The sequence below is a fragment of the uncultured Ruminococcus sp. genome (genome assembly GCA_902785355.1).
In the GTDB taxonomy this organism is placed as follows: Bacteria; Bacillota; Clostridia; order Oscillospirales; family Acutalibacteraceae; genus Ruminococcoides.
In genome coordinates this window covers 27274-69595 of sequence record CACZYF010000023.1, presented here as the reverse complement: position 1 = coordinate 69595, position 42322 = coordinate 27274, and the positions used below count along the sequence as shown (strand labels likewise).

The following is a 42322-nucleotide window of genomic DNA, read 5'->3' as shown; positions in this document are numbered from 1 at the left end:
CGGGAGACGCAGACAGGCTGGCGCCTGTCAAGGAGCCCAACAAAGCTATACGAAATATAGCGCAATAGATGATAAAGGTTTTTATTAAGGATTAGTATGATTCTTCCCCATTATACCAACATCACCGCCGCTTGACAAGTAGCAAAGTCGTGTAATTATCCCCGAAAAGCCGTCGTATCAAGCCGAGACAGAAACGCCGCAAACGCAAAACACCGGAGCCGCCGCGAAGGCAACTCCGGTGTATTTTTTGTTGATAATAAGATTGAGCTTTGAACTGACAATCACAGCTCTCTGACACGGATCACGCCGTCTATAGCCTTGAGGGCGTCATCACAGCCCTTGTTTGCGCCGGTGACGTCGATGATGGTGTACGCATAGTCGCCGCGGCTCTTGTTCTCCATGTTCTCTACGTTACCGCCGATGATATCAAGCAGCTGCGAGATGATCTTCGGGGTGTTCTGATGGAAAACACAGAAGCGGGTCTCGCCGCTTCTGGGCATGGAAACATTCGGGAAGTTGACGGAGTTCTTGATGTTGCCGAGCTCGAGGTAATCCTTGATCTCATCGGCAGCCATCACAGCACAGTTGTCCTCGCTCTCGGGAGTGGAAGCGCCCAGATGCGGGATCGCAACAACGCCGTCAACGGTCAGCAGATCCTGAGTCGCGAAGTCGGTGACATAAGCCGCCATCTTACCGCTCTCGAGAGCCGCGATGATGTCGGCGGACTTGACCAGACCGTCACGCGAGAAGTTCAGGATACGGACGCCGTCCTTCATCTTACCGATGGTTTCGGCGTTGATCATACCGCGGGTGCCGTCGTTGAGCGGCAGATGATAGGTGATGTAGTCAGCCTGTGCGTACATCTCGTCGATATTCTTGACGATGGTGACATGACGGCTCAGATGGAGCGCCGCGTCTACGCTCAGATAAGGATCGTAACCGACGACGCGCATGTGCAGCGCACGCGCTGCGTTCGCGACCAGAACGCCGATCGCGCCCAGACCGACAACGCCGAGGGTCTTGCCCTTGATCTCGGGACCGACGAACTGGCTCTTGCCTTTCTCTACGGTTTTGAGGCAGTTCTCATCGTCCGCGAGGGTCTTGTTCCACGCGATACCCTGAGCGATCTTGCGGGAAGCCAGCAGCATACCGGCAACGACCAGCTCCATAACGGCGTTCGCGTTCGCGCCGGGGGTGTTGAATACGCAGATACCCTTCTCGGCGCACTTGTCGAGCGGGATGTTGTTGACGCCGGCGCCTGCACGGGCGATCGCCAGCAGGCTCTCGGGCAGCTCCATGTCATGCATGGAAGCGGAGCGGACGAGGATACCATCGGGAGCGGCGCACTCGTCAACACAGTTGTAATTCTCGCCCAGACGGTCGGTACCGATCGCGGCGATCTTGTTGAGCTTTAAGATATTATACATTTGGAAATCTCCCTTTCACAGCAGCGTCTTCCGTAGGGCGGGGGCTTGCTCCCGCCGAAGCGCTTCTGCCTTATTGATACTTAATAACACAGCAGAGGTTACCGGTCTGCTGTATGATAAACGAGCAAAAAGAGGAAATGTAAGCGGCGGGAGCAAGCCCCCGCCCTACAATTCGGTTGATTATTTATTCTCTTCTTCGAACTTCTTCATGAAGGCGACGAGCTTCTCAACACCCTCGATCGGCATCGCGTTGTAGATAGAAGCGCGCATACCGCCGACGGTACGGTGACCCTTGATGTTGATGAAGCCGGCCGCGGTAGCCTCCTTGACGAACTTCGCGTCGAGGTCGGCGTCACCGGTAACGAAGGGGACGTTCATCAGAGAACGGTCCTCAGGGACAACGGTACCCTTGAACAGCCCGGAGGAATCGAGGAAGTCATACAGGATCTTTGCCTTACGCTCGTTGAGCTCCTTCATCTTCTCCAGACCGCCTACCTCGTTCTTGATCCACTCGAGGACGAGCTTCATGATGTAGATGGTGTAGCAGGGAGGCGTATTGTACATAGAACCGTTATCGGCATGGATCTGGTAGTTGAGCATGGTCGGGCAGATATCGCGCGCCTTGCCGAGCAGATCCTCGCGGATGATGCAGATGGTCACGCCTGCGGGAGCCACGTTCTTCTGAGCGCCGCCGTAGAGCATACCGAACTTGGTGACGTCGAGGGGCTCGGACAGGAAGCAGGAAGAGATATCGGCGATCAGCGGAACATCACCGGTCTCGGGCAGCTCGTGATAAACGGTACCGTAGATGGTGTTGTTCATGCAGATATAGAAGTAATCCGCGTCGGGGGTAAAGGTGCTCTTGTCGAGCTTCGGAATATAAGAGAAGGTCTTGTCAGCGGAGGAAGCGACGATATTGACCTCGCCGTAACGGGAAGCCTCCTGAGCCGCCTTCTTCGCCCACTGGCCGGTGATGACATAGTCAGCCTTGCCGGAGCCGTTCATGAAGTTGAGCGGGATCGCGGCGAACTGGGTGGAAGCGCCGCCCTGCAGGAACAGGACCTTGTAGTTATCGGGGATGTTCATAATTTCGCGTAAGAGAGACTCAGCCTCGGTGATGATCGCGCCGTACTCCTTGGAACGGTGGGACATCTCCATGACAGACTCGCCGGTGCCCTTGTAGTCGAGCATCTCGGCTGCTGCGGTCTTCAGTACGCTTTCGGGCAGCATCGAAGGACCTGCCGAAAAATTGTAAACTCTTGCCATAATATATACCTCCTAAATTTGATAAGTATTAGCGGATAACGGAGTCGTTACCAATTACAAACTAATAATACCAGTTACAATTATATGACAAACGGGCTGTTAATTCAATAACAACCGAGAAATCGGGTTTGGAATTTTTACAACGAATCGTCTCTATTTTTGGACATTTTGCAAAAAATCAGACAAAATCAAACAATTTGTAATGAGATATGACAGTTTTTTGAGCTGAACTAAGAACTAAGAACTAAGAAATAAGAAGTTATAGATATTTTCGTATAATATACTTAAAAATCGGAGGATAAAGTATGAAGCCCTTAAAAAGCAAGGTAAGTATCACTCTCGACAATGATATTATCAACAGAATCAAAGAACTCAGCGAAGAGGACGATCGTTCTTTTTCACAGTATATCAATATGGTTCTAAAACAATATCTAAAAAACACCGACAAAAAAGACGCTGAATAAATAAAACGACCCGGCAGAACAACCTGCCGGGTTAGTTTTTCGGGTATTTTCAGCCTTCCCCTCAAAGGGAAAACTCTTCGTATTCTTCAAAACGAAATCCGATATTCTCGGCGCTGTGGGCGTCGGAGGACAGGACAAATCTCCCGCCGTGCTCTCTGATATAGTCGATCATCGCCCCGCTCGGATAGGGCTCGGAGCGGTAGCCGCGCGAGATAGCGCCGGTGTTGATCTCAAAGGGAACGCCGGTTTTCAGCAGTTCATCGGCAGCCCTCTGCCACGCCGCAACATAACGCGGATGGTTCGTATCAAAGAGCGGTTCACGTTCGATGAACTTCGAGATCAGGTCAAAATGCCCGATGATATCGCAGAAAGTCTTGTTCACGACGTCAGAAACGGTTTTATAATATGCCTCACAGAGCGCATAAATATCTTTGTTGAAGTGTTTATCTGCCGCAGAATAAAGTATCGCGATACTTTCGTCAACGGGGATATACTCCTCCCCCGCCTTCACGTAATGCACCGAACCGATCACATAGTCGAAGTCATCGGTCGGATAATCGCTGTAGTAATCCTGCTCCACGCCGCACAGGACATGGATCTGATCGAAGTACTTTGCGCGCAGATAGCGGCACTCGGCAAGATAGCGCGGAATATCCTCACGCTGCATGCAGTAGCTTTCATCAAAGAAGGTATAGCTGTGACCGCTGATACCGACGGTAGAAAGCCCCTTTTTGATGGCACTCTGCACCATTTCCTCGGGCGTGTTCTTGCCGTCGCAGTAGCAGGTGTGCATATGCAAATCTTTAGTTGTCACCTGTCATCTTCTCCTGCTTGACCTTCTTGTCAATCACGTGGCGGGAAGCGAGCTCACGGTGGATATCCTCGAGAGAGATGCCCTGCTCGATCATCAGCACCATGACATGATACGCGAGATCGGCGATCTCATAGATCGTCTCCTTCTTATCCTCCGCCTTGGCGGCGATGATGACCTCGGTACACTCCTCGCCAACCTTCTTGAGGATCTTATCCAGACCCTTGTCGAAGAGATAGGTCGTGTAAGAGCCCTCCTGCGGGTCGGTCTTACGACCCTTGATCAGCTCGATCAGCCCCTCGTAGGAGAATTCCTTAAGCTCGTCGCTTTCCCAGACGGGATTCGTAAAGCACGAGGTGGTACCGAGATGACATGCGGGACCGTCGGGCTCGACCATCACGACCAGCGCGTCCTTGTCGCAGTCGGCAGTGATGCTGACGATGTGCTGGTAGTTGCCGGAGGTCTCGCCCTTGAGCCAGAGCTCCTGACGGGAACGGCTCCAGAAGCAGGTCAGTCCCTTCTCCATCGAGATCGCGAGGCTCTCGCGGTTCATATACGCAACGGTCAGTACCTGCTTCGTGATACTGTCGACCACGACAGCGGGGATCAGACCTTTTTCATCAAATTTCAGTTCGTTTATATCGATCATCGTTGTTCCTCCATCCTATATTACACCCTCGTGGGGATACCCGCCTCAGCCATCGCGGCTTTCAGGTCAGCGATCTTCACTTCACCGAAGTGGAAGATCGAAGCGGCGAGACCCGCGTCGACCTTCGGCAGGGTCTTGAATAACGTGATAAAATCCTCGATCTTACCTGCGCCGCCCGACGCGATCACAGGCACGCTCACGGCGTTGCTGACCGCCTCGAGCATCTCGAGGTCGAAGCCGCCCTTCACGCCGTCGGTATCGATGGAGTTGAGCACGACCTCGCCCGCACCGTTATCGACGCAGCGCCTGATCCAGCCGATCGCCTCCATGCCGGTGTCCTCACGTCCGCCCTTTGCGTAAACGCGAAACATGCCGTCCTGACGCTTTACGTCGGCGGAGATGACCACGCACTGGTCGCCGTAGCGCTTCGCCGCCTCATAGATCAGATCGGGGTTGCGGATCGCGCCGCTGTTCACGCTGACCTTGTCCGCGCCGCATTTCAGCACACGATCGAAGTCATCGAGGGTGTTGATGCCTCCGCCGACGGTAAGAGGGATGAACACCTTCTTCGCCGTCTCGGTCAGAATATCGGTGAACAACGCTCTGCCCTCAGCAGAAGCGGTGATATCATAGAAAACCAGCTCGTCCGCGCCGCAGGAGCTGTAGTACTGCGCGAGCTCTACGGGAGAAGCGACGTCGCTGAGACCCTCGAAGTTCACGCCCTTGACGACCCTGCCGTTCTTGACGTCGAGGCAGGGGATGATACGCTTCGTGATCATTGTACCGCCTTCACCGCCTCTCTCAGGTCGATCGCGCCGGTATAGTACGCCTTGCCGATGATCGCGGCGTACATATCCATCTCGGCGAGCGCTTTGATGTCGTCCATCGAGCTCACGCCGCCCGACGCGGTGATATCCACGTCATAACGGCGGGATAAGGTGCGGTAAAGGTGCAGGTTCGTACCCTGCATCGCGCCGTCCTTGCTGATATCGGTACAAATTATGGTCTTGACGCCGAGATTCTGCATTTTCTCAAAGAACTCGTCGGCAGTGACCTCACTGCGCTCCAGCCAGCCCTTCACGGCGATGAAGCCGTCGCGGATATCGGCGCCTACGGCGATGCGCTCGCCGTACTTCTCGACAGCCTTTTTGAGGAACGCCTCATCCTTGATCGCGGCAGTACCGAGGATCACGCGATCGATACCCGCGGACAGATAGCGGTCGACGACCTCCATACTGCGGATGCCGCCGCCGATCTCACAGAACAAGCCCGCTTGTTTTTTTATTTCCAATACAGTATCTAAATTAGGTGTACCGCCGTCGCGGGCACCCTCAAGGTCTACGATATGGATGTGCTGTGCGCCGCACGCCTTGAAGTCCAGCGCAATCTCGGCGGGGTTATCGCTGTAGACGGTCATTTGGTTATAGTCGCCCTTGTACAGGCGAACCGCCTTACCTCCCACGATGTCAATAGCAGGAAAAAGAATCATAAATCATATACCTCCTCAGAGGGAAACAAAATAGTTAGGAGTCGTTAGAAGTTAGGAGTTAGGAATTAGGAATGAATGGCGGGCGCTGCCCGCACCCGATTTGTAATACATTTGATAAATATACACCGCCTGTAGTCCTTTATAAAGAGCCAAAGACATTTCTATCTCAAAAAGCCGTCAGGCTTTCCCAAAACTCCTAACTCCTAATTCCTCATTCCTCATTATATTTCAGATCTCACAGAACGCCTTGAGTATCTTCAGGCCTACGTCGCCGCTCTTTTCGGGGTGGAACTGGCAGCCGTAGACGTTGCCGCGCTCGATCGAGGCGGTCAGCTCGGCGCTGTACTCCGCGACGGACGTCGCGTCATCGCAGTCGGCGGCATAGTAGGAGTGGACGAAGTACACGCAGTCGCCGTCCTTCAGATACTTGAAGAGCGGGCTCGGCTTCTTCACGATCAGGCGGTTCCAGCCGATGTGCGGGATCTTCAGCCCGCTGTCGATCACGTCGGCGATCGGACGGACGTTGCCCCTGATCAACCCGAGTCCCTCATGCTCGCCGTACTCGAAGCTCTTGTCTAGCAGCAGCTGCATACCCAGACAAATACCCATGATCGGCTTGCCCGAAGCGGCTTCACGCTTCACGACGTCCGCCATTCCGGTGTCACGCAGCTTAGTCGCCGCGTCCTCAAAGGCGCCTACGCCCGGCAGGATCAGTCGGTCAGCGGCTGAGATCACCTTTTCATCAGCCGTTACAACAGCCTCTTCTCCGATCGCTCCGAAGGAGCTCTGCAGCGAGAAGAGATTGCCGACGCCGTAGTCGATAATGGCGATCATCACAGCACCCCCTTGGTAGAGGGGATCTCGTCCTTGAAAGCTTCGTCGATCGCGACCGCCTGCTTCATCGCGCGGGCGACACACTTGAAGGTGCCTTCGATGATATGATGGCTGTTCCTGCCCTCGAGCTGCTTTAGGTGCAGGGTCAGGTTTGCGTTGCGGGTGAAGCCGAGGAAGAATTCCTCCGTAAGCTCGGTGTCAAAGGTGCCGACCTTCTCGGTCGGGATATGCAGGTCATAGTTCAGATAGGCTCTGCCGGAGATATCGACAGCGGCGAGGATCAGCGTCTCATCCATCGGGAGGATGAAGCTGCCGTAGCGGATGATGCCGCGCTTGTCAGAAAGCGCCTGCTCGAACGCCTGACCCAGCGCGATACCGATATCCTCCACGCTGTGGTGGTCGTCGACGTAGGTGTCGCCGTTACAGGTCAGGGTCAGATCGAACCGACCGTGCTTAGCGAACAGGGTCAGCATGTGGTCGAGGAAGCCTACGCCGCTTTTGATCTCGCTCTTGCCGGTGCCGTCGAGGTTCAGGCTCAGGCGAATATCGGTCTCTTTGGTTGTTCTGATGATCTCGGCGGTTCTCATGCGTTCTCCTCCATTATTTTCTTGATCTTATCGAGCAGGATATCGAGCTGCTCGCGCGTGCCTACGGTGATGCGGTTGTAGTCGCGTATGCGCGCTTTGGTAAAGTGGCGGATCAGCACGCCGCGTTTTTTCAGTTCCAGATAGAGCTTCTCGCCGTCTAAATCCGTATGCTTTGCGAAAACGAAATTGCTAACCGAGGGGGTGTGGACAAAGCCGAGCTTTTCGAGCCGGTCGGTCAGATAAGCGCGGTTTTCGGCGATTGTTTCACAGTTGCGGCGGCAGTAAGCGTCATCGAGCAGGGTGCCGATGCCCGCCGCCTGGGTCATGCTGTTGATATTATAGGGATTCGTGGAATACTTGATGGTGTTCAGATCACGGATCAGCGAAGAATTGCCGATCGCCATACCGAGTCGTCCGCCCGCCAGCGAGCGCGACTTCGAGAAGGTCTGGGTCACGATCAGATTCTCATACTTTTCGATCAGACCGACCGCGCTCTGTGCGCCGAAATCGACATACGCCTCGTCGATGACGACGACGTTATCGGGATTCGACCGTAGGATCCGCTCGATCTCATCGAGCGTCAGCGCGATACCGGTCGGCGCGTTCGGATTCGCGATGAAGATCGTTCTTCCGATGCCGCAGTAATCGGCGGTATTAATGGTAAAATCCTCTCTCAGAGGAATTTCGGAATACGGGATGTGATTCAGCTCCGCGAATACGGGATAGAAGCCGTAGGTGATGTCGGGGAAGGCGGCGGGATGCTGTTCATCACAGAACGCCATGAAGCAGAAGTTCAGCACATCGTCCGAGCCGTTGGTGAAGATCACCTGATCGGTACCGATGCCGTAGAGCTTGCTGAATTCTCCGACGAGCTTCGTACACTCGGGGTCACAGTAGAGCTGCAGCCTTTCTGCCGCTTGTGCGGCATACGCCATCGCCTTTTCGGACGGCGGGAAGGGGCTCTCGTTGGTATTGAGCTTGACGTACTGCATGTCCTTCGGCTGCTCGCCGGGGGTGTACGCCTCTAAGTTACTGTATTTCTGACTGAAAAAGCGGCTCATGCCTCATCCTCCAGACGGATGACCGCAGACTTCGCGTGACCGGTCAAGCCCTCCTGACGTGCGAAATACGCCACGTCCTCGGCGACCTTCTTCAGCGCGTCGGCGGTGTAATAGGTGTACTGGGTCTTTTTAACGAAATCATCCACAGACAGGGGGCTCGAAAACTTCGCCGTGCCGGAGGTCGGCAGGGTGTGGTTCGGACCCGCGAAGTAGTCGCCCAGCGCCTCGGGACAGCTCCGACCCATGAAGATCGAACCCGCGTGACGGATCTTATCGAGCCAGTCAAAGGGATTGTCCACGCACAGCTCAAGGTGCTCGGGAGCGATCTCGTTGGCGATATCGATGACGACGTTCAGGTTATCGGCGACGATGATCTTGCCGTTATTGTCGATGGAAGCGCGCGCGATCTCGGCGCGGTCGAGCAGCGGGATCTGGCGCTCGAGCTCAGCAGATACCGCCTCGGCGAGTTCCATAGAATCGGTGACCAGTACCGCGGAGGCGAGCTTATCATGCTCCGCCTGGCTGAGCAGATCGGCGGCGACATAGCGCGGATTGCTCTTGCCGTCCGCAACGACCAGGATCTCGGAGGGGCCCGCGATCATGTCGATGGAAACCACGCCGAACACCTGCTTCTTTGCCTCGGCGACGAAGGCGTTGCCGGGGCCGACGATCTTATCCACCTTCGGCACGGATTCTGTACCGTAGGCGAGCGCGGCGATCGCCTGAGCGCCGCCGACCTTGAAGATCTTGTCTACGCCCGCGACGGACGCCGCCGCGAGGATCGCGGGATTCACCTTACCGTCAGCGGAGGGAGGGGTCACCATGACCACCTCGCGCACACCGGCGATCTTGGCGGGGATCGCGTCCATCAGCACGGTGCTGGGATAAGCCGCCGTACCGCCGGGCACATACAGACCCGCGCGATCGACGGGGATAACCTTCTGTCCGATGACGATACCGTCCTCATCATTGATGATGAAGCTGCGGCGCACCTGCGCCTCATGGAACCTGCGAATGTTTTTCGCCGCACGCTCCAGGATGTCGATGAAGCGCGGCTCGACCAGCGATCGGGCTTCCGCGATCTCCTCCTTGGTCACAAGGAGAGAATCAAGCTGCGCCTTGTCGAAGCGGGCGGTATAGTCAAAGAGCGCCTTGTCGCCCTGCTCTCTGACGGTCTTGATAATATCGGTAACGATGCCCTCGACCGACGAGGTCGGCTCAAAGCGAGCGAAGATCTCATCGTAGGACAGCTCGTTGTAATTCAGTATTTTGATCATAGTAACCCTCCAACTTGAAAATGAGAAATGAGGAATGATGGGAAATACTTTGCGTTTTGGATTCCTGATAACGAAACAATATGAACCTTTCCTGTTATCATATAAACGGGGTGCGGGCAGCGCCCGCCATTCATTCCTAATTCCTAATTCCTAACTCCTAACTATCCTCATTCCTAATTAACTTCCGTCTGTTCCTTCAGCTCCCGGCTCAACTTCATGATGCTGTCGCCCTTGAACTGGTAACTGCTCTTGTTCGCGATCAGGCGCGCCGAGATCGGGACGATGCTCTCGACCACCTCGAGGTTGTTCTCCCTGAGGGTGGTGCCGGTCTCGACGATATCGACGATCACGTCGGTCAATCCTAAGATCGGCGCAATCTCAATCGAACCGTTCAGGTGGACGATGTCGATATCCCTGCCCTTGGAGGCGTAATGCTCCGCGGCGATATGGCTGAACTTCGTCGCCACACGCAGGGTACGGCGGGTATCATCCTCGAAGCCCTTGGGAGCGGCGACCGCCATGCGGCACTTGCCGAAGCCCAGATCGAGCAGCTCATACACATCGGGCTGATATTCGAGCAGAATATCCTTGCCCGCTACGCCGATATCGGCAGCGCCGCGCTCGACATAGATCGCGACGTCGCTGGGCTTGACCCAGAAGTAGCGTACGCCGGCGTCGGGATTCTCAAAGATCAGCTTGCGGTTGTTCTCGCGGATCGAAGGACAGGGAAAGCCCGCCGCCTCGAACATCGCGTAGACCTTCTCGCCCAGCCTGCCCTTGGGCAGGGCGACATTGAGCATACGATCCTGCGGGATCTCGTCGGCATGGAGATCGACGCGCTCGAGCGTATCGAGGTAGACCGCGAAGCCGACCGCCTTGCTCCTTCTCTTCATACGGCGCATCAGCTTGTCGTAGCGGCCGCCGGACAGCACGCTGTCGGGAACCCCGCTCAGAAAGCCCTTGAAGATCACGCCGTTATAGTAACTCCGGTCGCTGACGACCGAGAAGTCGATTTGTATTTTACTCAGGAAATCACTGTCCCGCATCACGGAGAGCGCTTCCTTCAGCTCTGTCGCCGCGTCCTCACAGTGAAGCTGCTCACAAAGGTCGGTCAGCTTCGGCAGTACCCTGTCGGGAGCGCCGCAAAGACCGATCAGCGCGATCAGCGGGTCGGCAGAGATCGGGTCGAGTCCGTTCTCCTCACACAGGGAGAGAATGCCGTGGACGTTCTTCTCGCTGACGCACTTGACGAGCTCATCCTGCAAGGATCGGCTGTCGGTGATCTGCATCAGCGCCGCGTCGAGGATATCGAGGCTCGATACATCCAGCACGAAGCTGCCGCCGATCAGGCTCAGGCTTTCGGCAGCGAGATACAGGCTCTCGCCCACGAGGCGGCTGTCCACCTCGCCGATGCACTCCACACCGGCTTGCTTTAGCTCCTTATAGCCGACGCTGTCTTTAGACACGCGGTAGACGTTCTCATCATAATACAGCTTGATGGTCTCGCCGTCCTTATGGTTCTTGATGATGCTGAGGGTAACGTCGGGCTTGAGCGCCTTGAGCTTACCGCCGATATCGTTGAAGGTGATGACCTGATCGGAGATCAGAAAGTCCTTATTGCGGCTGTACAGGTCGTAATCCTCGAACTTGCTCATCCGATAGTTACGGTAGCCGTGACTGCTGTACAGACTTCTCAGCGAGAAGGTGAGCCGCTCGGTAAAGCTCAGTACGCGATCATCTATGTTCATATCTTACCTCTTTTATCACGAATGTAGGGGACGGCGCCTCAACGTCCCGCCGGCAGAACGCAGATACTCTGCTCTCTGTTTTTTATGAAGCGCTTATCAGCAGTTTACCACTTTATCACGATAAAGTCAAGCGAACCGCCCCGTATAACGGTTATTGATCCACTTCTACTACGCCCTCAAAGACCGTTGCGGCAGGACCTGTCATGACGACGGTATCGTCGGTATAACGAATCACGAGATCGCCGCCGCGCAGGCGCACGGTAACGTCGGTATTTTTGCGGCAGTAGCCGTTCAGACACGCGGCGACTACGGTCGCGCAGGCGCCGGTACCGCATGCCCAGGTCTCGCCCGAGCCGCGCTCCCATACGCGCATCTGCAAAGTATGATTATCGATCACACGAACGAACTCGGTGTTCACCCTGTCGGGAAAGGCGGGATGCTTCTCAAAGCCGGGGCCGATCTTCTCGAGTTCGAGGACGTCTACGTCCTTGACGAAGGTTACGCAGTGGGGATTGCCCATCGAAACCGCGGTGACATACCACTCACGGCCGTCAACGATCAGCGGCTTGTTGACCGCCTTACTGCCGCGGAAGTTCGCGGGAATCTCGGACGGGTTGAGGATCGCGGCGCCCATATCGACGCGAACGCTGACGACCTTACCGTCCTCTACAGAAAGCTCCAGCGTCTTGACGCCGCTGAGGGTCTCGATGGTGATGGTTGTTTTATCGGCGGAAACCAGCCCTTTATCATACACGAACTTGCCTACGCAGCGAATACCATTGCCGCACATCTTTCCCTCGCTTCCGTCGGCGTTGAAAATACGCATCTTCGCGTCCGCGACCTCGGAGGGACAGACGAGGATCACGCCGTCGCCGCCGATACCGGTACGGCGATCGGACAGAGCGATCGAAAGCGCCTCGGGATCGTCGACCTGCTGATCGAAGGTGCTGATATAGATATAGTCGTTTGATATGCCGTGCATTTTGGTAAAGCGCAGTTCCATGATAATTCCTCTTTTTACATAATATTACATACTGTTTTATTATACACATTCTCAAGGGTGAAGTCAATAATTCCGCGAGGGTTCTAACGGGTCAACAAGTCATAAACCGAGCCCAACAATGCATACGCTTTCTGTGTGAGTTTCACAAAGCTAATCGGCACGATATGGTTTTTTATTGACATTGAAACGTGAAATGGCTATACTTTAGAATGTATTACACTATCATAATGAACACGAATCGGAGGTTCCTATGATCGACGTACCGGGCATCTTTGCCTCAAATGTATTCAACGATGAGAAGCTGCGCGAGCGGCTGCCTCACGACACCTATATCAGCTACCGCGAGAGCATCGACTCCGACCAGCCACTGGATATCCATGTCGCCAACGCCGTTGCCGACGCGATGAAGGACTGGGCGATCGAGAAGGGCTGCACCCACTACACCCACTGGTTCCAGCCGATGACCGGCATCACCGCCGAGAAGCACGACAGCTTCCTGACCCCGATGGAGGACGGCCATGTGATGATGGAGTTCTCCGGCAAGGAGCTGATCAAGGGCGAGCCCGACGCTTCCTCCTTCCCGTCCGGCGGTATCCGCGCCACCTTTGAGGCGCGCGGCTACACCACATGGGATCCCACCTCCCCCGCCTTCGTCAAGGATAATACCCTGTGCATCCCGACCGCCTTCGTGTCCTATACCGGCGACGTGCTGGATAAAAAAACCCCTCTGCTGCGTTCGATGGATCGGATCAATCACGAGGCGGTACGCATCCTACACCTGTTCGGCAGGGACGACATCACCCGCGTCGACGCGACCGTCGGTCCCGAGCAGGAATACTTCCTCATCGACAAGGAGGTCTACGACTGCCGTAAGGATCTCCGCTACACCGGACGCACCCTCTTCGGTGCGCGTCCGCCCAAGGGTCAGCAGCTCGACGACCACTACTTCGGCGCGATCAAGCAGCGCGTCAAGGCGTTCATGGCGGAACTCGACGAGGAGCTGTGGAAGCTCGGCATCTACAGCAAGACCGAGCACAACGAGGTAGCGCCCGCCCAGCATGAGCTCGCGCCCATCTTCACGACCGTGAATATCGCCGCCGACCACAACCAGCTGACGATGGAGCTGATGAAGCGCATCGCCCGCAAGCACGGCATGGTCTGTCTTTTACACGAAAAGCCCTTCAAGGGCGTCAACGGCTCCGGTAAACACAATAACTGGTCTCTCTCCACCGACACCGGCGAGAATCTCTTGAAGCCCGGTAAGAAGCCCGAGGAGAACACCCAGTTCCTGCTGTTTTTGACCGCGGTCATCACGGCGGTGGACGACTATCAGGATCTGCTGCGCCTGTCCGTCGCCACGGCGGGCAACGATCACCGCTTAGGCGGCGATGAGGCGCCTCCCGCGATCATCTCGATGTTCCTCGGCGACGACCTCGAAGCGATCGTCGAAGCGATCATCAACGGCGAAGAGTACGAGAGCCAGGGCAAGGTCGTGCTGAATACCGGCGCAGAGGCGCTGCCCGAGATCCGCAAGGATACCACCGACCGCAACCGCACTTCCCCCTTTGCCTTCACGGGCAACAAATTCGAGTTCCGTTCCTTAGGCTCGGCGCTGAACATCTCCTGCCCCAACATCATGCTCAACACCATGGTCGCGGATGTACTCAGCAGCTTTTCCGACGAGCTGGAGAAGGCGGCGGATTTTGACGCCGCAGTGCGCCGCCTGATCCGCAAGAACCTCAAGAAGCACCGCCGTATCATCTTCAACGGCGACGGCTACACCGACGAGTGGGTCGCCGAAGCGGAGAATCGCGGTTTACTGAACCTGAAATCCACCCCCGACGCGCTCAAGCGCTACACCGCTAAGAAGAACATCGAGCTCTTCCGCCGCAACCACATCTTCTCCGAGAAGGAAGTCAAGGCGCGGCAGGAAATTCTGCTCGAAAACTATATCAAGATCATCGACCTCGAGGCGCTGACCATGCTGGATATGGCGAAGAAGGACATCTTCCCCGCCGTTTCCGCGTTCACCGGTGAGCTAGCCGAGACGATTGCCCGCAAGCGTGCCGTCAGCGAGAATATCCGCGTAGACAGTGAAATCAAGCTCCTGCAAAAGCTCAGCGATCTGTTAAGCAGGTTTTCCGATACCATCGACGAGCTCGACAGCAAGGTCGGCGGCGCGGCAGGCTACCGCAAGAGCATCCAGCGCCACGCGGAGTACAACGCCACCGAGGTGCTCAGCACTATGGAGCGCCTGCGTGAGATCAGCGACGAGATGGAGATGTGTACCGCCGCCGAATACTGGCCGTACCCGAGCTACGGCGAGCTGCTGTTCAGCGTGCAATCGTAAAGTCATCAGATAAAACAACGGACAGGGAAGCCCCTGTCCGGGGAGACGCAGACAGGCTGGCGCCTGTCAAGGAGCCCAACAAAGCTATACGAAATATAGCGCAATAGATGATAAAGGTTTTTATTAAGGATTAGTATTTTACGTCAAAAGGGAGGAGCAGCGCGCTCCTCCCTCTTTCATTTCATATACGATTCTGTTATAACGAGCCTAGCGATCCTCGCGGAAATACGACAGACCCAGCGCCTCGGGCGGCTGGCTCTCGCGCTTTCTGCGCATACTGTTGACGATCAGCACCAGAACGGTGATCACGTAAGGCGCCATCTTGATCAGCTCCTGAGTACTCATATCCACGGGGATGAAGGGGAAGAACTGATTCAGATAATTATGGACGATATACAGACCGCCAAAGATTATTGAGCCGATGATCGCGAAGTTCGGCTTCCAAACGGTGAAGATAACCAGCGCGATCGCCAGCCATCCGCGGTCGCCGAAGGCGTTGTTCGACCAGATACCGTTGGCGTAATCCATTACGTAGTACAATCCGCCCAGGCCGGCGATCATACTGCCTACGCAGGTGGAAACATACTTATAGCGGGTAACGTTGATGCCCGCCGCGTCAGCAGTCGCGGGGTTCTCGCCGACGGCGCGCAGGTTCAGACCGGAACGGGTCTTTTTCAGATACAGCGAGGTCACGATCGCGATGATGATCGCTAAATACGCGAGGAAGCCGTAGGACAGGAAGATCTCGCCGAACCAGCCGAGATTTGACGCGAAGGGAAGCGACGCGGAGAAGAACTTGGAGGTGACGGACAGCGTGATGGACGGAACGTCGGCGCCGACGATCTTGATCAGCGAGCCGCCGAAGAAGTTGCCCAGACCTACGCCGAAGGTAGTGATGGCGAGACCGGTCACGTTCTGGTTCGCACGCAGGGTCGTCGTCAGGAAGGAGTAGATCAGACCCATGATCAGCGAGCCGAGCAGACAGCACAGCATCGGGATCATGATCGCCAAAAAGCCGTTCGCCTGGCTCTTGTCCGCGAGAGAATTCTCATACAAAAACGCGCCGATAACGCCGGAGATACCGCCGACATACATAACGCCGGGGATACCGAGGTTGAGGTTTCCGCTTTTCTCGGTGACGATCTCACCGGTCGCGCCGAAGAGTAGCGGGATACCCTGCATGATAGCGCGGTGGATAAATGCAGCGACCATTATGCTTCAACCTCCTTTGCGCGTTTTTGGATCTTGTAGTTGATAAAGAACTCGGAACCGATGATGAAGAAGATGATGATGCCGGTGATGATATCCGAGAAAGAGGAGTTCAAGCCGAACTGGGTCGAGATCTCGATCGCGCCCTTCTGCATAAAGACGATCAGGAGCGACGTGACGACCATGAACAGCGGGTTGAACTTTGCGAGCCACGATACCATGATCGCGGTGAAGCCTCTGCCGCCCGCGGTATCGGGGTTGATGGTGTGGTCGGTACCGGAGACCAGCAGCATACCGGCTACGCCGCACAGCGCGCCGGAGATGATCATGGTACGGATGATGACCTTCTTGACGTTGATGCCGGCGTACTTCGCGGTATTCTCGCTTTCGCCGACGACGGAGATCTCGTAGCCCTGCTTGCTGTACTTGAGGTAGAAGTACATCATAATCGTCAGGGCGGCGACGATCAGCACGTTGAGCATATAGCCGTATTTATCGACCGACGAGGGCAGCTCCAGCCAGCCCGCGTGGGTATCGTTGTTGATGGTATTGATAACGTTGTTGCCCTTGTTGGACGACCAGATATAGGTGAAGTAGCTGACGATCTGGATCGCGATATAGTTCATCATCAGGGTGAAGAGGGTCTCGTTGGTGTTCCAGAACGCCTTGAAGACCGCGGGGATCAAGCCCCAGATCGCGCCGCATAAAATGCTGACGACGATGACCAGCAGCAGTACGACGGGCGCGGGAAGCTTGTTGCCGAAGAGGATCATGCAGGCGGTAGCGCCCAGACCTCCCATCAGCACCTGACCCTCACCGCCGATGTTCCAGAAGCGCATCTTAAAAGCCGGGGTAAGCGCCAGCGATACGCACAGCAGCATCGCGATACCCTGCAGTAGCGCCCAGAAACGGCGGGGTGAGCCGAACGAGCCCTTGAACATGGTCGCGTAGATCTGGATCGGATTATCGCCCGTTACAAGGACGATGATCACCGCACAGACGATCAGCGAAGCGAGTACGGAGAGGATTCGGATCAGCCACGACTTCCATATGGGCATATCCGTCCGCCTGACGATATGGAACAGCGGCTCCTTGCCGGTGCTCTTGGTTATGGTTGCCATCATGCCTCATCCTCCTTCTTTGAGTCGTCGATATGGGTCATCAGCAGACCGACTTCCTCCTTGGTGACGGTTCTGCCGTCCACGATGCCGTTGAGCTTACCGCCGCACAGAACGGCGATACGGTCGCACAGCGCGATCAGAACATCCAGATCCTCGCCGACATAGATAACGGCGGAGCCCTTCTTCTTCTGCTCGTTGAGGAGGCGATAGATCGTGTAGGACGTATTGATATCCAGTCCGCGCACGGCGTAAGCCGCCATCAGTACCTTCGGATCGGAGGCGATCTCACGGCCGACCAGCACCTTCTGGACGTTACCGCCGGAGAGCTTGCGGACAGGGGTATTGATATTGGGGGTGACGACCTCGAGCTCTTCCTTGACCTTTGTCGCGAGGTCGCGGGGCGTCTTTCGGTCGGTGAAGATGATACTACCCTTCTGATAGGAGCGGAGCATCATGTTGTCGGACATACCCATCGTACCGACCAGACCCATGCCCAGACGATCCTCGGGGACGAAGGAGAGCGCAACGCCCATCTTCTTGATCTCGCTGACGGATTTACCGATCAGCTCCTCGGTCTCGCCCTTCTCGATGTCGTTATAGGTGATCGAAGAGCCCGCCTCCGCTTTCTGCAGACCGGCGATCGCCTCGAGCAGCTGCTTCTGACCGGAGCCGGAGATGCCCGCGATACCGAGGATCTCGCCGCCGTAAGCGTCGAAGCTCACGTCGTCCAGCGCCTTGACGCCGTATTTATCGAGACAGGTCAGGTGGCTGACGGAGAGGAGCAGGGGTCTGTCCTCGATCAGGGGACGCTCGATATCGAGCTCGACCTTCGCGCCGACCATCATATCGGTCAGCGACTGGACGGACGCTTCAGAGGTCTTGACGTCGCCGATAAACTCGCCCTTTCTGAGGATCGCTACGCGGTCGGAGATCGCGAGCACCTCGTTGAGCTTATGGGTGATGATGATGATCGACTTGCCGTCCGCCTTCATATTGCGCAGTACCGCAAAGAGCTTATCGGTCTCCTGCGGGGTCAGTACGGCGGTAGGCTCGTCCAAAATCAGGATATTCGCGCCGCGGTACAGGGTCTTGACGATCTCCAGCGTCTGCTTCTGCGATACGGTCATGTTATAGACCTTCTGCTTCGGGTCGATATCGAAGCCGTATCTGTCACAGATATCGGCGATCGCCTTCGCGATCTCCTTAGCGCCGCCGGTGGTCTTTTTATCCATTCCCAACGCAACATTCTCGGTCGCGGTAAAGACGTCGACCAGCTTGAAGTGCTGATGGATCATGCCGATACCCAGATCGAAGGCGTCCTTCGGCGAGGTGATGTGTACCTCGTTACCGTCGACATAGATCACGCCGGAATCCTGACGGTAGATGCCCGAGAGCATATTCATCAGGGTCGTCTTACCGGAGCCGTTCTCGCCGAGAAGCGCCAGGATCTCACCGCGCATGATATCCATGGAAACGTCCTTGTTGGCGACGACCTTGCTGCCGAACGCCTTGGTGATATGGCGCAGGCTTACGGCAGGTGTTTGCTTATCCAATGTTTTACCCCCTCATTGTTTTTGTGAACCGTTAAACAGTGATCAGTGATCAGCGTTCACGTCAGCCGGCTCAATGCGGCTCTAAAACCGCTGACCGTTGATCACTAACCACTATTTTCATAAACCACGTAAAGGGAAGCCGAAAAAGGCTTCCCTTTACCGATTAAAATAAGTCTGATTAGAACGCGGTGTTCAGCAGGGTGATACCGTCGATATCAAGATCAAAGTAAGGAGCGGAACGGAACTCGGACTCGTGGAAGTAACCGTCGGAGATTACCTCGGTGTCGGGAGTATAAGCCTCGTCGGTATCGACGTCTGCCTTGTAAGAGGTCAGAGTCTCGCCCTTTACGGTGAAGGTAGCGGTATCGAATACATGGATGCTGCCGTCCTCAAGGCCCTTCTGGACCTCAGCGATCTTCTCGGCGGTACCGGGAGCGGCAGCCTTATCGTTGATCTCGCTCAGAGCGACGGACTTGGTAGCCAGGGTGCCGGTCCAGTCAGCGTCGATCTTATCGCCGTTCATCGCAGCCTTGATCGCGAGCTCCATGTAGGGAGTCCAGTCGATTCTGGAAGAGATGATGAAGGTGTTGGGGCAGGAGCTTACGGTAGAACCGTTGTAGGAAACGTCGGGAACGCCCGCGTTCTCACAAGCGGTCGGAGCGCCCATGGAGTCGGCATGCTGAGAGAGCAGGACGCACTTGTTGTTGATCAGAGTGGTAGCAGCTTCCTTCTCCAGGGTCTCGTCATACCAGGAGCCGGTGAACTGGACTTCCATGGTAGCGGTGGGGCATACGGAACGAGCGCCGAGGAAGAAGGAGGTGTAGCCGGACTTAACCTCTGCATAGGTGTAAGCGCCTACATAACCGATCTTCGCCTCTTCGGCAGTGATCTTGCCCTCTTCGATCATCTGGTTGAGCTTCAGACCCGCGGCAACGCCGGCGAGGTAACGGCCCTCATAGATGGAAGCAAAAGCATTGTGGAAGTTATCGAGGCCCTCGGTGTGAGCCTTGGTGCCGGTAGCGTGGCAGAACTGTACGTCCGGGCACTCCTTAGCGGCAGCGATCATAAAGTCCTCATGACCGAAGGAATCGGCGAATACCATGCCGCAGCCCTGATCGGCAAGATCCAGAGCGGCTTCCTTACACTCGTTGGACTCGGGGATGTTGGTCTTGATGATGCACTCTACGCCCAGGTTCTCACAAGCAGCCTTAGCAGCATTGATGAAGTTGAGGTCATAGGTAGAGTTCTCGTCATGCAGGAAGATGAAGCCGGCCTTGAAACCGGTAGCAGCGGGCTTCTGATCAGCGGTAGAAGCGGTGTCAGCGGTGCCCTTGTTGTCAGTCTTGCTGTTGTTGTTGGCATTGTTGTTGCCGCCGCAAGCAGCGAGAGCGCCGCAAACGAACAGAACAGCAAGAAGCATTGCAATAATCTTTCTCATTTTTTCCTCCAATTATTATAACTAGGATATTTTTGCCCCGAATGATCGGAGCAAGCCTACACGTCAATTATACATAATCCGCCATTCCTTGGCAATTGCAAATACTGTCAAATTTGCTTTTTTCAGATCGGCTTATTTTATCATTTTTAACAAGATATGAACGATATTTCTCTCCGAGAAAAATACTTATTTCTTCACGAGCATTTTACGTGTTTTTCTTGCATGTCGCTTTTGAAAGCGATATAATCAAGGTAAATCATCTTCCATTAAGGAGGGAGCCCATGAACAGCATGATCCTTCACGGCGATATCTGTTACAGCGCCGATCAAAATACGCTTATCACCCGTCTCGACAGCTACCTTGTCTGTGTTGATGGCATTTGCAAGGGCATTTACGATAAGATACCCGAGGAACACGCGCAGCTCCCGCTTCACGATCACGGCAAAAAGCTGATTATCCCGGGACTGATCGATCTGCACACCCACGCGCCGCAGTACGCCTTCCGCGGGCTTGGCATGGATCGTGAGCTGCTCGAGTGGCTCAGCACCTACGCCTTCCCCGAGGAGGCGAAGTACAGCGATCTTGCTTATGCCGACCGCGCCTATACGATCTTTACCGAAGGAATGAAGCGCAGCGCCACCACCCGCGTTGTCGTCTTCGGCACTATGCACCGGGAAGCCACAAAGCTGCTTATGGATAAGCTGGATCGTACCGGCATCGTCAGCTATGTCGGCAAAGTCAACATGGATCGCAACGCCCCCAATACCCTCCGCGAAGCTTCCGCAGAGGCGTCGATCAAAGATACCGAGCGGTTCATCAAGGAAACCTCGAACAAATATCGGAACACGCAGCCGATCATCACCCCGCGCTTCATCCCTTCCTGCACCGACGAGCTGATGGAGGGACTCGGCAGGCTTGCCGCGCAGTATCGGATCCCCGTACAGTCGCACCTGAGCGAGAACCCCGGCGAGATCGCATGGGTACGCGAGCTGTGTCCGTGGGCGGAGAACTACGGCGCGGCCTACGAACGCTTCGGACTCTTCGGCAAACCGCAAAAAACCGTCATGGCGCACTGCGTCTACTCCGACGACCGCGAGATCGCGATGATGAAAGAGAACGGCGTGTTCATCGCCCACTGTCCCGCCTCCAACATGAACGTCGCCTCGGGCATCGCGCCCATCCGCCGCTATCTCAGCGAAGGACTGCGCGTCGGATTAGGCTCCGACCTCGCGGGCGGTCAGACAGAGAGCCTCTTCACCGCGATGGTCGAAGCATTACAGGTCAGCCGCCTGTACTGGCGGCTCGTCGACAGCACGGCGACCCCGCTGAACGTCGCCGAGGTGTTCTACATGACGACCAAGGGCGGCGGTGAGTTTTTCGGTAAGGTCGGATCATTTGAGGACGGTTACGAGTGCGACGCCGTCGTCATCGATGACAGCCTCCTCCCTACCCCCCGACCCCTGACCGTACAAGAGCGCCTCGAGCGCGCGATCTACCTCGGCGGCGATGTCAAGGCGCTTTCGGCAAAATATTGCCGGGGAAAACAGATCGAGCTGTCCGCGTAAAGCTTAAAGCGATCGGTACGGGCGTTTCGTCGTATTGTAGGGGCTGAATTGTTTCAGCTCGGCGCGAAGCGCAACAGGATGAGCGTTGTAATAACACTTAGAGAAAGCACGGCATCCGTGAACGCGGACGCTGTGTTTTCTTTTGTCCAAAGACAAATTCCCTATATATAATATATAGAAAGCGGAACACCGCCAAATCTTACGGCGTTGTCACCCAATATTCATAATTGCGTAGAAGAATGTTAACAGCTGCGTAACAGTTATTTCTCAAAACGCATTAAACGCCGTTTTTAGTTCTTGTCGAGAATTGTCAAAACTTATCCCGATGGCTCTTTTTTCCAAAATCAAATTAAAGGTTACAGGTTGTAACCTGTCGAAATCAGGCATCTTTTTGTATATTTTGTATATAACTATGAATAAATTCTTAATTTTATTAGCATTATCACAATATTTTCCCTGAAATACTTGATATTGGAATAATTCTCTGCTATAATAATGACAGTTTTGTTACCAACCCAATTTAAAACACACATCTCGTCACTGCTTTTGAATACAAATTTGTAATAATTCCATATACAATATATAGTATTCATCGGCAGCACCGACAGATGATATGGAGGTTTCTTATGAAAACGTTTAAGAAAATCATTTCACTTTTGATGGTCGCCGCTGTCATCGCCACCATCTGCGTCGTCAGTACGGTATCTTCCGGCGCTTCCGGTACCGGCGCAGGTCTGGCGGAATGGGCTCTGAAGGCCTACAATGAAGGCTGGAGCTACGTATGGGGCGGCGACACACCCGGCGCGGTAGACTGTTCCGGTATGATCACCTCTTACTGCGGCGGCAATAGAACCAGCATGCTCTCCGACGCTCAGGAGCACGGCAGAGACTGGGGTTATGTCAGCAGCGGTATCCCCCGCGTTCACGGCTTAGGCCTTTCCCGTCCCGGCCATGTCGGCGTTTACATTGCTGACGGCATGGAGGTCGACGCTCGCGGCAGCGCTTACGGCGTATGCTACCAGCAGATCGGCGAGAATGGCTACAACAACTGGGACTGCTGGTTCAAGCTCACCGCTGTCAGCTATCCCGAGAACGGCTGGGAGTCCTTCAACGGCGACAGCTACTACTATGAGAACGGCGAGTACATCGTCAACACCTCGAGAACCATCGACGGTGTAACCTATTACTTTGATTCCACCGGTCGAAGCGACACCACTCCCTCCTCCACCGCTTCTTCCTCTTCATCCTCCTCTTCCTCTTCTTCCAAGAAGACCGAGAGCAACGGCCCTCTGCAGAAGGGCTCCACCGGCTCCAAGGTCGAGAAGCTCCAGGAAAGACTGGCTGAGCTCGGCTACTACACCGGCGAGATCGACGGCGACTTCGGCGAGAACACCGAGAAGGCGTTCAAGCTGTTCCAGAAGACCATCGGTCTGTATGTTGACGGTATCGCAGGTTCCGACACCGATTACCTCTATGCCGACGACGCTCCCGCTTATGTAAAGGAAGAAAAGAAGGCTGAGACCAAGACCGAGACCGCAGAAACCGAGACTGAGCCCGAGACCACTGAGATCGCTGAGGATAAGGCTGACCTTGCCGAGACCGGCGCGATCATCGAGCCCACCGAGGCTGAATTCAAGATGGCATTAGGCGACTACAGCGACGATATCGCTCTGGTACAGGCTCGTCTGATCGAGCTGGGCTATCTCAGCGGCACTGCCGACGGTGAATTCGGCTCCGCTACCGAGGAGGCTGTCAAGAGCTTCCAGACCGCTAACGGCTTAGAGGCGAGCGGTATCATCGATCAGGACGCGTATGACCTGATCTTCTCCGACGGCGCTGTGAAGAACACTGTCCCCGAGACCGAGGATACCGACGCTCAGACGACTGCTGTCGGCTCCACTGCTGTCGCCGCGACCCCCAACACTCCCAAGGAAGCGAACCAGGGTCTGACAGCGAGCAAGAGCGCAGGCACCACCGCCAACAACGCGGCTCCCGCCAACACCGGCGCAGCTCCCAACACTGAGGTCGAGAAGAAGACCACTGAGCTCTCCTCCAAGGGCGTAGCTGCGGTCACCGACTCTCCCCTCTTCAAGCGCGGCGATAACGCCACCAACTTCCAGTTCATCATCTGGCTGGTTATCATGATCGCCGTCATGCTGATCGCGTTCACTGTTGTTTACGCGATCGAGAAGAAAAAGCAGCAGACCGGCAGAAGATTCCAGGCATAATCAAATCAACATCAAAAGCGGTACGGCGATCGTACCGCTTTTTTGTTTGTGTATCAGACTGATACTGCCACGCCATGACCTGCGGTCGTTCCTCACAACAACAATTGCATTTGATAAATGAACCTTTTCCCCTTTTAAACGCTCTAATAGTCAGAATCGAGATTCTGAAAGTTTAATTTAGGAGCAATCATTATGAAAGAAAAACTGCAAAATGCCTTCAAGCCCGCGCCGGAGCGCTTCCGCTATACCGTGAGCGAAGCGGCGCGCGAGGCGACCTCTCTCCCCTCTCCCGCAAAGCACCGCATCGGCAAGGGTTGGCGCGTCGCAATCGCCGTTCTGCTGATCGCGGCACTGATCCCGACGGCGGTGATCGGCGCCGGCAAGCTCTATGAGCTGATCGCACAGCCCGTCGACAACTACGGTCTGTCGATCGGCAGGGACAACGCGACCGCCGCTGAGGATTATCCCGAATACGTCAAGATGCACGTCGAGATCCCCGAGGGCTTCGCCGCCGTCCCCAACACCGACGACCTGAAATACTGCAGCCTCACGGCAGATACGCCCTATACCAACGGCTTCTCCCTTTTCCCGATGCGAGCCGAAAGCACGGATCAGAAAGCGTATATCGCCAACGTGAAGGATTGTACGGAGCGGATGATCAACGGCCATCAGGCGTACGAGGTCCGCATCACCAACGTCAAGGGTACATACGATCGGCTGTACGTTTACTTCGAGGACGTTAATGTCATGCTGTTGATCTACCATTCGAATATCACCGAACAACAGCTCAACGACTTTGTCAGCGGAATCAGCTTTACCGAGGGAACTGTCGGCGATCATACAGAACTGTATAAGCCGTATGATGAACGACAGGATTCTAAGGCCACATACAAATACGATGAAGCGTTCATAGAAAAATCGCTCGAAACCAAGCTGATCTTCAAGGCATACTCTCACGAAAAGCAGGATGAAAGCCTGCGTTATACCGCTCAGATCTCCGACGTCCGCATCACAGACACCATCGACAGTCTGGATAAAAGCTGTTTCAACGAGAGCCGTCCGAGTACCGAGATCGCGGATGCAAACGGAAACCTTAAGCCAAAGGAGTTTATCACCTTCAACGAGGGCGACGGATTCTCGTCCACCTACGAAGAGCTGAGCCGCGAGAATAAGGAGCAGCGGCTGATCTTGACCGAAATCACCTTCGAAAATCTCAGCGATGAGGATATCGAGCTGTATATCCCCTACGGCTTAAGTGTGATGAATCGTAACGGCGACAGCTTTACGCACGCCGAGACGATCGATCCCGACAACCGCACCTACAGCAGCGAATGCTGTGATACCGAGATCACCTATCTGTCGCCTCACGGTGAGGGCAAGAGCTTCTATATCCCCACACTCCGCGCGAAAGAAAAACTGATCGTTACCGTAGGCATCCTCTGTAATGCCGATATGCTCGACCGCGCTTATCTCACGATCAACGGGATCAGCAGTATCGTCGAGCCCGCCCACGAAGGCACAGGTGACTATACCACCTATCTGTTCAAGGTACAAAATGATGCTTGACAACAAGAGCTTTGAGACGCTCGTCACGGCACAGACCGAGACCCTCTACCGCGTGTCGATGGCAATGCTCAAAAACGAGTACGACGCGCAGGACGCGGTGCATGAGGCGATCCTGAAAGCCTACGAGAACCGCGGCAGGCTGAAAAACGAACAGTACTTCAGCACATGGCTGGTACGCATCCTGATCAATCAATGTCACAAGGCGCTCAGACAGCGCAGGCGCTTCACCGATACCGGGGAGATCCTCCCCGGTATCGCGTCGCGGGATGATCCATACCTGTCCGTCGAGGTCGGTGCGGCGATCGACGCACTGCCCGAGAAGCTGAGGATAACGGTCATCCTGTTTTATGTTGAAGATTATTCGATTAAAGAAATAAAAGAGATTCTCCGCATCCCCGAGGGAACCGTCAAGAGCCGCTTAAACAAAGCCCGCGCCCTCCTTCGCGAATCGCTGGGCGAGGCGTAAATAAAGCTGATATCCCTCATAGCCGACATACCTTTTCACAACATAACACCATAACACAAAAGCTCCCGAATCGTATGACTCGGGAGCTTTCTTATCAAGCAAAATAGATATTGAGATTATTCCTCGGCAGGGATGTCGCCGGTGCAGTGGGGGCACTTGGTAGCGTTGATGTTGACTTCCTCACAGCAATGGGGGCACTTCTTGGTAGTGGGTGCCGCCTCTTCCTCTTTCTTCTTGCCGATGGACATCACCTTGTTGATCGCCTTGACCATCAGGAAGATGATCAGCGCCATGATCAGGAAGTTGATGATCGCGGTGATGAAAGCGCCGTAACGGATATCTACGTTGCCGACCTTCGCGACCATGTCGGAGAAGTCGACGTCGCCGATCAGACCGATCAGCGGAGAGATGATGTCGTCGGTCAGGGAGGTTACGATCGCACCGAACGCACCGCCGATGATAACGCCGACAGCGAGATCCATGACGTTACCGCGCATGATGAATTCCTTAAATTCGCCAAAAAACTTTTTCAATGTTCTGCACTCCTTTTTATTTCTTTATCGGAATTAACCGACAGTATAGACTATTTGGTATAGGTGATCCTCCTCGCTTTGCGGGGAAGCTGTAGGTCATCAGATCCAAACACGGTGATACAAGCGCCTCCGACTGCCGCAGTGCTGCACAGTATGGCGTATTATGACACGCGTGTCGCCTTATGAAAGACCTTCTTGCCCTTCTTGATGATGACGTGACCCTTCTCGAAGGCGGATTTCTCGATCTTTAAGAACATATCGGTGATCTTCTCGTCGTCTACCGATATGCCGCCCTGCTGGATCAGGCGCTTGCCCTCGCCCTTGGAGGCGATCAGCTTACACTTTGCGAGCAGGTCGAGGATCGCGATACCGTCGTCGGTGAAGTCGTCGTCGGTCAACTCGGTGGTAGGCATGTTGTCGGTATTCGCACCGCCGCCGAAGAGCGCGCGTGCGCCCTCCTGCGCCTTGTTCGCCTCTTCCTCGCCGTGGATCATCTTGGTCAGCTCGAAGGCGAGGATCTCCTTCGCCTTGTTCAGCTCGGAGCCCTCAAGCTTAGAAAGCTCGTCGATCTGCTCGAGCGGCAGGAAGGTCAGCATCTTAAGGCACTTGATGACGTCGGCGTCGTCGACGTTGCGCCAGTACTGGTAGAACTCGAAGGGAGTGGTCTTCTCCGCGTCGAGCCACACAGCGCCCTTCTGGGTCTTGCCCATCTTCTTACCCTCGGAGTTGAGGAGCAGGTTGATGGTCATGGCGTAAGCGTCCTTACCGAGCTTCTTGCGGATCAGCTCGGTACCGCCGAGCATGTTGCTCCACTGGTCGTCGCCGCCGAACTGCATGTTGCAGCCGTATTTCTGATACAGAGCATAGAAATCGTAGCTCTGCATGATCATGTAGTTGAACTCGAGGAACGAGAGACCCTTCTCCATGCGCTGCTTGTAGCACTCGGCACGCAGCATATTGTTGACGGAGAAGCACGCGCCGACCTCACGGAGCAGCTCAACGTAGTTGAGGTCGAGCAGCCAGTCGGCGTTGTTGACCATCAGCGCCTTGCCGTCGGAGAAGTCGATGAACTTCGACATCTGCTTCTTGAAGCACTCGCAGTTATGGGCGATGGTCTCCTTGGTCATCATCTGGCGCATGTCGGTTCTGCCCGAGGGGTCGCCGATCATGCCGGTGCCGCCGCCGACGAGGGCGATCGGCTTGTTGCCGGCAAGCTGCAGACGCTTCATCAGGCACAGCGCCATGAAATGTCCGACGTGCAGGCTGTCGGCAGTCGGGTCGAAGCCGATATAGAACACCGCCTTGCCCGTATTGACTAATTCTCTGATTTCTTTTTCGTCGGTAACCTGCGCGATCAGACCGCGGGCTACCAGCTCTTCATATACTCCCAAAGGTTTTCCTCCTTAATTTGTCGAAATCTGTTTATAGTATAGCGACTTTCGGTGCAAAGGTCAAGCGAAACAGGAATATAATTAACAACAAAACGGGTGCGGATGTCCCGCCCTTCACCATTCACCGTTCTCTATTCACCGTTCACCGAAAATCTCCGATTTTCCTTTACCACGGATCATCCTCGTCGGATTCGGGGTTATCCTCGCCCTCGGGGGACTCATCGGGTGAGCCGAGCAGGTTATTGCGTTCGAGCCAGTCGTTGTAGGTCATCAGCACTTCGCGGGGCTTAGACCCTTGGTGCGGTCCGACGATGCCCATCTGCTCCATATCGTCGATCATTCTGCCCGCTCTCGCATAGCCGACCTTGAGGCGTCGCTGGAGCATGGAGGTGGACGCCTGTCCGCTCTCGATGACGAACTTGATCGCGTCCTCCATCATGGAGTCGACCTCGGGCGCGTTGCCGGGCGTCACGCCGCTGTCCTTACCGCCCTTGCCGGTGTTCAGCTCCTCGGCGGCGATCTTGCGGATCTTGTCCTCGATCTCCTTGTTATACTCGGCGGTGTGCGACTTCTTGATGAAGGCGGTCACGCGCTCGATCTCATCATCACGGGTGAAGCAGCACTGCACGCGGATGGGCTTCGGCGCGCCGACGGGCGAATACAGCAGGTCGCCGCGGCCGATCAGCTTCTCGGCGCCGCCGGCGTCGAGGATGGTACGCGAGTCGATCTGGGACGATACGCGCAGGGCGATTCGCGAGGGGATGTTCGCCTTGATCAGACCGGTGATGACGTTGACGGTGGGTCGCTGGGTCGCGAGGATCAGGTGCATGCCCGCGGCACGCGCCATCTGCGCCAAGCGGCAGATGCTCTCCTCCACCTCGGCGGGAGCCGCCATCATCAGGTCGGCGAGCTCGTCGATCGCGATGACGACGCGGCACATGTGCTCGGTCGGCACCTTCAAGCCCTCGACCTCCAGACACGGCTGTTCCTCCGCCTCGGGGTCATAATCGGGCAGGAGCTTCTGCCCCTCGATATAGGCAAGGTTCTTGTCGATCAGCTCATTATAGCTGTCGATGCCCTTGCAGTCATATTCGGCAAAGATACGGTATCGCGAGAGCATCTCGGAGACCGCCCAGTTCAGGGCGCCCGCCGCCTTCTTCGCGTCGGAGACGACCGGAACGAGCAGATGCGGGATACCTTTATACTTAGAGAACTCGACCATCTTCGGGTCGACCAGGAGCAGCTTGACCTCGTCGGGAGTCGCCTTGAAGAGGATCGACATCAACAGCGCGTTCACGCAGACGGACTTACCGGAGCCGGTGGTACCGGCGATCAGCAGGTGAGGCATCTTCGCAAGGTCGGTACAGATGATCTCGCCGGAGATATCGCGTCCGAGCACGCAGTTGAGCTTGGATTTATTGTTTCTGAAATCGTCGGTCTCGATCAGCTCGCGGAGCGTTACCATCGAGGTGACCTTGTTCGGTACCTCGATACCGACAGCCGCCTTACCGGGGATCGGCGCCTCGATACGCACGCCGGTAGCAGCGAGGTTGAGGGCGATATCGTCGGAAAGGTTGGTGATCTTGCTGATCTTCACACCCGGCGCGGGCTGCAGCTCATAGCGGGTGACGGACGGACCGCGGCAGATATTGACGATGTTCACCTTGACGCCGAAGCTGTTCAGGGTATCGACCAGCTTGGTGGCGTTGTTCTGCATCTCCATATAGGCGCTGTCGCTCTCGGAATCGGCGGGCGGCTGGAGCAGCTTTGTCGGCGGATAGACGTAAGCCTCCTTCTCCTCCTGCTGCTCGGCGCTGCGCTTGACCTCGGCGCGCATATTGCGGGTCTCGGATTTCAGATCGAATTTCTCTTCCTCGAAATCATCGTCCAGATCGACCTCCACCGTCTCGGGATCGGGCTGCTTCGCGCCCTTCGTCATACGGCGGGAGTTCTTCTTATCTGAGATCTCCTTCGCAACGTCGGAAGCGGACATACCGTCATCCGTTACGTTACCCACTCCCGCGTTCGCGTTCTTGATGATATTCAGGATATCCTGTTGGCTCTGTTCCTCGAACACCTCGCTGTCATCCTTGACGCGGGGCTTTTTATCGGGCTTGTCCAGCGGGATATCGATCCGCGTTCTGCCGTCGCGGCGGGGCGCGTCATAACGGGTATGGGACGAGGGTTCGCGTACAGGCGCCTGCGAAAGCTCGGGATAATCCTGTTCGGGCTGTTCCCGACGGGCAAGCGCCTCCTGTTCTTCGCGTTCCTCACGGATACGGCGGCGTTCCTCGGCACGCTCGCGATGGTGCTCGCGGATACGCTGCTGCTGCTCGCGGGTCTTGCGGTAGCCCTTCTTCGCGACGTTGGCGACATCGATCAGCGTTACGCCGAACAGCACCATGAACGCGACGATCAGCACGATGACCGTGATGATCACGGCGGGGGCAGTAGTCAGGAACGCGCGCATCGGATAGCCGAGCACCGCGCCCAGCAGACCGCAGAGGCTCTTGAGCGTGAAGGAGCCGGCGTAAGCCGCTCCCAGCGCCGCGGGATAGGTGTTGCCCTCGTTATAATCGACCGCGCCCTGCAGATAGATCAGCGTGCAGATCATCACCACGACAACGACGGATAACGCGATCTTGGCGCCCTTATGTGCCATCTGCTTTTCCTTCGCCGTCATAATTCCCATATAGAAAAATACCATCGGGACAAGGATCGAGCAGAAGCCGAAGATGCCGAAAACGAACGAGCGGATATCATGCCAGAGGTTGCCGCCGGGGATCAGCACGAGCGCCAGCAGCACCGCGCCGACCGCGCACAGCAGGATCGCCTTGATCTGGGGATTCAGTCCGCGGCGCGGCTCGGGCGCCTGAGCGCGCCTGCCCTTTGCGGCGGGACTCGGTTTCTTTGTATTTTTGGTGTTCTTGGTGTTTGATTTGCCTTTCGTATTCTTGGCAGCCAAACGATCACTCCTCTTCCTGAGTTTTGGTTTCTGTAAAGCCGCCCTTTGGTAAAGGGCGGGAGACCGCGATCAGCGGTGGAGGGATTGTATCATTGTTTGAGCAAAGCGAGTATCAAATACTATAATACTTGCAGATATTGCAGCGGTTTTATATCGGCGCGCCCGAGAACAGGTTCACGCCGGTGTTCATCTCGATCACGCTGATCACGACGACCGCGATACCGATGATCGCGGTGTACAGGATGAACACGATCATCTTATCGGTCTTGAGCAACCACTTGAACAGGGCGATCGAAAGATAGCCCACGACCGCCGCGACCACCATGCCGACGATGATCGGGAGAAGGTTCGCGGTGATCGCCTCGGTACCGCCTTCAAGCGCCTCTTTACCCTCGAGCAGCGCCGCCGCTACGATCGCGGGCGTACCGAGGATAAAGGTATAGTCGAGCGCCGTCTGCTTATTCAGCCCGCGCATCTGACCCGCCGCGAGGGTCGAGCCGGAGCGGGACAGACCCGGCAGGGTAGCAAAGCACTGGGTCACGCCGATCACCAGCGCGTCGACAACGTTCAGACCGGTTCTGCCGGCTTCGCCGTTCTTCGCGTGGCGCATCGGGACGTCGCTGCGCGAGCAGCGGTTGCCGATGAACAGCAGAAGCGAGGTCAGCAAGAGGCAGATACCGACCACGATGAAGTACTTCGGGGTATTGAAGCTCTCGACAAAGTCCTTGAGCTTCATGCCCGTACCCGGGACAGGCACGAACAGAAGCACCAGCGGCAAAAGTCCGATGATGACCATGATCACCATGCGCTTGTCGTCGGAGAGGGTCTTCCACTTGAATTTACCGGTGAAAATATCGCCGATCATCGATAAAAACGCCTTGATCAGCCGCCAGATCAGCTTGTGATAGAAGGCGACAACCGCCACCAGCGTACCGATGTGCAGCATCACGTTGAAGAAGAGGTTGCCTCCCTCTAAGTCAAGCCCGAGCACATGCTGGGTGATGGCGAGATGACCGCTGCTGGATACGGGCAGGAACTCGGTCAGACCCTGCACGATACCCTGGATGATCGCTTCCCAAATCGTCATATGTATTCGCTCCTTTTCAGATATAAGGTATAGCAATAGTATTTCATGATAGAGTATAACACTATATGGCGGATTCTTCAAGAAGAAAAATGATTATTTTTCTATATTGTCAAATTAAATATATGAGAGTAGTGTATTCTTAATGTATATAGAAACTGTTTTTCGGAGGAAAAATGAGTACGAACGGAATTTACGGCGTGATCATCGCAGTGCTGATTCTGCTGTCGGCGTTCTTCTCTTGTGTAGAGACCGCCTTCTCGAGCGCGAACACCATCCGCCTTAAATCGCTGATCGATAACGGCAACCGTCGGGCGAAGAACGCGCTGTGGGTCTGCGACAACTTTGACAAGGCGCTGACCGCTATCCTGATCGGCAATAACGTGGTGAATCTCGGGTGCTCGTCTCTGGCGACCATCCTGTGCCTGAATATCTTCAAGAACTACGGCGCCGCGATCGCGACCGGCGCGACGACCCTTCTGGTACTGATCTTCGGCGAGGTCATCCCGAAGTGTCTCGGCCGCGAGATGAGCGATGGCATCGTGCTGCATACGGGGCTGATCCTGAAGGTACTGACCTATGTGCTGCTGCCGCTGGTATATTTCTTTACAGGAATCAAAACCGTCTTCATGAAGCTCGCCCATATCAAGAGGGACTCCCCCTCCGTCACCGAGGACGAGCTCAAATACATCATCGAGAGCATCGAGGAGGAGGGCATCCTTGAGGAACAGGAGAGCGAGCTGGTACAGAGCGCGCTGGAATTCGATGAAAAGACCGCTCAGGAGATCCTGACCCCCCGCGTCGACGTCACGGTCATCGACATCGACGACAGCGTCGAGGAGATCCACGACCTGATCATCAAGGAGCGCTACTCGCGCATCCCCGTCTATGAAAACGAGATCGACAACATCATCGGTATCCTACACACCCGCGACTACCTCGAAAAGGCGATCGACGGCGAGGTGGATATCCGCTCCATGCTGACCCCCGCCCACTTCATCTACAAGAACCTCAAGCTCTCCGATATCCTCAACGACTTCCGCGCCAACAAGCTGCATATCGCCATCGTCACCGACGAATACGGCGGGATGCTGGGCATCGTGACGATGGAGGACCTGCTCGAAGAGATCGTCGGCGATATCTGGGACGAGGACGAGGACGAGGAACACACCTGCACCAAGCTCGGCGAGGACAAGTATCTGGTATCGGGCGATATGGAGCTCGACGAGCTGCTGGAGCTCTTCGAGATGAAGCGCGACGAGGATATCGAGAGCAACTCGGTAGGCGGCTTCATCGTCGAGCAGTTCGGCGACATCCCCATCCGCGGCCAGCGCATCCGCTACGAAGACCTGATCTTCACCGTCAAGCGCGTCAGAAACCGCCGTATCATCTCGGCACTCGCGGAAAAGAAATAACAGCATTTTCCGCGTATTTATCCACGATATATGCGGGATTTCTTCTATGATCACACATAACAGGAGCAATCATGACCTTTATCGAAGCGAAGCAGGCATACATGGAAAAGCGAAAGGAAGAGCGCGACCGCATCTCACTCGCCTTAAAGAACGCGGGCTTTGAGAACAGAAAAGCCGCCGCAGGCTCCGAGCGTTACGGCGCAGCGCTCGACGGCGAACCGTACGATCTGCGCAACTGGCAGTACATCGAAGGCGTGTTCGACAATATCCGCGTGCATATCTCGCTGCAAACCTTTGACAGAGACAGCAAGACGGGTAACATCCACGTCCTCTACGACAGGATCGGTCTGTATTATTATCGGAACGAGCTTTCCGATCCGTGCCGCGTCGTCATCCGGGGCGTCGATAAAACCACGGTCGCGAACGACTACGTCCTGATGATGAAGCCGACGAGGTTCGAGCTGCCGCTGACCGATGAGGCGATCGGCGAGCTGGTCGACATGATCAAGGAGGATATCAAAACGATTAAGGCTTCCCGTCAGGCGAATTATGAGAATCTCGCGATCGGTAATTAACGAAAAAAACGGCTGTCAATCCGACAGCCGTAATTCTTTTAATTCTAATTCAGAAATTTGAATGTCATTATCCTCGAGCGGCATTTCCGTGCAGAGGGACAGACAGCAGTCGCCGAGCCTTGTCGTAAAGAGCTGACCGCTCAGCGACTCAGCGGTGGTATCGAAGGCGGTCAGGTCGGTTGCTATCCCCTCCCCCGTCATCTTGAGCACCGCTTCCTTCCGCGTCCAGATCTCACAGAAGGCGACCGGCGGATCATCCGCACCGTGTACATACGCCCGCTCGGCGGGATGGTAGAAGCGGTCGGCGATCTTCAGCCGATCCTCCGGCGGTATCTGCTCGACGTCGAGGCCGACCGCACAGTCGCCGACAGCGATCGCGACGAGCTCTCCGCTGTGCGATACAGAGAAGTTCACGCCGTCACACAGCGGCTTGCCGTGCTCGCCGCAGCGCAGGGGCGCGCCGCCCGTGACGCGGCGGATCAGCAGACCCGCAAGCAGCGAACGCAGCTTATCCTCTTCAAAGCGATAGCGCATGATCTTCTCCTGCCGCTCAGGGGGCAGAAGCGGGAGATATTCCGTTAACATACCGAAGGTCAAGCCCCCGGTCGTGACATAAGCGATCTTCATAGCGACTCCGAATAATTTTGATACATCCATCATACAACAAACTGCGCTAAGTTGCAAATACTTATTTACAAAACGCGGGCGGGATGGTATGATGAAAGAAAAGGAGGAATGAACATGAGTATATTTGACAGTCTGAATCAGCCCGCTGCACCCGCTCCCGCAGCAAAGCCCGAGGAAGGCAGCTTCACCTTTACATTTGAACGCCTGCCCGAGAGCGTACAGGAGCTGAAAGCCCTGCCCGAAGCGGCGCTCGACACGCCCTACAAGACCGCCGCGCTGACCGTATGCGCGCTGTGCGCCTACGCCGCCGCTCCCGCGATCGGTACCGAGATGCTGAACTTTCTCAAGGGACCCGCTCCCCTCTCGCCCTATGAGATCAGCTTTCTCAACGACCGCTTCCGTGACTCAAAGCTCGTGCCGTTCTCCTACTTCAAGGGAGCTGTGCCCGAAAACAGCTACTCGCCCGACAAGCCCTTCACCCTGACCGTTTTCTCGAATCCGTATTCGTTCCAAAACGAGGGCCGGGCGACCCTGCACCTGACCTCCGGCGGCGCCGATTCGCCCCGTCAGATCAAGCTGAGATTGAAGCCGAGCGAGGGCAAATGGTACCTCAGCGAGCAGATGATCCTCGTCGGTATCCGCCCGCCGAAGTCCGCCGACCCGTGGGCATAACCCGATTAGGATTATCGCGGAGCTTGTGCTCCTCGCAATGACGTTTTAATCGGTTGAGATTGCCGCGGGCGCAGCCCTCGCAATGACGATTTATACAAACAGCAACGGCAGCCGGGATTCCGACTGCCGTTTCCTTTTCTCTATTCACTTTTCAAAAACTTATACGCCGAGATACCCAGGGCGATCGCGGAGGTCACGCCCAGCGCGATGATACCCGCCGTCTTTCGCACGAAGGGGACGTTATAGTCCAGCGTAGCGTAGGAGGGGTTGATCTTGTAACGCAAGAGCGGCGTCAGCAGCGCGCGCTGCTCAGGCAAAATATCCTTCCTGAGCTTCGGCTCGGTACACAGCTCCATCGTAAAGCGGTTTTCGGTTTCATACGGGAGCCACTCGAGCCCCTCGACGGAGGGGTCGCCGGTGCGGGCGAAGCTCGTCCACATCTCCATCACCGTGCGGCAGAGCTTCTCGTCCCCGCGCTCACCGGTGTAGATGGTCTCGTCAAGATTACCGAATACATACGCAAGCTCAACCGCGTGACATGCGTCGCAGAAGGAGTTCGTCGACGGCTGCGTCCAGTAGTACATAAACGCTTTACCGCCGTTCTTCGCGTGTTCCGAAGCCTGCTTCACGGCGGGCAGGCGGAACATCATCTCATCGTAGAACTCCGACATAGCCCAGATGCTGTGGCTCTTCTGACCCTTCTGCAGCTTCATAAAGAGATCAACGCGCCGTTTTGCGACGCGGCTGAGGGTCCTGTAATCATTCTCAAACTTCACGGGAATGCTGAAACGGTACGGCACAATGCCGCCGATCTCGCTGACCCAGTAGTTCATCTCGTCGGCGTTGGTTCCGATCAGCATATCCACATCGGCGGTTGTGCCGTTCTCATACGGCGTATAAGGATCCTCGGGGATCAGCCTGCCGTCGCGCTGCGGATAGTTGTTATAGATATTCAGCTTTTCATTCAGGGAGCGGAGCTGACTTTCGGTCAGCGCGCTCAACATCTTCATCGATCGGATTCCGCTCTCCTTCATCAAGCGACGGGTGAACTCCCTGCACTCCTTCTTCGAGAAGGTCAGCGCCACGGAGCCGCTCTCGGCGATCACGCGGCGAAACAGTCCCTTCGCCTCGGGGATGAGCGGTAAAAGCGACACGCTGCCGCCTCCGGCTGACTCGCCGAAAATGGTCACGTTTCCGGGATCTCCGCCGAAGGAGCGGATGTTCCCGCGCACCCAGCGCAGCGCCTCGATCTGGTCGAGCAGTCCGAGGTTCGGCGCGTCGGGGTATTCCTCACCGCCGGCAAAGTAAGACAGGTCGACAAAGCCCATCAATCCCGTGCGGTAGGCGACGGTGACGAGCACGATATCGGGGTTGGCACGCACGAAGTTCGCGCCGTCATACAGCGGATCGGCAGTACCGCCCCAGCCGTAGGCGCCGCCGTGGAGGAACACCATGACGGTCTTGTCCTTCACGTCGCAGGCGCGGTTGACCCATACGTTCAGATACAGGCAGTCCTCGCCCTGCGGGTAATAGGACGCCTGTTCGGTGTGCCACTCGGTCTGGATGGGACTCTTGCCGTTAAAGTACGCCTCATAAACGCCGCTGTCGGGCTCGACGGGAGCGGGACGCTTCCAGCGCAGCCCGCCGACAGGCGGCTTTGCGAACGGGATCCCGCGGAAAACGGTAATGTCGCCGTCAGCCCTGCCGACAAAGGTGCCGTTGACACAGCGAGCAGCAAGCGCGGCGTCATATTCGCCCGTGATGGAGCGATTCACGCCGTAGGTACTGCGGACTCGCTCCCCGGGGGACATAGCAGCAGAATTATTTTTCTTCTGCGGCATTATCTTTTTCTCCTGAATCTGTGAATAAGTAAGTCGAGAATGTTGGTTTTCTCCATGATCTTATAATAGAGCTTTCCGAGGTTGACGTCCTCCTGAGATACCTGCGTAACCAGCGTACGCGCGACGCGGACGAAGAGATCGCGGAATCTCTCCATGCTGGAGTCTTCATACAGGCTTGCGGCATAGTCGATCATCAGCATGAGTCCGTCGGAGCCGTCGAGGATCTCCATATCGAGCACGGTCTGGGACGCCGCCTGGTTCTGGCGGATGTCGATCGACTCGACGTTCATCTCCTCGAGACCGCCCATATCGCGGATATCCTGCTGATACAGCAGATACGCCGCTTCGCCGAAGATGATCTGGTCGTTGAGGTCGACATAGGGGTAGCAGGAGTGCTCGATGCCCTTCTGCACCTGGTCATGCACCTCGGCATAAAGCTCGCGCAGGCTCATCTTCTCGTTCAGGTGTAAGCCGATCGGCAGATCGCGGAACATCAGACCGACGGTATTCATCATCTCCATGTTCTCGCGGCCGTTGTAGATCCACGAGAGCTTGATATCGCGCTTATCGTTATAGACCGCGATCGCAAGCGCCGCTACGGTGATGAAGAACTCGTTGCGGCTGATCTTGTACGTGCGCTCGACGGCGTTCATCTGTGCCTGCTCGATACCCAGATCGGCGAAAATCTCGCCCATCTCGTTATCGCGGGAATCGTGGTCGAAGTCGGGATGGCTCGACCACTCGACGCCCTCGAAGTGATCCTCGAAGTACTTCTTCGACTCCAGATAGAACGGATCGTTGACCTCGTTCTCACGGTTATGGAGCATCAGATAGTAGTAGTCGGTCTCGGGCATCATACCCATATATACCTTACCCACGTTACCCATGAACACCTTCAGCGAGGTGCCGTCAAAGAGCGTATGGTGGACGTCAAAGAATACATAGCCGTTCTTCTCGGTCTCGAATACACGGCAGCGATAGAGCTTGCCGCCGATGATCTTAAAGGGCTGTACCAGCGTATCCTTCAGGTTCTCGAACTCGAATTCGCTCATCTTCTCGACGTGGATATCCTCGAGGATCTCGGGCGTATAGCGCTGGATGATCTCGCCGTCCTTGTTGAAGTGGAAGGTCGTCAGCAGCGCGGGATGATGCCGGATAACGGTATGCATGGTCTCGGCGAGCTTCTGCATATCGAAGTTTTCCTTATCGATCCTGAGCATCGAGTACAGGTTGTACATGGTGGAGCGGGGGGTATAAAGCTGGTAGTCGACCATGTAGAGCTGTTCCACCGTGAGCGGATGGTCCTGCTTTAAGGAACGCTCGAGCTTTGCGTCATTCGACTCGCCGTCGTCGTTCGCGTGGGCTTCAAGATACAGCGCCGCGATCTTCTCGGGCGTTCTGCCGCGGAAGATCAAGCCTGCGTTCAGACCCGTCAGACCGCTCTCGGCGACCACGCGGATCGAGCCGAGGGAGTCGCCGCCCATCGTATAGAAATCGTCATGGATACCGACGCGGTCGACCTTGAGCACCGTCGCCATCGCCTGACAGAGCTTCTCCTCCTCCTCGGTGGTGGGAGCGACGTAATCGGTTCTGAGGTCTACGGTCTCGGGCTTCGGGAGCGCCTTGCGGTCCATCTTGCCGTTCTTCTTCAAAGGCACCTTGTCGATCTTGATGAAGTGAGCGGGGATCATGTAGTACGGCAGGCGCTTGGAGAGCTCCGCGCGCAGATGCTCCTCGTCGATCGTGATATCGGCGGTATAATACGCACACAGGTAGCTGGTGCCGTTCTCCTCAAAGCCGCGTGCAGCCGCCCAATTGATGCCGAGCACCTGCTTGACCGCCGCTTCGATCTCGGCGGGCTCGATACGGTTGCCGTTGATCTTGATCATATCGCCGGAGCGTCCGAGCAGAACATAGTTGCCGTCGTGCTCCATGCGGGCGAGGTCGCCGGTGTGGTAGACGCCATTGACAAACGCTTTCTCACTCTCCTCGGGGAGGTTGATATAGCCGCGGACGTAGGGATTCTCAAAGCACAGCTCGCCGATCTCGCCGTCCTGCGCCTCGGTACCGTCCTCGGTCAGCAGGGTGATCTTGGTGTCGATCTCGGGCTTGCCGATCGGGCAGGTCTCGTATGCCTTGTCGATCTTGAACACGCCGACGGCGAAGCCGCTCTCGGAGGCGGCGTAAATATTGATGAGGTCGAGATTCTTGTTATACAGGTTGTTCGCGGGCTCGCTGCCGACGAACAGCATTCTCAGGAAGGGACCCGTCTGGTTGCCCAGCATACGGACATAGGACGGAGTCAGGAAGGTGATGGTGATGCGCTTCTCGAGGAACATCGCCTTGAGCAGCAGCGGGTTCTTGATGGTCGCGTAGCTGACGACATACATCTTGGCGCAGCTGATGCTCAGCACCTCTAAGATAACGATAACCGAAGCGACGAAATTCATAGGCGCGAGGAGCGCGAGTCTGTCCTTACTCTTGAAGGGGTTTACGCCGTCCAGTCGGATGGACTCGATCGCACGGCTGAGGTTGCCGTACTCGTGCAGAACGCCCTTGGGGTTGCCGGTCGTACCGGAGGTATAGATCGCGTAAGCCGCGTCGTGAGGATCGGTCTCCTCGTGACCCGAGCGGGGTTCCCAATGCATGACCTCGTCCCAGTTATCCGCGTTCAGCTCCAGCTTACAGCCGCAGTCCTCGCGGATATAGGCGATACGATCCGGCGCATAGGTATCCTCTACCAGCGCCCAGGCGGCGCCGGCCTTCCATACGCCGATCATCGCAACGATCGGCAGCACGCCGCGAGGCAGGTCGATCAGGACGAAGTCCTCTTTACCGATGCCCTTATCCTTTAAATACGCATAGACCCTGCCGGTCATATCGTCGAGCATCGTATAAGTCAAGCCCTTGGTATGTGCGTCGTCGAACAGTATCGCGGCATTGGGATTTTCTTTCGTGTACTGTTCGAGCAGCTTGATGATATCTGTCATAGCGCTTACTCCACGGTCAATATATCAGCGAAACCGGTGATCTCAAAGATCTCGCCGACGATATCATTGACGTTGATGAGTTTCATCGAGCCCTGGGTGTTCATCTGCTTTTGCAGAGAGAGCAGCAGGCGCAGACCGGAGGACGAGATATAGTCGAGCTCCTTAAAGTCGAGCACGAGCTCGGTCACCTTATCGAGACCGTCCTTCAGCGCCTTCTCAGCCTCGGGAGTGGTCGCGGTATCCAGTCGTCCGCTGATCGCCGCGGTCAGCTTGGTTCCGTCTAAAGTTTTCTGTACAGTCATGTTAATCGCCTCTTTTTTTAATATTAGTTCATACAACATGAATCCATATTAATTATAGTTTTTACAGCGGAAAATGTCAATGCTTATCTGTGCATAATTGACAAATAACCGTACACAGGTTATAATATTTTTTATACTTGCTATGGAGGGAATACCATGAAAAAGATCCTTGCACTGACGCTCGCCGTCCTTATGATCCTGTCGCTCGCGTCCTGCGGCGAAAAGAAGGCTGAAACGCCGACCGAACCCGCCGCTCAGAAGAGCGAATACAAGCTCTCCGATCAGGTCGATGAAAAGTCCGTCGTAGACGGCGTAATGACCCTGATCGACGGGAAAGACCCGATCCTGAAGAAGTCCGCCGCCTCTTGGCTCGACACCTGCGTGCTGTACGAGGTCAACGTCCGCCAGTTCACCGAGGAAGGCACCTTCAAGGCATTTGAAGGTCACCTCGAGCGGCTGAAAGGCATGGGGATCAATACCCTGTGGTTCATGCCCATCCACCCCATCAGCGAGACCGGGCGCAAGGGCACTCTGGGCTCGTACTACGCGGTCAGCGACTATAAAGCCGTCAACCCCGAGTTCGGCACCATCGACGACTTCAAGCACCTCGTCGACAAGGCGCACGAGATGGGCTTCAAGGTGCTGCTCGACTGGGTCGCGAACCACACCGGCTGGGACAACAGCTGGCTCAAGGAGCATGAGGACTGGTACGTCCGCGACGAGAGCGGCAAGGTCGTCTCCCCCTTCGACTGGACGGACGTCGCAAAGCTCAATTACGATAATTACGATATGCGCGCCGAGATGATCCGCTGCATGCAGTACTGGGTCGAGGACGTCGGGATCGACGGCTACCGCTGCGACCACGCGATCGGCGTACCGAACAACTTCTGGAACGCGGCGGTCTATAAGCTGAAATCCATCAACAGCGAGATTATGATGCTCGCTGAGAACTCCGAGAACATCGGACTGACCGAATACGCCTTTGACAGCTGCTACAACGACGGCTTCTACAGCCACGCGGACACCATTCTCGGCGGCGTCGCCGTAAGCTCCATCAAGGACGCGATGGCGGGCAGTACCCAGTACGCCGCGGGCAGCTTCCCGATGAACTATCTGGATAACCACGACAAAAACTCCTACGAGGGCAGTATCGTCTACCGTCTGGAGAACGCCTACCCCGCCCTGCTCGCGCTGTCCTACATGGCGCCGGGCATCCCGCTGATCTACACCTCCGACGAAACGGCGTACGACCACGAGCTGGAGTTCTTTGAGAAGGACACGGTCAAGTGGGACGACGAGCCGGTCTACGCGCCGCTGATCACAGCGCTCTCGAAGCTGAAAACGGAGAACAAAGCCCTCGCCTCTACCTCCGCCGACATCACCTTCCACGAGCCCGACAACTCGAAGCTCTTCGCCTGCTCGCGCAGCGCCGACGACAGCGCCGTTTACTTCATCGGCAGTCTGTCGAAGGAAGCGATGACGGGCGTCACGGTCGACTGCGGCTTCGAGGAAGCGACCGTCGTCATGCACCATGACGGCGCCAAGCTCGACACGACCGAGACGAAAATGACGAAGGCGGACTTCGAGAAGAAGGACTACAAGCCCTTTGAGTTCTACATCCTCGTCGCGGAGAAATAAGGTTCACCGTCACGAAACAAAGCGAATAAAATCAAGCAAGGCTGTCGCATAAGCGGCAGCCTTCAGATTGTAGAAAAGCCTAAAAAGCCTTCCTTTGGGAAAGGAAGGTGCCTCCGCAAGGAGGCGGATGAATTGTATTGATTGTTTGAGCGAAGCGAGTCACATTCATTCACGTTG

General features: G+C 55.8%; 34 protein-coding genes. 10 read left to right on the top strand and 24 right to left on the bottom strand.

The window, feature by feature from the left end:
* Positions 1–281: 281 nt before the first annotated feature.
* Together R2I50_RS06790 and serC are read right to left on the bottom strand one after the other, a co-directional pair.
* On the bottom strand, positions 282–1427 hold the full coding sequence (locus R2I50_RS06790) for a 3-phosphoglycerate dehydrogenase family protein (RefSeq protein WP_316608404.1): 1146 nt from the start codon (positions 1425–1427) through the stop codon (positions 282–284).
* Positions 1428–1607: 180 nt separating this feature from the next.
* On the bottom strand, positions 1608–2693 hold the full coding sequence (gene serC, locus R2I50_RS06785; protein ID WP_316608403.1) for a 3-phosphoserine/phosphohydroxythreonine transaminase: 1086 nt from the start codon (positions 2691–2693) through the stop codon (positions 1608–1610).
* A gap of 305 nt (positions 2694–2998) precedes the next feature.
* Here serC and R2I50_RS06780 point away from each other — a divergent pair, with 305 nt between their 5' ends.
* A complete protein-coding gene (locus R2I50_RS06780; protein ID WP_316608402.1) occupies positions 2999–3157 on the top strand; it encodes a toxin-antitoxin system protein in 159 nt (52 codons plus the stop codon).
* A gap of 61 nt (positions 3158–3218) precedes the next feature.
* On the opposite strand, the gene R2I50_RS06775 is transcribed toward R2I50_RS06780, so the two are convergent.
* The 10 genes from R2I50_RS06775 to dapF form a co-directional block, all read right to left on the bottom strand.
* Positions 3219–3971, bottom strand: coding sequence for a histidinol-phosphatase (locus tag R2I50_RS06775; RefSeq protein ID WP_316608401.1), 753 nt, complete (start codon positions 3969–3971; stop codon positions 3219–3221).
* Complete coding sequence (hisIE, locus tag R2I50_RS06770) at positions 3961–4617, bottom strand: bifunctional phosphoribosyl-AMP cyclohydrolase/phosphoribosyl-ATP diphosphatase HisIE (RefSeq protein WP_316608400.1); 657 nt, start codon at positions 4615–4617, stop codon at positions 3961–3963. The genes R2I50_RS06775 and hisIE overlap by 11 nt, the downstream gene beginning before the upstream one ends.
* Before the next feature lie 20 nt (positions 4618–4637).
* Positions 4638–5396: an imidazole glycerol phosphate synthase subunit HisF gene (gene hisF, locus R2I50_RS06765; RefSeq protein ID WP_316608399.1), complete on the bottom strand. Its 759-nt coding sequence runs from the start codon at positions 5394–5396 to the stop codon at positions 4638–4640.
* Positions 5393–6106 carry a 1-(5-phosphoribosyl)-5-[(5-phosphoribosylamino)methylideneamino]imidazole-4-carboxamide isomerase gene (hisA, locus tag R2I50_RS06760; protein ID WP_316608398.1) on the bottom strand — a complete coding sequence of 238 codons (714 nt, stop codon included), beginning with the start codon at positions 6104–6106 and terminating at the stop codon, positions 5393–5395. Before hisA ends, hisF begins: the two co-directional genes overlap by 4 nt.
* A gap of 228 nt (positions 6107–6334) precedes the next feature.
* Positions 6335–6940 (bottom strand): imidazole glycerol phosphate synthase subunit HisH, encoded by a 606-nt coding sequence (gene hisH / locus R2I50_RS06755; protein WP_316608397.1) that lies wholly within the window; start codon positions 6938–6940, stop codon positions 6335–6337.
* Positions 6940–7527 (bottom strand): imidazoleglycerol-phosphate dehydratase HisB, encoded by a 588-nt coding sequence (hisB, locus tag R2I50_RS06750; protein ID WP_316608396.1) that lies wholly within the window; start codon positions 7525–7527, stop codon positions 6940–6942. The genes hisH and hisB overlap by 1 nt, the downstream gene beginning before the upstream one ends.
* Positions 7524–8588 (bottom strand): histidinol-phosphate transaminase, encoded by a 1065-nt coding sequence (gene hisC, locus R2I50_RS06745; RefSeq protein ID WP_316608395.1) that lies wholly within the window; start codon positions 8586–8588, stop codon positions 7524–7526. Before hisC ends, hisB begins: the two co-directional genes overlap by 4 nt.
* Positions 8585–9865, bottom strand: a complete 1281-nt coding sequence (hisD, locus tag R2I50_RS06740) for a histidinol dehydrogenase (RefSeq protein WP_316608394.1) — start codon at positions 9863–9865, stop codon at positions 8585–8587. Before hisD ends, hisC begins: the two co-directional genes overlap by 4 nt.
* Positions 9866–10038: 173 nt before the next feature.
* Positions 10039–11613 (bottom strand): ATP phosphoribosyltransferase, encoded by a 1575-nt coding sequence (hisG, locus tag R2I50_RS06735; RefSeq protein WP_316608393.1) that lies wholly within the window; start codon positions 11611–11613, stop codon positions 10039–10041.
* Positions 11614–11764: 151 nt separating this feature from the next.
* Positions 11765–12616, bottom strand: coding sequence for a diaminopimelate epimerase (gene dapF, locus R2I50_RS06730; protein WP_316608392.1), 852 nt, complete (start codon positions 12614–12616; stop codon positions 11765–11767).
* 250 nt (positions 12617–12866) lie between these two features.
* Between dapF and R2I50_RS06725 the strand changes: the two genes are divergently transcribed.
* Positions 12867–14966, top strand: a complete 2100-nt coding sequence (locus tag R2I50_RS06725; RefSeq protein WP_316608391.1) for a glutamine synthetase III — start codon at positions 12867–12869, stop codon at positions 14964–14966.
* A 207-nt stretch (positions 14967–15173) separates the two neighbouring features.
* Here the strand turns inward: R2I50_RS06725 and R2I50_RS06720 are convergent, their stop codons facing one another.
* From R2I50_RS06720 to R2I50_RS06705, 4 genes are all read right to left on the bottom strand, one after another.
* Positions 15174–16178, bottom strand: a complete 1005-nt coding sequence (locus tag R2I50_RS06720) for an ABC transporter permease (protein WP_316608390.1) — start codon at positions 16176–16178, stop codon at positions 15174–15176.
* Positions 16178–17299, bottom strand: a complete 1122-nt coding sequence (locus R2I50_RS06715; protein ID WP_316608389.1) for an ABC transporter permease — start codon at positions 17297–17299, stop codon at positions 16178–16180. Before R2I50_RS06715 ends, R2I50_RS06720 begins: the two co-directional genes overlap by 1 nt.
* Positions 17296–18849, bottom strand: a complete 1554-nt coding sequence (locus tag R2I50_RS06710) for an ABC transporter ATP-binding protein (RefSeq protein ID WP_316608388.1) — start codon at positions 18847–18849, stop codon at positions 17296–17298. Before R2I50_RS06710 ends, R2I50_RS06715 begins: the two co-directional genes overlap by 4 nt.
* Before the next feature lie 178 nt (positions 18850–19027).
* Entirely contained in the window at positions 19028–20287 is a 1260-nt protein-coding gene (locus tag R2I50_RS06705) for a BMP family ABC transporter substrate-binding protein (RefSeq protein WP_316608387.1), read from the bottom strand.
* A 281-nt stretch (positions 20288–20568) separates the two neighbouring features.
* Between R2I50_RS06705 and R2I50_RS06700 the strand changes: the two genes are divergently transcribed.
* From R2I50_RS06700 to R2I50_RS06685, 4 genes are all read left to right on the top strand, one after another.
* Positions 20569–21852, top strand: coding sequence for an amidohydrolase family protein (locus tag R2I50_RS06700; protein ID WP_316608386.1), 1284 nt, complete (start codon positions 20569–20571; stop codon positions 21850–21852).
* A 626-nt stretch (positions 21853–22478) separates the two neighbouring features.
* Complete coding sequence (locus tag R2I50_RS06695) at positions 22479–24080, top strand: peptidoglycan-binding protein (protein ID WP_316608385.1); 1602 nt, start codon at positions 22479–22481, stop codon at positions 24078–24080.
* 192 nt (positions 24081–24272) lie between these two features.
* Positions 24273–25646, top strand: a complete 1374-nt coding sequence (locus tag R2I50_RS06690; protein ID WP_316608384.1) for a hypothetical protein — start codon at positions 24273–24275, stop codon at positions 25644–25646.
* Positions 25636–26112: a sigma-70 family RNA polymerase sigma factor gene (locus tag R2I50_RS06685; RefSeq protein WP_316608383.1), complete on the top strand. Its 477-nt coding sequence runs from the start codon at positions 25636–25638 to the stop codon at positions 26110–26112. Before R2I50_RS06690 ends, R2I50_RS06685 begins: the two co-directional genes overlap by 11 nt.
* Before the next feature lie 116 nt (positions 26113–26228).
* On the opposite strand, the gene mscL is transcribed toward R2I50_RS06685, so the two are convergent.
* The 4 genes from mscL to R2I50_RS06665 form a co-directional block, all read right to left on the bottom strand.
* Entirely contained in the window at positions 26229–26645 is a 417-nt protein-coding gene (mscL, locus tag R2I50_RS06680) for a large conductance mechanosensitive channel protein MscL (RefSeq protein ID WP_316608382.1), read from the bottom strand.
* A 161-nt stretch (positions 26646–26806) separates the two neighbouring features.
* Positions 26807–28036 (bottom strand): tyrosine--tRNA ligase, encoded by a 1230-nt coding sequence (gene tyrS, locus R2I50_RS06675; RefSeq protein ID WP_316608381.1) that lies wholly within the window; start codon positions 28034–28036, stop codon positions 26807–26809.
* Positions 28037–28202: 166 nt separating this feature from the next.
* Positions 28203–31001 (bottom strand): DNA translocase FtsK, encoded by a 2799-nt coding sequence (locus tag R2I50_RS06670; RefSeq protein ID WP_316608380.1) that lies wholly within the window; start codon positions 30999–31001, stop codon positions 28203–28205.
* A gap of 148 nt (positions 31002–31149) precedes the next feature.
* A complete protein-coding gene (locus tag R2I50_RS06665) occupies positions 31150–32088 on the bottom strand; it encodes an undecaprenyl-diphosphate phosphatase (RefSeq protein WP_316608379.1) in 939 nt (312 codons plus the stop codon).
* Positions 32089–32261: 173 nt separating this feature from the next.
* Between R2I50_RS06665 and R2I50_RS06660 the strand changes: the two genes are divergently transcribed.
* Both R2I50_RS06660 and R2I50_RS06655 read left to right on the top strand, forming a co-directional pair.
* Positions 32262–33500 carry a hemolysin family protein gene (locus R2I50_RS06660; RefSeq protein ID WP_316608378.1) on the top strand — a complete coding sequence of 413 codons (1239 nt, stop codon included), beginning with the start codon at positions 32262–32264 and terminating at the stop codon, positions 33498–33500.
* 71 nt (positions 33501–33571) lie between these two features.
* Positions 33572–34075 (top strand): hypothetical protein, encoded by a 504-nt coding sequence (locus tag R2I50_RS06655; protein WP_316608377.1) that lies wholly within the window; start codon positions 33572–33574, stop codon positions 34073–34075.
* Between the two features lie 15 nt (positions 34076–34090).
* Here R2I50_RS06655 and R2I50_RS06650 read toward each other — a convergent pair whose 3' ends face one another.
* Complete coding sequence (locus R2I50_RS06650; protein ID WP_316608376.1) at positions 34091–34702, bottom strand: 4'-phosphopantetheinyl transferase superfamily protein; 612 nt, start codon at positions 34700–34702, stop codon at positions 34091–34093.
* A 114-nt stretch (positions 34703–34816) separates the two neighbouring features.
* Between R2I50_RS06650 and R2I50_RS06645 the strand changes: the two genes are divergently transcribed.
* On the top strand, positions 34817–35374 hold the full coding sequence (locus R2I50_RS06645) for a DUF6935 domain-containing protein (RefSeq protein WP_316608375.1): 558 nt from the start codon (positions 34817–34819) through the stop codon (positions 35372–35374).
* 140 nt (positions 35375–35514) lie between these two features.
* Here R2I50_RS06645 and R2I50_RS06640 read toward each other — a convergent pair whose 3' ends face one another.
* The 3 genes from R2I50_RS06640 to R2I50_RS06630 are packed head-to-tail and all read right to left on the bottom strand — an operon-like array spanning position 35515 to position 40507.
* Positions 35515–37215, bottom strand: a complete 1701-nt coding sequence (locus tag R2I50_RS06640) for a carboxylesterase family protein (RefSeq protein WP_316608374.1) — start codon at positions 37213–37215, stop codon at positions 35515–35517.
* Entirely contained in the window at positions 37215–40205 is a 2991-nt protein-coding gene (locus tag R2I50_RS06635) for an AMP-binding protein (protein ID WP_316608373.1), read from the bottom strand. The genes R2I50_RS06640 and R2I50_RS06635 overlap by 1 nt, the downstream gene beginning before the upstream one ends.
* Positions 40206–40210: 5 nt before the next feature.
* A complete protein-coding gene (locus tag R2I50_RS06630; RefSeq protein ID WP_316608372.1) occupies positions 40211–40507 on the bottom strand; it encodes an STAS domain-containing protein in 297 nt (98 codons plus the stop codon).
* A gap of 156 nt (positions 40508–40663) precedes the next feature.
* Here R2I50_RS06630 and R2I50_RS06625 point away from each other — a divergent pair, with 156 nt between their 5' ends.
* Complete coding sequence (locus R2I50_RS06625; protein WP_316608371.1) at positions 40664–42145, top strand: alpha-amylase family glycosyl hydrolase; 1482 nt, start codon at positions 40664–40666, stop codon at positions 42143–42145.
* Positions 42146–42322 lie beyond the last annotated feature (177 nt).

Bases quoted from the DNA above. Each gene is read 5' to 3' on its own strand.
- R2I50_RS06790 (WP_316608404.1), bottom strand. From the start codon at position 1,427: ATGTATAATATCTTAAAGCTCAACAAGATCGCCGCGATCGGTACCGAC.
- serC (WP_316608403.1), bottom strand. From the start codon at position 2,693: ATGGCAAGAGTTTACAATTTTTCGGCAGGTCCTTCGATGCTGCCCGAA.
- R2I50_RS06780 (WP_316608402.1), top strand. From the start codon at position 2,999: ATGAAGCCCTTAAAAAGCAAGGTAAGTATCACTCTCGACAATGATATT.
- hisIE (WP_316608400.1), bottom strand. From the start codon at position 4,617: ATGATCGATATAAACGAACTGAAATTTGATGAAAAAGGTCTGATCCCC.
- hisF (WP_316608399.1), bottom strand. From the start codon at position 5,396: ATGATCACGAAGCGTATCATCCCCTGCCTCGACGTCAAGAACGGCAGG.
- hisA (WP_316608398.1), bottom strand. From the start codon at position 6,106: ATGATTCTTTTTCCTGCTATTGACATCGTGGGAGGTAAGGCGGTTCGC.
- hisH (WP_316608397.1), bottom strand. From the start codon at position 6,940: ATGATCGCCATTATCGACTACGGCGTCGGCAATCTCTTCTCGCTGCAG.
- hisB (WP_316608396.1), bottom strand. From the start codon at position 7,527: ATGAGAACCGCCGAGATCATCAGAACAACCAAAGAGACCGATATTCGC.
- hisC (WP_316608395.1), bottom strand. From the start codon at position 8,588: ATGAGCCGCTTTTTCAGTCAGAAATACAGTAACTTAGAGGCGTACACC.
- hisD (WP_316608394.1), bottom strand. From the start codon at position 9,865: ATGATCAAAATACTGAATTACAACGAGCTGTCCTACGATGAGATCTTC.
- hisG (WP_316608393.1), bottom strand. From the start codon at position 11,613: ATGAACATAGATGATCGCGTACTGAGCTTTACCGAGCGGCTCACCTTC.
- dapF (WP_316608392.1), bottom strand. From the start codon at position 12,616: ATGGAACTGCGCTTTACCAAAATGCACGGCATATCAAACGACTATATC.
- R2I50_RS06725 (WP_316608391.1), top strand. From the start codon at position 12,867: ATGATCGACGTACCGGGCATCTTTGCCTCAAATGTATTCAACGATGAG.
- R2I50_RS06720 (WP_316608390.1), bottom strand. From the start codon at position 16,178: ATGGTCGCTGCATTTATCCACCGCGCTATCATGCAGGGTATCCCGCTA.
- R2I50_RS06715 (WP_316608389.1), bottom strand. From the start codon at position 17,299: ATGATGGCAACCATAACCAAGAGCACCGGCAAGGAGCCGCTGTTCCAT.
- R2I50_RS06705 (WP_316608387.1), bottom strand. From the start codon at position 20,287: ATGAGAAAGATTATTGCAATGCTTCTTGCTGTTCTGTTCGTTTGCGGC.
- R2I50_RS06700 (WP_316608386.1), top strand. From the start codon at position 20,569: ATGAACAGCATGATCCTTCACGGCGATATCTGTTACAGCGCCGATCAA.
- R2I50_RS06695 (WP_316608385.1), top strand. From the start codon at position 22,479: ATGAAAACGTTTAAGAAAATCATTTCACTTTTGATGGTCGCCGCTGTC.
- R2I50_RS06690 (WP_316608384.1), top strand. From the start codon at position 24,273: ATGAAAGAAAAACTGCAAAATGCCTTCAAGCCCGCGCCGGAGCGCTTC.
- R2I50_RS06685 (WP_316608383.1), top strand. From the start codon at position 25,636: ATGATGCTTGACAACAAGAGCTTTGAGACGCTCGTCACGGCACAGACC.
- R2I50_RS06665 (WP_316608379.1), bottom strand. From the start codon at position 32,088: ATGACGATTTGGGAAGCGATCATCCAGGGTATCGTGCAGGGTCTGACC.
- R2I50_RS06660 (WP_316608378.1), top strand. From the start codon at position 32,262: ATGAGTACGAACGGAATTTACGGCGTGATCATCGCAGTGCTGATTCTG.
- R2I50_RS06655 (WP_316608377.1), top strand. From the start codon at position 33,572: ATGACCTTTATCGAAGCGAAGCAGGCATACATGGAAAAGCGAAAGGAA.
- R2I50_RS06650 (WP_316608376.1), bottom strand. From the start codon at position 34,702: ATGAAGATCGCTTATGTCACGACCGGGGGCTTGACCTTCGGTATGTTA.
- R2I50_RS06645 (WP_316608375.1), top strand. From the start codon at position 34,817: ATGAGTATATTTGACAGTCTGAATCAGCCCGCTGCACCCGCTCCCGCA.
- R2I50_RS06640 (WP_316608374.1), bottom strand. From the start codon at position 37,215: ATGCCGCAGAAGAAAAATAATTCTGCTGCTATGTCCCCCGGGGAGCGA.
- R2I50_RS06635 (WP_316608373.1), bottom strand. From the start codon at position 40,205: ATGACAGATATCATCAAGCTGCTCGAACAGTACACGAAAGAAAATCCC.
- R2I50_RS06630 (WP_316608372.1), bottom strand. From the start codon at position 40,507: ATGACTGTACAGAAAACTTTAGACGGAACCAAGCTGACCGCGGCGATC.
- R2I50_RS06625 (WP_316608371.1), top strand. From the start codon at position 40,664: ATGAAAAAGATCCTTGCACTGACGCTCGCCGTCCTTATGATCCTGTCG.